The sequence below is a fragment of the Mucilaginibacter sediminis genome, assembly GCF_051903035.1.
In the GTDB taxonomy this organism is placed as follows: Bacteria; Bacteroidota; Bacteroidia; order Sphingobacteriales; family Sphingobacteriaceae; genus Mucilaginibacter.
Genome location: NZ_CP170602.1, coordinates 6,629,295 through 6,686,374 on the forward strand (window position 1 = coordinate 6,629,295; position 57,080 = coordinate 6,686,374).

Below are 57,080 nucleotides of genomic sequence, written 5' to 3' on the forward strand. Positions count from 1 at the left end.
TTTATTATTTTAAAGATATTTTCACTATTCTATTGTTATAGTAGTCGCTTACTATCAAATTTTCCTGCTGATCCAACGTCATATTGGTAGGTGATAATGATCTTATTTTTAAATAGTTTCCATCCCCCATGTAAAAAGGATGGTCATTTCCAGCCACTGTTGTAACCTTATTTGTTAATAAGTCTATCTTCCTAATCCGATGATTATTTTCGGAGTTTTCAGCAGTGAAAATATCGCCTTTACTATTTACCACCAAAGCCACAATTGTTGTAAACCCAGCGTTTTTGGCATCAACATCGTCGCCGAAATAAACTTTACTGCCGTTTCCTGCGATTGTTGAAATACTTCCTGATTTAAGGACGATTTTTCTTATGTGACCTTGTTCGTCGGCGAAAATTAAATTATTTTTATTATCTATAGTAAGTGCCGTAACGGATATCGAGGCATTAGTTGCCTGCCCCCCGTCACCAGAAAATCCTAATTGTCCATTGCCGCCAATGGTAGTTATTTTACCATCACTTGAAGATATCTTTCTTATTCTTGTTCCTCCAATGTACGATGTTTGATTAACGATATAAATATTTCCGTCCTTGTCTCCTGTAAACATTATGAAGTTTGCATTCGCTGTGATTGCCGGCCCGCCATCTCCGCCATAACCCTGGGACACACCGCTACAAATTTTATGTAACAAGTTATCAACTGGTGAGTATTTGTACAATACACAATAATTAAATGAACTTTTATACTGTAGTAAGTATAAATTGTTGTTTTTATCAATAGATAAGCTACGACTGTTCATGCCAAGGTGTACGGTGCGCGCAGGCATTGTATCATCATCAAGTTCAATCCCACTAATTTGTTTATCACCAATTATGGTATAAACCTTTTTATCCGTCGCATTAATTCGCCTGACTGAATGCGTACCATCATCCATAAAATAAATATTATCTGTATTGTCAATGGTCATACCCCCAGGGTGGTATGTGAAATTTTCACGAGCAATTTTGCCTTCTGCACTTGAAAAATCGCCCTCGCTTTGTCCAATTATGGTCGACATTAAGCCTGTTGCAGATAAATACGGTACATTTTTTCGGTAATATCTATATATGTAGCTATTATGACTATTAACAAGCGAATCCTTCGTTAATTTAAGTATCTTTATTTTTATAGGGCCAAACATAAGGGTATCATTTGTAAGCCATCGATAAGTAGCCGTATTATAGCTCCAGTAAGAATTTACGCCAACATCCTCGTAATAAAATCCCTCGGGTCCAAAATATCTTTCAGGGTAATCATCAATAACACTCACTGATCCCCATGTTCCAAAAATCAGGTCGTGTATTATAGTATCGCGTGATTTTACAATAACTACCGGCGTATCAGGTTTAGTAGTTTTGGCTGTATCTTTTACAACAGGTTTTATGGCTGGTTCACTCTTTTTACATCCCACATAGCATGCTACAAGTAAAACGATAAGGATTAGGTTTTTTGATTTCATAACTTGAGATAAATATAATAGTTAGTTATGAAACCTAAAAGTGATGACCTGAAATATTAACAGGGTGCATTTTCCTGTTCAGGATCGACATTGATTTTTTGAACCATGCGCACCACGGTTGATACGGATAGTTTTAACTCGCGGGCCATTTTACGGAAGGAGATGCCCTGTGCATGCAGGTTGGCTATGCGTTGCTGCAGTTCGTGGTTGTTTACCTTGTCGGGCGAGCAAAGGTGGTCGGCCTCGTGGGCATAATCCACAAACTTGTAACGCAAAAATGTGTAATCGTTTTCAAGTTTAACCAGGCACACGTTGTTTGCGCCGTATAGTTCCTGGCCGGTACGCTGTTTAATTTGCTTAATATAACGCAGGCCGGGTGTGTTTTGGCTTTGGCCTATGGCAAAGGCGCTATCGGCAAAATTCATAAACATTTTACTGCCTTGTAAATCGTTGGCGGTAATGGGCTTGCGTCCGTCGCGCTTGGGCGTATGCGCTATTACCAGCACGCTTAAATTATATTGCGTTTTGATGGCCTTGAGCGATTTCATGAGCGGCATGGCGCTGGCCGCATTGCCTGTACCATGTGTCATGTAGGTAATGTTATCGATGATGAGTACCGTGGCTTTGGTTTTTTGGATAGCCAATTTAATGGCCGATTCGATATACTCCTCGTACTTTTCGTAACAAACCGGGTCGTCGCCTTCGGGATCGTACTCCGCGCGGTAAAAGCCTTCGGCAAACAGGTGGCTGCCCCATTGATGGCTGTGGTAGCGGATCTCGAATTGTTTAGAACTCAATTCAAAATCGATATAAAGTACGATTTGAGGTTCGTTGCATTTATTATAAAACGGCTCAACGGTATCGCATCTGGTTAAGCCTTCTGCAATTTGCACAGCCAGGATGGATTTTCCGAGGTTGGTATCGGCAAACAGCACACATAGTTCGTGCTCGAACCAAAAGGCGCCGAAAAGCATACGGGGTATAGGTTTTCCGTATTCCTGCTCCATCCAGGCCCTGGCGGGTTTGGTTTTTAAAATGCTCAGGCCATGAAAAACTTTATCAAACTTACCGGCCTGTATTTTACGTTTGGTAAAGGCATCCACTTCATTGCGGATGATTTGAATTTGGGGAGGTGGTTTAAACATGATTTTAAGATTTATTATCAAATTTAAGCACGCGCAAAATGATTAATGGTGACATATTGTTGTCAGTATCTGATTATCAGGTATATAAAGATTTATATGAGGATTTTATCGCTAAGTCGTAAGTCTAAAGTGTTTTTTGACTTGGAACTTAAGACTTTGGGCTAACAACTATTTATAGTTGACATGCGCCTATAGGATTTGCCAGGGTGTACCACCCCGTGTCAGGGTGTACCAGGGTGTTTCAGGGCGTACCAGGGTGTACCACCCCGTACCAGGGTGTGTCAGGGCGTTTCAGGGTGTCTCATCCCGTAGCGGTACACACAGTGCATCGATACAAAACAAAAAGTAAAAGAATTCATCCTGTGTTCATAAAAAATGTGTTTTTTTGATAGCTTGAACTAAAATTGTTTATTTTTTTTCCATATTGATGCGGCTGTACCGGTTATCCCTGATTTTATTTTTACTGTTCCCGTTTGTTGTTTTGGCGCAAACAGCAACCATTACGGGCCGGGTAGTGCATGGCGAAAGTAAATCGCCATTGGCCAATGCAAGCGTGTTTTTAAATAACGCTACTTATGGCACCTCAACTGCCGAGGATGGCACGTTTACCCTTTCGGGTATTAAGCCCGGCCAGTACGATCTTATTGTTACAGTAGTGGGATATGAGGATTACTCGCAAACGGTGCAGGTAGGCCATGTGCCCTTAAAGCTCGATATATCGCTCACCCAAAAAGTATTGATGTTGCGCGAAGTTGTGATAAGCAGCAATGCCGACTGGAAAAAAAACTACGAACAATTCAGGAGGGAATTTATTGGCACCACCGAAAACTCTAAGCTGTGCAAAGTGCTTAACCCGCGCGTGCTTAACCTTAATTATCACCGCAGTAAACAACGGCTGGAAGCTGATGCTGATGAGTTTTTGGTGATGGAGAACAAGGCTTTAGGGTACCGCACCAAATATTTACTTAAAAACTTTGTAAGTGATGGTATTGAGCATACCATACAATACTCGGGCAGGGCATTGTTTGAAAACCTGCCGGGATCGGCCGAACAAAAAAGAATATGGAAACACAAACGTGAGGAAGCTTATTATGGCTCGCCCCAGCATTTTTTCAGGTCGTTATATAAAGATAAATTAAAGGAAGAGGGTTTTGAAGCTCACGACTTTACCCGAGTCCTTAACCGCGAACGGCCACCAGAAGAACTGATACAGCAAAAAATAAAAAGATATAAAGAAACCAACCGCGACTCGGTTATGCACTGGTACAAACTCAGTAACCTAACCAAATGGAGCGACGAAAATGTGGTGAAGATTCCGTACCAGCCGATGGAAATTTTGCGCAGTACACCCGAGGCCGGCATTTACGCCATTACCTTTCCGCACTTTTTGTACGTGGTATATACCAAAAAGCACGAACTTACCGAATTTAAAGATGTATACCGCCCGCTGGATATGGAAAACTTTGAAACCAGCATTATTACCCTTTACGGTACTTACGCCTTGTTTGATAACAACGGCACCGTAATATCAAATCCCGCCCCTCTTTACGAGGGTACCTGGTCAAAAGCCAAGCTATGCGATTTACTGCCGGTTGATTATGAGCCGGGGGATTGATTAGTCATTGCGCTTCGCTGTCATTGGTCATTTGTCGGATTTATATGAGGTTTTAAAAACATTTTTTTTGCCCATCAACCTTGCCCCTAAATGACCAATAAACTAATCAACAATTTTCCCTTTATCGAGTGTTAAAACCTTGTCAACGCTCTCGGGGATTTCATGCTGGTAATGGGTTACATATATTAGAGTTACATTGCTTAACCTGCAAAGGGTATCTACCAGGTTTTTAAAGTGAAGTTGCTGATGGTCATCCATTCCCTGGCAGGGTTCATCAAAAATTAGCAATGAAGGATTTTTAATCAGCGCCCGGGCAAGTAAGCATAAACGCTGGGCACTTGCGGGTATGTTTTTTAAAAGTATCCGGGCATATTGGTCAATTTCAAGCGTTTTCATCCATTGCAAGGCAATAGCTGCCATTTGCTGGTTGCTGGGCCTAAATAAGCCCAATGTATCATAGTATCCCGATTCAACTACCTGTAGGCAACTGTTATCCGTAGGGAAATATTGATGCAGCTCGGGCGATACAAAACCTATTTTTCTTTTGATATCCCAGATACTTTCACCTGTTCCGCGTTTTTTATCAAATAAAACAATGTGGTTGGCGTAAGCCTGCGGGTTATCGCCATTTATTAAACTGAGCAATGTTGATTTGCCCGCACCATTGGGGCCAAGCAAAGCCCAGCGATCGCCTGTTTTAATTTCCCAGTTTACATCATCCAGCACTACTTTGTCGCCGTATTGAATGTGCACGTTTTCCATTTTTACTATATGGTTATAGGTTACACGCGGTTTACCTGTGTTTAATAAACTGCTAAGCGCTGTTATGTCAATACTATCGCCAGCATTGGTAATAAACTGCTCCGGTTTAAAATCAGCCCTGGCAAGTTCATGAATAATCGCACCCGCATTTAGCACGGCCACGTTGGTAATGGCTTCGGGAATTTCATGTGGTGCGGTAGCAATAATTAAATTAATGCCCGATGCGGTTATCTGCCTGATAATATCATTAAACCCCTGCCTTGTTTTTAAATCAAGGCCGGTTAGCGGATTATCGAGCAATAATAAAACAGGATTTTTAAGTAGGGCCGCCGCAAGCATCAGGCGTTTTGTTTCGCCGTTTGATAATTTTATCAATTGTTTATCCTGCAGGGGATCAAGATTTAATAACAGCATTACCCTGGGTAAAGTCCAATATCCACTTGTAGCTTCGCCGACGATGTTATTTAAATAATGATTAACAGTTAAAGCATCCTCTGAATCGGACGAGTTATAGCGCTGTTGATAATAAAAGTCGGAAGTGTTTGATAAATTTCGGAAATGGTGCCTGGGCTCAACAATGGCAATTAATTTTGTTTTAACGCCGGTACCGCCGGTAACAGGCATTTTACCGTCAGGCTTGCTTTCGAAGTTGTAAGTAACGGAGCCGCCGGTAATATTAAAGCGGCCGGCTATAGTTTGTAGTAGCGCGCTTTTGCCAGAGCCACTTGGGCCAACGAGCGCCCAGTTTTCGCCTTTATTGATGACAAATGTAAGATTTTCAAACAGGGTGTTGTTCAAAAATCTTATCGTAGCGCTGTTTATAGAAAAAATAGTATTAACCATGAACTGCTTTAGTAGCCGGCAAAATTAAACATCTGCCCGAAAAAAGCGCTTAGGCATAGTGCTGTTTTATTATAAATATTAACGAAAGGCTTAAGCAGTTTTCTTAAAGTTTTGGTTTGGCGTAATGTTGGCGTTACTCTTGTTTAGCCTGTTCCAACCTTCAATATTAACCATCTCATCTTTCACAAAATTGTTGCATTTTTTATTTGGGCAGGCAACAGTCCAATATTTTTTTGATTGTTCAACATGAGGCCGGGTTCCACATTTTATGCAATTTTCGCATTTAATGTTTGGTTGTATTTCAAAAGTCATAGCAATATGTAGTTATAAATAGATAATTCAAAATTATGAAAATATTTCGGCATCAGTTAAAATTTACCCAAAACCTGCACTATAAGTATGTTAATACCTATGTTTTGATAAACTAAATAGATTGGCACTTCTTCTTCTCTTTATTTTAAGACGCAATAACCGTTCCGTTTTGAAATTGTTTTAATATTTAATCATTGTTTTATATTTTATTTTTCAGGTTAAAAAAATCATCATAAATACCACCTCATTTAGCCTTTTCAACGCACGGTTGATTAAAAAAAGGATTTTTAATCAACCGTGTGTAGGTTCTGCTATACACTTTTTATCAAACTTATGTACACTTGCCATTTTGCCCGCAGGCTTTCTTTATCGCCAGGAAAATTGAAGGTTTTTTATATTAGCAGCTGCCTAAATCTGATTTAGATTTCTTGCGTGTTGTTTAAAATCTGTGGCGCTGCAAAAACAAGGGGCCGGCTGCTTTACTAATTGAGTCAAAGCCTCCAATAATGCTTCCTTTTACCGTCAACCTCTGTTAACGGCAATGAATAATTTTCGTTTTCAGACAACTCCTTAGGAGAAAATACTTCTGGCCGCCACGGCTGCAGGCCAGACAGCGGCGCAACTGCGTGCGGGCAAACAAAAGGCATTAAAGAAACACGATATAGTGCAACCCCTTAACGCCAAAAAATATAATAGTTATAATTTAAGGTGGCTTTTTTACTTTATGCGGCTGATGAAGTTTTAAATATTTCTGCACCACATCAAAAGGAGGCATTGGCTGTTTATGCCCGACTTCGAAAAAAGGCGTGATTCTTGTTACCAGATAGGCTGGATGCAGAAAAAAATGCCTGCAATATTCCTTGGTTTATATACACTTATAAAAAAATGTTATGAAAAAAATTCATTTATTGATGATCGGATTAGTCCTTTCTACGCTAAGCGGCTGCTCTGTTATCACCGGGATATTTAAGGCGGGCGCCGTAGTTGGCGTGATATCAGTTATTGTTGTTGTTTTGGTTATCGTGTGGCTTATTTCACTATTTAGAAAGTGAACAATTATTTCTTAGTAGTATATTTTTTATCTATTTGATTAAACAATTTGATTTCAGATAGGTTGTACTTGTATAAAAACATAATTCATCATGGAAAATTCACAAGCAACAACAGAAGTTTTAAATGACCTGGTTCAGATTAATAACGACAGGATAAAAGGGTATGAGCGTGCCCTTAAAGATTTAAAAGATGGCGAAAGCGATTTGAGGATGCTTTTTTTAAGTTTGATTGACGCAAGCAACCGTTATAAAAATGAATTGGGCAAAGAAGTTGAGGTGTTGGGCAAAGATATTGACACAGGCACTTCAACCAGTGGTAAAATACACCGGGCCTGGCTGGATGTAAAAGCCGCCTTTACTGCTCATGATACGCACGATATTTTAGAAGAGTGCGAATTTGGCGAAGACGCTATTGTAAAAGCTTACCGGCAAGCGCTGGACGAAGAATATATTCCCGCATTTTTACGCGATATTATAACCAGGCAACAAGCCGAAATATTGGATGCGCACGACGAAATAAAAGCTTTGCGCGATAGCGTTCACTAAGAAATTAGTGTCAGGTTGTGATGCCTTGGTTTGATAGTCGGCACTTTTTAGGTGAATATTTTACCGCCTGGCAAATAACCTTGGAACCTGATACTTGCTACTGATAAACAATTTGATACTTCATAAAAAAACGCACCTGAAAACCAGGTGCGTTTTTTTAGAAATCTAAAAAAAGTCAGATTACATTTTTTTAGTAGTGTCTTTCTTGGTAGTGTCAGTTTTAGCTGTATCAGTTTTAGCTGAATCTGCTTTAGCTGTATCCATTTTTGCAGTGTCCATTTTAGCTGAATCTGCAGCTGAAGATGAACCAGAACCTTTACAAGCAGCAAATGAAGTAGCGATAGCTAAGGCAACTAAACCTAATTTGAATGAATTTTTCATGTTCAATTTTTTTAATGAGTGATTTAATAGTTTTTCTGTTAATACCTTAAACAAAAAAAGGTAACCCATAATTTTAAAATAAAATTACAGATCACCTTTTTTATTGTAAATAAACTAATAAATCTATAAAAAGGCATGAAAATTTATACTTCAGCCAGTTTAAAGGCTTAGTAATTATTTTTTAGCTGTATCTTTTTTTACAGAGTCAACTTTAGCTTCGCCAGCTTTAGCAGTTGAATCAGTTGCTGCAGTTGAATCTTTTTTCACTGAATCAACTTTCGCTGAATCTGCTTTAGCTGAATCTGCAGCTGAAGATGAACCAGAACCTTTACAAGCAGCAAATGAAGTAGCGATAGCTAAGGCAACTAAGCCTAATTTGAATGAATTTTTCATGTTTTGAGTTTTATAAGTTTAATATTTTTTTGATCGTTCGGTTATTAATACAATTAATGATAAAAGGTAACCCATGATTTTAAAAAAAATATTGGTTACCTGTTTATCTAAAAAAACTATTAAAAAGAATTGCAGGAAATACCCGGAATCTTTTTCATAGTACTATAGCCGTTAATTATTTTTTAACTGAATCTTTTTTTACTGTATCAACCTTGGTTGAATCAGTTTTAACAGTAGAGTCAATTTTAACAGTAGAATCAACTTTAACAGTAGTATCACTATCGCCTTTTTTTGCATCACCATTACAAGCTGAGAAAGAAGCAGCAATAACTAAAGCAACAAAACTGGTTTTCAATAAATTTTTCATCGTTGTGTATTTTAAAATGTTAGTGTTTTTTAACGTTTACTGTTGTTAATACACTTAAATGAAAAAGGTAACCCAATAAATTAATTAAAAAGTAAAATATTATATTGCTATTTATTTTAAGGCAGTAGCGGCAGGCTTGGTTGCAAGTTTTTTTTTTGCAGATTTGCCCGCTATAATATAATTTGCTTCAGGGGTTACTTATTTGCAATTACAGTATTAATATTTGAAGAGAATCAACAAGAATAAGAGTCCGGAATCAAGAAAGGAAAAAGCCCGGTTTGAATATCCGGGCAGATAATTAAATAGTATCATTTTGTATTGAATTTAACTACTTTTAGTCAGTTTTGATTCTTGACTCCTAACTCTTGATTCTTTTTTTACACCGTTGGGTTACATTTTGGCATAAACAGTATTAAGAGTGAATAAAGACTTAAAAGCTTCGGCACCAACAGACAGCGAAATAGTTCTTGGGATACTTAACAATTCGGAAATAGTACTGAAAAGGCTATACACAACCTATTTCCCGATGATATTACAGTTAATTATCAACAATAACGGAAACGAGGATGATGCCAAGGATATATACCAGGAAGCTATCATTGTTCTTTATAATAAGATAAAATCGGGCGAGTTTGAGTTAAGCAGCAAGCTTAAAACATACATTTATTCGGTTTGCCGCAGGCTTTGGCTTAAAAGGTTAAGCCAGATGAACAGGTATGGAGGCGATATCAGGGATTTTGAAGAGTACCTGCCTGTTGATGATGAGGTTGAAAAACATAATGACCGGGATATACAGTTTAATAAAATGGAGGCAGCCCTTCAGTTGTTAGGCGAACCCTGTAAAACCATTATGGAAGATTTTTATATACATAACAGATCGATGCAGGAGATCTGCGAGCGTTTTGGGTACACCAATGCCGATAATGCCAAAACGCAAAAGTATAAATGCCTGCAAAGGCTGAAAAAGTTATTTTTTCAGCAGAAGTAAAGGAGTGTAAAGAGATGAGCGAGAACCTTATTCTGGAATTGATTGACAGGTACCTTAATGGCGATATGACCGCCGGCGAGCGTGCCGAATTTGAGACACTACGTAAAAACGACGCTAATGTTGACAGCAAGGTAATAGAGCATAAACTATTTGTAGGGCTAATTAAACAGTACGGCGAACGCGTTGAGCTGGAAAAACGACTGGATGCTATCCACAGCGAAATAGATGTGCATACACTGAAAGAAGAGTTGATGATACACCCTAACTGGATAGTTAGCATGTGGAGGCATCACCATTCAAAAATATCGGTAGCTGCTTCGATAGCCATTTTTGCCATATTGAGTACTTTGTTTTTTACAGGGAAGCTTAATAATCATAATTCAAATGATGTTGAATTGTTAAGTCAAAAAGTTGATCAGCTCAACAATAAAACAGACAAACTGGCCCAAAAGACTGATAATTTGGCCAATCAAAGAATAACAGATAAGCAGAAGAAACTTACCAACCCTGGTAATTTCAGGGGAACCGGGTTTGCGTTATCTTCAAATGGTTATATAGCAACAGATTATCACATCATTAGGGATGCCGATTCTGTATATGTACAGAATGCGGCCGGAGAGTCGTTTCATGCAAAAGTTATTTATACCGAGCCTAAATACGATATAGCTATTTTGCAGATAAATGATCCTGCGTTTAAAGATCTTGGAAATGTGCCTTACAATTTTAAGAAACCATTAAGCGATTTGGGCGAAGATGTTTATACCTTAGGTTACCCAAGCGGCGAAGAAAATTATGGTCCAGGTTCGTTAACAGCAAGAAATGGCCACTCCGGCGATACAACAGAATACCAGGTATCTATTCCCGTTAATCCCGGAAATAGCGGTGGTCCGTTGTTAGATAGTAAAGGAAATGTTGTTGGTATTATAAGCGGCAGACAGCCCGAAATGGCCGGCGCAGGTTTTGCAAAAAAATCGGCTTATCTGTTAAAAGCGATACAAAATATACCATCCGACTCATTGAGCAAGGATTTAACCCTAAGTACAAAAAACACGCTGGCAGGTTTAAGCCGCCCGCAACAAGTTAAAAAGCTAAAAAACTATGTGTTTATGGTTAAAGCTTATTAATAACGCCCAATTCCAATAAAAATTAATAATTAAAAGGAGATACCGTAAGGTGTCTCTTTTTTTATTAGGGGCTTTTTTCTGAACCGGGATTCGTCGGATTTATCAGATTTTTTTGGATTTTGATTTGCAGACTGAGGAACAGTTGATAGTTTCAGAAAAAAAATCTGATAAATCTGCTTAATCCGAGTTCAGACAATTTGCGTTAGGGAAGTATCGCCGGGTATCCGGTTGGTTTAGTCAGGGACAGTGCTTTTGTGTTTATTTTATAGCTAAAATCAACTCTGTCCTCAGGATAAAAGCGGATGCCGGCCTGCGCAATATGAGTTGTTAGCTTGGCCGCAGGCAACGCCCCCAAATTATAGTAGCAAGTATTTAGTATTTACTAAAGGCAACCCTTCCAGGTTGTTTCGGTACCTGTTTTGACCAACCACAGGCACAAATATTTGGATGCGCTTAAATGCAAAAAACATCCGTGTAGTGTTAACCATGCAAAAAAAATAAATCTTTGATAATCAGACATTTATAAATCATATATCTGAAATGTGTTAAGTTATGTTAACCCAATTTAGATGTGTTTGTCCGGTATCGTGTAGCAGTAAATGTTTGTCATGTCTACCTATCTACCTCACCCAGCACAAAATCAATAGATCCTACTATAGCAATCAAATCGGCAATCAGTACGCCTTTTGAAATTTCGGGCAATACGGAAAGGTTATTAAAGCTTGGCCCACGAGCTTTTACACGGGTGGGAATTTCGGATTTGCCGTCGGCAACAAAGTAGAAACCCAGTTCGCCTTTCGCGCCTTCGCAACGTACGTAGTAATCCTGGGGTTTGGGGATAGTTTTTCGGGGCATTTTTGCACGCGGGTCAAAATCTGGCGTACGTTTCAGTTCTTTTTGCAGGCGGTCGAGGCATTGCTCTACAATTCTTACAGATTGTTCAATTTCGTCGACACGTACTTTGTAACGGTCCCAGCAGTCACCCACTTTGCCCATCAGGCCGGCACCTATCGGGATTTCGAAATCAAGCTCGGGGTAGGCCGAATAATTATCAATACGACGTAAATCCCATTTAAGGCCCGATGCCCGCAGCATAGGGCCGCTGCAACCGTAATTAATGGCCACATCTAAAGGCAGCACGCCAACACCTGCCGTGCGCGATATAAATACCTGGTTATCGGTCAGCAGCTGGTTAAGTTCCACCATTTTGGGTTTAAAATACTCCACAAAATCGCGGCAGCGCTCCTCAAAGCCAACCGGCAAATCATAAAACAGGCCACCTACCCAAATGTAATTATACAACATGCGCGATCCGGATGCCCACTCCAGCATGCCCATAATATGCTCCCTATCCCTAAAGCACCATAAAAAAGGGGTAAAAGCACCTATATCAATACCGTAGGTGCCAATAGCTATCAGGTGCGATGCAATGCGGTTAAGTTCACATACCAGCACACGGATGTATTCAATGCGTTTTGGGATATCTTTATCAATGCCCATCATGCGTTCAACACCCATCACAAATGCGTGGCTGTTGTTCATCGATGCCAGGTAATCAAGCCTGTCGGTAAAAGGTATGGTTTGCTGGTAGGTTAATGATTCGGCGTGTTTTTCAAAACAACGGTGCAGGTAACCAATATGAGGTATTACTTCCTTTACAATTTCGCCGTCGGTTATCAGCTCCAAACGCAAAACGCCGTGAGTAGATGGATGCTGCGGGCCCATATTAAGCACCATATCCTCTACACTGGCATCTGCAATTTTTTTATTGTAGTTAAGAAGCGCTTCTTCGTATTTTGAATTAGTGATAACCAATGTTGCGTGCTGTTTTGTTGATGCCAAAAATCAGTATTTTTTTCATTTATCGGGCAAAATTCACGTAAAATTAAATATAGGGCATAAATTTTAATGAGCTTTTAATTTGCACCGCTGCTGGCATTCTTTAAAATACTTTAGGCTTTTTTGCTATCCGGCATCGCCCGGTAATTATAATTTTATAGTTTTATGGCAAATTATTTCCCTGCATAAATAATTCAAAACTCAAAGTATTTAATCACCAATCAAAAAATGAAAAAAGTAATTCTTGTAACAGGGGCATCATCCGGTTTAGGTTTGGCTACCGCAACAGCACTTGCTGCCCAGGGCCATACTGTTTATGGTACCACGCGCGATATCAAACGCATCAGTGATGTATCATTTATGCCTTTACAAATGGATGTTACCGATGATGCATCTGTAAACGCGGCTATTTCAACTATTATTAAAGCCGAAGGCAAGATTGATGTTTTGGTTAACAATGCAGGTAACGGTATTACCGGCCCGCTTTATGCCATGCCGGTTGATGCTGCAAAAAAACAGTTTGAAGTTAACTTTTTTGGCGTTGTACGTGTAAGCAGCGCCGTTTTGCCGGGTATGATTGAAAAGGGTACAGGGCTTGTTATCAACATTGGCTCGCTGGCCGGTTTGTTTGGCCTCCCTTACCAGGGCTTATACAGCGCATCAAAATTCGCGATAGAAGGCTACTCCGAAAGCCTGCGTATGGAATTGCAAAATACAGGCGTCAAGGTATCGGTTGTAAATCCTGGTGACTTTAAAACCGACTTTACCGGCAACCGCGAAAAACTGCCTTTTACCCTTAAAAATGATAAATTGAAAGCAGAGTTTGACGCAGCCGTTGCCGCCATGGAAAAAGACGAAAGCATTGGTGCTGCGCCTTCAAAACTGGCAGCTCAAATTGTAAAAATAGTAGGCAAATCAAAACCCGCACACAGCTATTTGGTGGGTGCCATAGGCCAAACCATAGTGCCTACTCTTAAGGCTATTTTACCAGGCTCCGTTTTTGTAAAATTAATGAACGACCATTACGGGATTAAGTAGGTTGACGAGTGGTTGATTTAATTTGAGAATTTGAAGATTTGAGGATTTGAAAATGCTTCTTTTTCAATTCTGCCAATTCTTTAATTCTGAAAATTCTGATTCAGAATATTAACCACTCACCATCGCCCCCCCTCACCAAAACAATGCAAGAAAAAAACAACAAAAAAACCATCTGGGGATGGGCTATGTTCGATTGGGCCAACCAGTCGTATAACATGGTAATAACATCTACCATATTCCCGGCTTATTATGTAGGTATTACCCAGTACAATAATCCGAAGGGGATGGTTACTTTTTTTGGGCACCGGTACGTAAATACTGTACTGTCAAATTATATCCTCGGGCTATCATACCTGATCATCGTAGCGCTATTGCCAATTTTAACTTCCATCGCCGATTACAAAGGCCACAAAAAACTGTACATGCAGCTGTTTACCTGGCTGGGGGTACTTGCCTGTTTTGGTTTGTATTTTTTTGAGATGAAGACCTTTGAGTTTGGGATGATATGTTTCGGGCTGGCCTCTGTGGGGTATTGCGGCGGCTTTGTATTTTATAACTCCTACCTGCCGCAAATAGCCACCATTGATAAGCAGGATGCGGTAAGCGCCAAGGGTTTTATTTATGGTTTTGCCGGTAGTATTGTAGTGCAGGTGCTTTGTTTGGTATTTGTGCAATGGCACGCCTGGTTTGGGATGACGGAAGATAAATCGGCCCAGCTTTCTTTTCTGATAGTTGCCTTATGGTGGATAGGCTTCTCGCTTATTCCATTTTACCTTTTACCCAAGGGGGCGCCAAATGCAGGATCGCATGAGTATAATGTGTTTACCGGTGGCTTTAAGGAGTTGGCTAAAGTTTTCAAAAAAGTTAAACAGCTGCCCTTATTAAAACGTTTTTTACCTGCGTTCTTCTTTTACTCGGTAGGGGTACAAACTATTTTGCTTGTGGCGGCCAACTTTGCCGCCAAAGAGCTTAAAATGCCCGATGATGCATTGATAGGCATAATACTGGTTATCCAGGTGGTGGCTATAATTGGAGCTGCTATAACAGCTAAAGCATCAGAAAAATATGGCAACGTTAAAGCCCTATCGGTTATAGTAGGGATGTGGTGTGTAATATGCGCATGCGTTTACTTTATTGCCAATGCAAATCAGTTTTACGTTGCCGCTGTTTTTGTTGGCCTGGTTATGGGGGCCGTACAGTCGTTATCGCGTTCAACCTATTCTAAATACATCCCGCCGAACATCCCCGACACAGCATCGTATTTCAGCTTTTATGATGTCACCGAAAAATTATCAATTGTAGTAGGTCTGTTTACTTTCGGCTTTGTAGAGGGATGGACAGGCGAAATGCGCGATTCGGCCCTGGTGCTTGATTGTTTCTTTTCAATCGGTTTTGTTTTATTGATCACGCTGTTGATTTTTGAACGGAAAATGAAGGCCGCCGAAGCGTTGGCGTAATTCTGAATTCAGATAACTCCAACATAAATCTCCACTTCAGCGTCGTCGGGGTTTTGTGCCTTAACGCCCCAAACGTCAAAATCGGCGATGTATTTTCTGTCGAGATCGCTGCTCCACACCTGTTGCCAGGTTTCGGCTACACAATCGGGCAGGCGGCCCTTGGCAACATATTTTACATAATCAGCCGCAGGTACTATCAGGCTTATCAGCCCTCCGGGGATGTTATCCAACGAGCTTACTTTACAACCCAGCACAGCGGTATAAAAGCCGGTATAATCGCTTTCATAGTCGGTGTACACGCAGTATATCTCGTCTGTTATCCTGTCTTCAATCTGCAACAGCACATCGTCGTCCATAAATCGGCCCCAAAGCTCGCCAATATCCTTTGCCGATTGACCGTTTTGATTTGTTGTGCGTACCGAAATACCTTCCAGAAAGAAGCCTTTAAGGTGCACTTTTGCTGTTATTGATGTCATTACTCTTGGTTATATTGGTTTATAATTATTGTGCAGATTTCAGATGCGCATATTATTTAGTGTGCTTTTAAGTGACCGGTCAGCCTCATTTGCACACCGGCCAATCTGAAATCTGCACATCTACTCAATCATCTTTTTCAGCCCTTCAAACATTCCCTGCCAGTTTTGTTCAGAGTGCTCTTTGGCTTCCTGGTTTTTAATATTATCCTGAATAATAGTTAAAGTGGTTTCGCCGTTTTCCTCATCCAGGCTGTAAGTGATATTGGCATAGTTTTCAGGCTTATCTTCGGTACCGGCCATGCTACTCCAGTAGCTGTACGTAGCAAATTTGCCCGGCTCAATTTCCAGGATGGTTCCCTTGTCTTCATATTTATGCCCTTGCCATTCGCCGCTGAATTTAATGGGCTCCCCTACCTTCCAGGTCGATTCTAAATTGGTGCCGAAAAAATATTCTTTTACCATTGCCGGGTCGGTAAGGCCTTGCCAAACTTTAGCGGCAGGGGCTTTAAATTTAATTTCGGTTTTTAACGTTAGTTTTTCCATAATGAAGTGTTTTATTTATTGTTTATTGGTGTTGGTTCGTTTGTTAGCATCTGGTTTTTTATCAGCTCAAAATCGTGCCCGGGTAGTTCAAAAAAACCAAAGCGGAAGGGATAACCCCATGATTGTTTATTGGGCATAAAGCTCAATTGAGCTACCAGGGGCACTATCGGTGTTTCCTTACATTGATAGTAAGTAACATCGCGGCGAAAAGGTTTGAAATCTTCGCTCATTTTATATTGATAAATCTCATCGGCAGCAACCTGGCCTATCGCTGTAAAGGCCTGCAGTTTTTCGTCGCCTTCCATACTCTTCTTAGGCGAATAGATGATTACCCAATCGCCGGTTGCCATACGGGTTAGCGGCCCTTGTTTGCCATGATTGGCTTGCATAAAACCGCCGGCCACGCCGCGGGTAATATGATCTTTTGATACTACGGTTATCCAGTATTTCATAACGTTAAGCTATTGATAGGGTTAACAAAAATATGACCAATAAATGCAGCCCTACGTAAACGGGCGTCATTACCTCCTTTTTAGGATCTCGAAATTTGATATGTGTGTAAATGGCACCGGCCAGAATTACCGGGAACAGCGCCATACCGTATACGCGGGTTGGGCCGTAAAGCATCAGGCTGCTGCCCAGCACTTCAACAAAGCCCAGCAAGCGCATTAGCCAAAGCGGGTAACCCCAGCCTTTAAACTGCCGTACTTTTTCTTTTTGACCAATTAATTTCTGGAAGCCAAAAATGTAGCCCGGTACCACATATGTTAACAGCAGTACCCATAAAAGGATTGTTTTAATTTCCATGTGTTGTAGATTTTGATTACGACACAAATAAAACACGGGCTGATGACAGCAGTATGTCAGTAGGAATCCTGTTCCTGCAAGTTTTTTTGGCTTATGGCGGTGATGATGGCGGCTACCCTATCTTTCAAGGCATCGGGCTTAATAATCTCGGCATGGTCTCCAAACATCATGTACCAGCGGGCAAAGCTCTCTATAAAGGCGGTTAAAAAGGTCATTTCTATTTTACCGCCGATGGTTTTCTCGGATATAAAACCACTGTAATATTTCTGATGCTCCAGGTAATTGTAAATTTCTTTATCAACCCTGATCACCACCAATTCCAATTCTTTTTCTTTTGCGGTTTGGGCTATATAAGCTTTTAAAGTGGGATGTTTACTGTTGTTGTAACTGACATCGGTTACCGCCAGCTTGCGAATACGGTCGATCCTGAAATCCCGGTAATCATTGCGCAGGCGGCAGTAGGCAATAAGGTGCCAAAAACTGCCCAGGTAAACAACACCAACAGGCTCCACATCGCGCCTGGTATTTTCCTGGCTATGACCGGCAAAGTAATCAATACACACCACCTTTTTGTGGATGATGCTGTTCAATATGGTTTGAATATGATCGTTATTGCTTACCGTCCGCCCATGGCTATAGCTTTTCATCACCTCAATACTGCCATCAAGGTTTTCAAGTGCATCTTTTTCGGATGTTTTTAAAATGGCCCGCACCTTATACATGGCCGATTGGTATTGTGCATTGGTTGTAGCATCGGTAAACTTTTCTACAAACTTTTCAGCGGTTAAAAAAGCAGTCGCCTCTTCGCGGGTAAACATTACGGGCGGTAAACGGTAGCCATCCATAATGGAGTAACCCACACCGGCTTCGCCAATCAGGGGTATACCCGCTTCTTCCAGCGTTTTAATATCGCGGTAAACTGTGCGCAGGCTAATGTTGAATCGCTCGGCAATATCGCCGGCCTTAACTACCCGGCGCGATTGTAATTGAATCAAAATGGCAGATATGCGGTCGATGCGGTTCATACACCAAATTAAACAAAAAAGGGGTTACATTTGTATTATTATTTCAATTATAACCTTTATGGCTATTGAACAGGACGACAAAATTATAACATTTGAAAACTATTACGATGTTATGCTGGCGCACATTGTACGCACCAAGCTGGAAGATAATGGAATCCCCTGCTTTATAGCCGACGAAAATACCCTTACTGCAAACCCGCTGTATAACCAGGCGGTAGGCGGCATCAAACTTAAAATATTTGAACGCGACCTGGATAAATGCCGCGCCATATTAGCCGCCGAAGGCGATATGCACGACCTTGACCATGTTGAACTGGATGAAGAAACGAACAGCGCGGTAATATGCCCTTTTTGTGGCTCAACCAACGTACGCCACGGCGAGGCTACTGTTGAAAAAGTACATTGGCTCACCGCCATTGTATCATTTTTGCTGCTGGTTTTCCCGTTTTATGCCCGCAAGGCCTGGCATTGCTTTAATTGCCACCAGGATTTTGAGTAAAGAGCCTCACCCTGCCCTCTCCAAAGGAGAGGGTTCTTGATTTGCAGGTTCGAGATGTATAAAACATCCTGATTTTAAATATGTCCCATTATTCTTTTAAAAGCCCTCTCCTTTGGCTACCGTGTGTACACATCTTTTGGAAACTTATCAATAAATAGAAAAATGTCATTTCGAACGAACTGGGGCGGGCATTGAGCGTTGGCGTGAGGAGAAATCCTATACGTTATGCTTGCAAACTTGCGTGGTTGAATGCATGACGTATAGGATTTCTCCTCGTACCTCGTTCGAAATGACATTTTCTTTTGTTTTAAAGATGTGTACACACGGTAGCTCCTTTGGAGAGGGTTGGGTGAGGCTTTCTTTGGAGAGGATTTAGGCTAAAGCTCTTTACTTTTTGCTTGTTTTAGCTATATTAGCGATATGTACAATCGCCGCAAGTTCATCAAAATATCAGCTGCAGGTGCCTCTTTAGCAGCACTTTCAAAGTCAGCTATAGCAAAAACCATTTCATTAAAACCCGAAGGTAATTTCCCCATCGTGATATCCACCTGGGATTTTGGCATTTTAGCCAACAAGGAGGCCTGGAAAACACTTGAAAAAGGCGGCCGCGCATTGGATGCGATTGAAGCGGGTGCCCGTGTACCCGAAGAACTGGACATAACCAACGGTACAGTTGGCCGTACCGGTACACCTGACCGTGATGGCCACGTTACCCTTGATTCGTGCATAATGGACGAGTTGGGCAACTGCGGATCGGTTGCGGCGATGGAAAATATAGCACACCCGATATCTGTTGCGCGTATGGTAATGGAAAGAACGCCCCACGTGATGCTGGTTGGCGAAGGTGCTACCCAATTTGCCGTTGAGCAGGGTATGAAAAAGGAAAAGCTATTGACACCTAAGGCCGAAAAGGCCTGGAAAGAATGGCTTAAAACAGCCAAATACAGCCCGGTAATGAATATAGAAAACGGCAGCAACCGCCCTGGCGGCAAATATAACCACGATACCATTGGCATGCTGGCTATTGATGCCAAAGGCAATATATCGGGCGGTTGTACCACCAGCGGCATGGCTTTTAAAATGCATGGCCGCGTGGGCGATAGCCCCATCATTGGCGCCGGACTATATGTTGATAATGAAGTTGGCGGCGCCACATCAACCGGTGTTGGCGAAGAAGTGATCCGCAACGTAGGCAGCTTTTTGGTTGTTGAACTGATGCGCCAGGGCTTATCGCCAGAGGATGCCTGTAAGGAAGCCGTGCACCGCATTATCAAAAAGAAACCCGAAACCGCCAAACAAATCCAGGTTGGCTTTTTGGCCATCAACAAAAAAGGCGAATATGGCGCCTATGCTATCCAAAGCGGCTTCTCGTTCGCGGTGTGTGATGCCAAACAACAGGATTTATTGATACCAGGTAAAAGCTATTATAAGTAATAAGCCTATAGTTCATAGATCATGGTTCATGGTAGCTATACCTTGCTACAGCGAGCCATGAACTATGATCCATGAACCATTAGCTTTCATCCACAAAGTAAAAATGACCAATAAAGTTTCTCTCGAAGTTTGCGCTAATTCGGTTAGTTCGGCTGTTGCTGCACAGGATGGTGGCGCTATCCGGGTTGAGCTTTGCGAAAACCTGAAGGAAGGGGGCACAACCCCATCGCACGGGCAAATACTAATGGCCCGCAAGCTGTTGCATATTAAACTTTTTGTATTGATAAGGCCACGCGCCGGCGATTTTTTGTATACCGACCTGGAATACGATATTATGATGGCCGATATCCGTTATTGCATTGATGCCGGTTGCGACGGTGTAGTTATTGGCATACTACATGCTGATGGCACGGTAGATAAAGCGCGTTGTATTGAAATGGTACGCCTTGCCAAACAATGGGGCCTTGGTGTTACCTTCCATCGGGCTTTTGACATGTGTAAAGACCATTACCAGGCACTGGAAGATATTATTGAAATAGGCTGCGACAGGATTCTTACCTCCGGCGGTAAAAGCACAGCAATGGAAGGCGCTACTGTTTTAAACCACCTGGTAGAAAAAGCTGCCGGCCGCATCAGCATTATGCCCGGTGCCGGCGTAAACGAAGCTAACGTTGCCGACCTGGTTCGTTTTACCAATGTAACTGAGGTGCATTCATCGGCACGGATCCCCGTTCATAGCAAAATGGAATACCATAACGACCATATCCTGCTGAGTGAGGTGCCTGGTGATGAGGAGACTACTGACGTTACCAGTGTTGACAGGGTGAAGAAGTTGATAGAATTGGCGAATGGGTGTAAGAAGAACACGTAGAATAACAACGGCTATAATATCCGCGGATTTGCAATAGCCGATGCTGACGATACATCTTATTTTTTGGCCGCCTAATGGTTAAACCTGACTTGAATTTAAGGTGATGAGGCTAAATCGCATTTAAAATTAGTATTACGCAAAGAGGCCAGGACGCAAAAAAAATAATAGTGGCATGGCGTCTTTGCGCAAAAAACAAGTGATTTACAGACCTAAAAGCCTGTTTAAAACGCTAATTTATATATTATATAACGTTTCTTGAACCCTTGAAGTGCTATTGCAGGTTAAATTTATTCGTAATAATCTACTAATCAATGCCCTACTGTTTCCCCCAATAATAATTTACACCAAAACCAATATTGGTATTCAGGCCTATGTTAAATGAATTGGCTTTGGTTTGATAATCATGAGTATACAATATATTACCAAAGCCAAGGTTTACAGCCAGCTTTTTAGTGGCAAAAAATACGATGTTGGGGTTGCCGCCAACACTTATTGAGCCCGATTTAAAGTTGTTGATATCATTTGCTTCGGTAACGCCAAACTGCGGGAATATGCCAATCCTGTCATTCAACATACAATAGTACCTGAAGTGGATGCCTAATGACAGGGCATCAGTATGATACTTACGATCATAGGTATAACTGGTGGTGCCACTGCCCGCCAGCGCGGTATAAACAGATGTTTCGGTACCACCTGTGCGTGAATAGCCCGGTTGGATGCCAATGGTCCAGTTTTTTGACAGGAACATTCCAAAGTCGGGGTTAATTTGCAGGTTAGATATACCATGATTGGTATAAACTGTAGTACCGGCTGCGTACGAATAGGTGTTGGTATAGCCATACCCATCGTAATTGTAATTAAGGCTGCCGCCAATATAATACCGGCCCGTGCCAATTTGAGCTTTTGCAGCAAAAGAGGCCGCCACAATAAATAAAAGTGTAAATAAGTGTTTTTTCATTGCTGAATTTTATAGGTGTAAAAAACGAAAGCAACGGGATATAACCACCAGGCAATAAAACAGATAAGGTAAAGTACTGCATATGGTTAACATCTCATGCATCCTTTATTACGGCTTTAAACGTAAAAGTGATACTAAAGGTTGGCGCAATATAACAAACAATAGCCCTAATCAACAAAAAGCCTATCTTTGCGCCATGGGTGTATCTTTTGAAGAATTTAATTTTAACCGGCAAATTTTAAACGCCATTGCCGATGCCGGTTATACCGAAGCTACGCCTATACAGCAAAAAGCCATCCCGCCTATCATGAACGGCCAGGATGTAATGGGCATAGCGCAAACAGGTACCGGTAAAACGGCGGCTTATGTGTTGCCCATAATCATGAAGCTTAAATATGCCCAGGGCCAGGTCCCCCGCGCGCTCATTATATCGCCGACGCGCGAACTGGCCATGCAGATTGAGGAAAACGTTAAAACCTTTGCCTCCAACACCGACCTTAGGGTTGTAGTACTATACGGTGGCCTGGGCCCAAAAACACAAATAGAAAACCTTAATAAGGGGGTAGATATCATTGTAGCCACCCCCGGCCGCTTTATGGATTTATACCTGGCGGGCCATATAGTTACTAAAACCCTGCAGGTACTGGTGCTTGACGAGGCAGATAAAATGATGGATATGGGCTTTATGCCCCAGATTAACCGCTTGCTTGAAGTTGTACCGGTAAAAAGGCAAAACCTGCTTTTTTCGGCCACCATGAGCGATAAAATTCATGAGCTATCTAATAACTTCCTGGAGTATCCAACCATTATTGAGGTTACCCCGCAGGCAACGCCCGCGCAAACGGTAAACCAGCTGCTGTACCATGTACCCAATGTAAAAACCAAAATTCACCTGCTAAAGAAGTTATTGGAAGCCGAGGGAGAGATTACCAAGCTGATGATATTTTGTAAAACCCGTGTTGTGGCCGATGACGTTTACAAATTCCTGCTGCGGAAGTTTGGCGAAGGAGGAGTTAAAGTACTGCATGCCAATAAAGGGCAAAATACCCGCATTAACTCCATCAACTCATTTAAAAACGATGAGGTTAAAATACTGGTAGCAACAGATGTGGCATCGCGCGGTATTGATGTAAGCGATGTGAGCCATGTTATTAATTTTGATGTACCTGTTGTAATAGAAGATTATGTACACCGGATAGGCCGTACAGGCCGCGCCCTGCAATCGGGCGAGGCCATTACTTTTTGCGGCCCTGCCGAGGAGTACTATCTTAAAAAGATAGAAAAATTGATTAAGCAAACCATCCCGGTTTCGGCCATTCCGGATGATGTTTTTATTGAAGAAACCGGCTACGATGAGCGCCAGGAAATTGCGAAGGAAATTGATATGCAAAAGCGCAAGGACGATCCCGATTTTAAAGGTGCTTTCCACGAAAAGAAAACCCTCAATCAGCATAAAAAGTTCGATGATGCCAAAAACAAGGTAAAATATGGCAAAGCCTATAAGGCAGCCGGCGGAAAAACAAGGTCGTCCTCGTCCCGAAAAAAACGTTAACCGATTTAAAAACTTCAAACATTTAATCATTTAGATGAAATTGCGCATTACCCCGTTAAATTTTGCCACCACATTTTTTTTGGTGGTGGCTGTTTATATCTGGATAAATGGAGCAGCCATTGCCGGCCGCCCTTTAGAAAACTGGAGCGGCACCATAGGCTGGATTTTCCTGTTATTTGCGGCGGTGGTGTTTTTTATGGACCTGATGTTCCGCAACTTTTTTGCCGAGCTTAAAAAACTATGGATTATTGAGCTGTGCGTAATAGCCCTTATCGCCGTAATCTTTTTCCTGGTTAAATAAGCACTCCCTTTTATTTCCATAATTTACATGGTGGATAAGTAGAATGCCCAATCAAAAATTACAAACCCATTATAATCCAGTCGTTTTAAAATAAACTACTTTTGCGACTTCAATAAAACAGAAAATGAAAACCGCCGAAATAAAGCTGACCGTTACGCTCGACGATAATAACGTGCCCGAAAACATTATGTGGGAATCAACCGACTCGCAATCAAAAGAAGCATTGCCCGTAAAATCGTTCATGCTGGCCCTGTGGGACCAAAGCTACAAAAATACCCTGCGCATTGACCTGTGGACCAAGGATATGCCAGTTGACGAAATGAAACGCTTTTTTTACGAAACCCTGCAAACCATGGGCGACAGCTTTTTACGCGCCACCGGCGAAAAAAACATTGTTGAAGACCTGCGCGATTACTGCGCCCACTTTGCCGATAAAATGGAAATTAAACAATAATTTAGTAGTAAGTATCAAGTAGTAAGTATCAAGATTTTTTGACTTAAGGACTTTGGGACAAAAGATTTTTTGACGAAGTGATTGCAGCTATCTTACTACTTGATACTTACTACTTGATACTAAATAAACTACTTGATACTAAATAACTACTTGATACTTAACCATGCGCCTTAGTTCAATTTTTTCATTTGTGGGCTTCGTATTGCTTTTTGCCGGTACTTATTGCCCGTTGTTACGTCCGTTTCATTTATTTAACTGGAACGTTTATCAGCTTAACCAGCCGTACGGTATTGTGCTTGTGCTGGTGGCAGTTATCGGTGTTATTTCATCATTTTTAAACCAGTATAAAATTACCCGTGCCTGTGCATGGGCATCGGTTATTTTAGTTGGGGTGTTGCTTATTGCAGCCGTGATAAAGGTTGAAACCACCTTTAGTTTTATTCCTTTCCATAAGTTTGATACACTTTTAACCAGGCAAATTAAATTTAAATGGGGTTGGTTTGTGTTATTCGCAGGCCCGGTGTTGGCGCTCATTGGTGCGTTAAGCGGCAAGCCTAAAAGCTTTGTTAAACCGCCCGAAACTGTTTAACAAAACCAAATTATTCCTGATATGTTTATTGCTGCGTACTTTTACGTAAACATGTTTTTTTTAAACATATTTGTATTCAGATAAACAAGATCTATTGATGGTTAAATTCTCCTTTCGCCAGCAGGTAACAACCGGCTTTGCTATATCTATTGTTCTGGTTTTTGTGGTAGGTGTTTTAGCGTACAAAAGCATTCGCCAGTTAGAAGAAGATAATTCCTGGGTAGACCATACCCAGCACGTTATCAAATCGTCAACCAACCTGTTGCAGCACATGATCGATGCCGAAACCGGGGTACGTGGTTTTGCAGCTACCGGCGATAAAGTTCTTCTTGATCCTTATAACGAAGCATTACCGCTTATCGATGCCGATTTAGCAGGGTTAAAAACGCTCACAAAAGATAACGGCGAACAGGTAAAACGTTTGGATACGCTTACCGCTTTTGTTAATTCACAACGTAACTACCTGAAAGAAAATATCGAAACCCGCAACAGCAGGGGGCTCGAATTTATGGTTGCCAGCCATATGTTTGTAAAGGGCAAGCAAAATATGGATATGATACGCGCATTGGTTGGCCGTATTACTGAAAACGAGAATAACTTGCTCAGTACCCGCAAAAACAACACCGAAAAAGCTTCAAACCAGGCCATAATCGTTATTGTTGCAGGTTCGTCAATATTCCTGTTCATTATACTGTTTTTGTTCCGCTATATTCAGGGCGCTTTTGAGCAGCAAAAGAAAATTGAAGCCGAAATTAAAATAGCCAATACCGAATTGGGCCTTGTATTGGCCGAAAACGAAGCCAAAAACTGGTTACTTACAGGCACAGGTACCCTTAACGAGAAAATGCAGGGCCAGCAAAGCGAAAAAGAGCTATCGCACAATATACTTGCCGAGGTTTGTACTTATACCGGGGCCGCCGCAGGCACATTTTATTTATATGACGACAGGGACCATCTGCTTGATTTGTATGCATCATACGCGTTCCACAACCCCGATCTGTTAAAGAAAAAAATACAGCTATCTGAGGGCTGGCTTGGCCAGGTTGCCGCTGATGAAAAGGCAGCTGTTGTAAGGGGAAAACTGAACGATAGGCTGGAGCTTTCTTCGTCGGTAGTTAAAGAATTGCTTACCGAAACTTTCATCGTTCCTTTCTTTTTTGATAAAAAGCTAAAAGGTGTAATGGAAGTGGCCTTTGCCGGCGAATTGACAGAAAAAGATCGTGGCTACATTTTAGCCATTACCAATGATATAGGCATGGCTGTGAACACCGCCCAGGCCCGCACCATTATGCACGATCTGTTTGAAGAAACCCAGCAACAGGCCGAAGAGCTGCAGGCTCAACAGGAAGAAATGCGCGTTACCAACGAAGAACTGGTAAACAAAACAGAAATGTTGCAGGCATCAGAAGAAGAGTTGCGTGTACAACAGGAAGAATTGCGCACCATTAACGCCGAACTTGAAGAGAAAGCAAGCCTGCTGGAAGAAAAGAACCAGGCGATTGAAGAAGCCCGTGCGGCCATTAACCTAAAAGTTGACGAATTGGAAACTACCGGCAAATATAAATCGGAGTTTTTGGCCAATATGAGTCACGAGCTCCGTACGCCGCTTAACAGCATCCTGGTGCTGGCGCGTATCCTGAAGGATAATAAGCCGGCAAACCTGTCCGAAGATCAGATTAAATACGCCAGTGTAATATTCAATGCAGGTAACGACTTACTTACACTGATAAACGACATCCTCGACTTATCCAAAATAGAATCGGGCAAGCTGGATATGCAAAATGAAGATATCAGCGTATCCGAAATTGTGAACGATATGGAAATGCTGTTTGCCGAAGTAGCAAGCAGCAAAAAGATAAACTATACCACCAGCATTAAAGATGTACCTGCAACCGTATTTACCGATAAGGTAAGGGTTGAACAGGTGATAAAAAACCTCCTCTCAAACGCGTTTAAGTTTACGCCCGAGAATGGCTCAATTTCGATCAATGTAAAGCCGGGTGCAAAAGAAAACACGATCAGCTTTGCTATCAAAGATTCGGGCATAGGCATCCCCGCCGAAAAACAGCGGATTATATTTGAAGCTTTTCAGCAGGCCGATGGCTCTACCAGTCGTAAATACGGTGGCACCGGTTTGGGCTTGTCCATCAGCCGCGAACTGGCAATATTGCTGGGCGGCAGCATAAACATGACCAGCGAGCCCGGAATAGGCAGTGAATTTATTTTGACAATTCCGTTTGAGGGCAAAGTACTGCCGGTTATAAACGAGGAAGTATTACCAACCGCCCAAACCTTTAAGGCCGAAAGCAACTTTCTGAAACCGGCTAAAGCTATTACAAGGGAAGACAACAGCGATCCACTGGTAGTTATAGTGGAGGACGATAAAAACTTTGCCAATATACTGCAGGACTACGCACGCGATCATGGATACAAATCGATCATGGTTTATGAGGGTATGCGTGCCGTTGAAATTATTAAAGAGGCAAAGCCCGATGCCGTAATATTGGATATTATGCTGCCGGGTAAGGATGGCTGGCAGATATTGAAAGAATTGAAGGCCGATGAAGCCATTATGCATATCCCCGTGCACCTGATGTCGGCGGGCGAAGCTGCAGCAAACCGTGTGCGTAAGGAAGGGGCTATCAGCTTCCTTAAAAAACCTATCAGTACCGAAACATTGGATAAGCTGTTTGCCGATATTATGCTGCAGAGCGGCACCCGGTTTAAACAAATACTGCTGGTTGAAGACCACCGGGCGCAAAGCCAGGCCTTAAAAGATATGATGCAAGGCCAGGGTATTACCGTAGACCAGGCTTTTGACGGTGCCTCGGCATTCAGGATGCTGCATGAAAATGAATACCAATGCGTAATCCTCGACCTTAACCTTCCCGATATTTCGGGGTTAGACCTGCTGGATAAAATAAAAGAGGTTGACCGCTTTGCTGCTTTGCCGGTAATTGTAAATACAGCAATGGAACTGGATAAAGCATCGGTAAACAGGCTGATGCTTTACGCCAACGCCATGGTGGTTAAAACCAATAAGTCGGCAGATAGGCTGATTGATGAGGTAAACCTGTTCCTGAACAAAATCAGTGAATCGGCAGGCACCCGGCAGGCATCGGCACCAATATCAAAACCTAAATTGCCAACAAAAGGGAAGGATGCCATAAAGGGGAAAAAAGTACTTATAGTTGACGATGATATGCGCAACATTTTTGCCCTGAGCAGTGCCCTGCAAGGCTATGAACTGGTTGTAGAAATTGCTAACGACGGCGAGGAAGCCATTGCCAAACTGGAAGAGGTGCCAAACATTGATATAGTGCTGATGGATATCATGATGCCTAAGATGGATGGTTATGAGGCCACAAGATATATCCGCAAGCAAAACAAATGGGCCAAGTTACCTGTAATTGCTTTAACCGCAAAAGCCATGAAAGACGACCGAGAAAAGTGTATAGCCGCCGGTGCCAATGATTATATTACTAAGCCGGTTGATATGGACAGGCTGATTTCATTGATGCAATTGTGGCTGGAAAGCTAATTTATGACCGATACTAACCTACCAATAACGGCATCGCAGATAACCGAACTTATTGACCTGGTAAAAAAGGTACATGGTTTTGATTTTTCGGGTTATACAAAAGCCTCATTAAAGCGCAGGATTAGCAGGATTATGCAGCTTAAAAAGCTTAGCTTTTATGACCTTAAGCATATCCTTGTAAACAACCCTGAGTTTTTCCAGGAGTTTTTGGAAGAAATAACCGTAAACGTAACCGAGATGTTTCGCGACCCTTCGTTTTACAAAGGTTTAAACAGCCAGGTTATACCGTACCTTTCTACCTATCAGCATTCGAAGATATGGGTGGCCGGCTGCTCAACCGGCGAGGAGGTGTATTCAATAGCAATCCTGCTGCGTGAGGCAGGTCTGAGCAATAAATCGTTCATTTACGGTACCGATATTAATACCGAAGTACTTAGGGAGGCCCGCCGTGGCATATACAGCCTGCGTAACATAAAAAGTTATGCCGAAAATTATCAATTTACAGGTTTAAAAGGTTCCATTTCAGATCATTTTACTATCTTGTACGATGCAGCTTCTATACACAATGAATTGAAGCAAAATACGTTGTTTTCTGTACATAACCTGGTTTCAGATGGTATATTCAACGAGTTTCAGCTTATAAGTTGCCGTAATGTGTTTATTTATTTTGAAACTGAACTGCAGGAACACATCCTGGAGCTATTTTATAAAAGTTTGTGCCCTTTGGGTTATTTATGCCTGGGGAGTAAGGAAACAATCCGGTCAGATACTTTTAAAAAGAAGTTTAAGGTGATTAATTCAAAAGAAAATATTTACCAAAAAATTGGCTCCTGATAAAAACCTGGTTGAACGATGGAAAACCGCCGAAATACTGCTGCTCGGTGGTTCTGCCGGTTCGTTTAAACTCTTGTTCCAGATAGTTAAATTGCTGGATCCCAACCTAAACAAAACTGTAATTATAGTAATTCACCGCAAGAAAAATTTTTTCAGCGAGATTGAAAAACTCTTTGCAGAAAACAGCCGTATGTTAATGCGCGAAATTGGCGACAAGGATATTCTGAATAAGAATACCATTTATATAGCGCCTGCGAATTATCATATCTTAATTGAAAAAGAGGGAACATTTGCACTTGACGTGTCAGAACCGGTATGGTTTTCAAAGCCATCAATTGATGTTACCTTTGAAAGCGCTGCAGAAGTTTACAAAGAGCGGTGCATGGCAATACTGCTATCGGGTGCAAACCAGGATGGTGCAGAGGGATTGCTTAAATTAAGGAATAGTGGCGCTACAACCATTGCCCAGCATCCCGAAGATGCAGAGATGGAAGAAATGCCGGCGGCGGCAATTAGCATTGGAGCCGCAGAATATATTTTACATACTGACGAAATTTTTAAATTATTAAGCACATAGTATTTCACCATACACTAATCAATATTACATGACCCCTGTGAATATTCTTATTGTTGATGACAGAGAAGAGAACATAATAGCGCTTGAGGCCTTATTAAAACGCGATGACATCCGTATATTTTCTACAACATCCCCTAACGAGGCGCTTAAAATAGCCTGGGAAACCCAAATTGCCATAGCATTGGTGGATGTACAAATGCCCGAAATGGATGGATTTGAGCTGGTTGAAATGCTCAAATCGAACCCAAGGACCAAAGATATTATGGTGATTTTTGTTACCGCAATATCAAAGGAAACCAAATACGCTGTTAAAGGCCTTGGCACCGGCGCAGTTGATTACCTGTATAAGCCGCTCGACCCATATATAACATCGGCTAAAGTTGATTCATTTGTTCACCTGGCCCGTGCACAGGCCGAAATAAAACTCAAAAACCAGGAGTTGCAAAATTACTCGATAGTTGTAAAAAACTCTGCAGATATCATTTGCTCTGTTGATGCGCAAACCCTGAGGATTGAAAATATTAACCCTGCTGTAGAAAATATTTTGGGTTTTAAACCCGGCGAATTACAAGGTACAAGCGTTGTTAACCTTGCCATCGCCGAGCATCAGCCTGCATTCCGGAAAAAACTGGGCGAAATTATTAAAGATAACCTGGCTTTCGCGGTATTTGAAGGCCGGTTTGAACGTTTTGATAAACGGGTAATATGGGGCGAGTGCCGGGCATCGTACCATAATAAAATGATATTTATCAATATCAGCGATATATCGCCCCAAAAAAGCTACCAGGAACAACTTATCAAATCAAAAGAGGAGGCAGAATACACTAAAAAAGTTAAGGAAACTTTTTTGGCCAACATGAGCCATGAACTGCGGACCCCGGTTAACGGCATTATTGGTATTACCAGTATGCTGCTCAAAACCAATATAGACGAACAACAGAAGGGTATGCTTGATTTGTTGGATACTTCGTCAAAATCACTATTAGGGGTTATTAACGATGTGCTGGATATTTCTAAAATAGAGGCGGGCAAGTTTAACATTATCCGTACGGCAGGCAACGTGCGCGATATTATCAAATCGGTATTCGACCTGCTGAAATTTAGGGCCGACGAAAGAAACATAGAGTTTTTATTAGAAATAGATCCTGACTTACCCCCATACCTGATGGTTGATTCGTTGCGCTTAAACCAGATACTGATGAACTTACTTAGCAATGCCATTAAGTTTACCGAAAGGGGTTATGTAAAGTTAAAAGTATCGGTTATACAAAGGAACGCCGATAAGGTGCGGGTAAAATATAGTGTTGAAGATACGGGTATAGGAATTCCGGAAGATAAGGTTAACCGGGTGTTTGAATCGTTTGAGCAAGCCGATGAGGATACCGTTAGCAAATACGGTGGCACAGGCCTTGGGCTTACCATTGTGAAAAGATTGGTTGAGCTTAAAGGCGGCGAACTTACAGTAAGCAGCAAAGTAGGCGAGGGCAGCAACTTCAGTTTCTATAACTGGTACACAATTTCGGCCAAACCGGTTGAAAAGGCGGGTGCGAAACCAGAAAAAACACTCGCCCCCTTTTTTAATGTAAGCGTATTGGTAGCCGAAGATAATATGGTAAACCAGTTTATGCTATCCAAAATACTGAAAGACTGGCAGGTACAGGTGGATATGGTTGATAACGGCCGCAAAGCACTTGATAAGTTAAGAACCAACCACTACGACATTATACTGATGGATACCCATATGCCCGATATGAATGGTTACGAAACGGCAAAAAACATCAGGGTTGATTTTGTGGAACCCAAACGGAGCATACCTATCATATCACTTTCGGCAGCCTCATTTGGCCATGAGCAGCAAGAGGCCTTAACAGCCGGTATGAATGATGTGTTGTCGAAACCATTTCAGCCGCATCAACTGCACGAAAAAATGAGCAGGCTTTTAAGTGCAGGTACGTATAAACTAAAAGTTTAACCTGGTTTGCCCCACGCCCATAACATTGGCTTCATGTTGTAACAGCCATTGTTTGCGCCAAAGGCCGCCGGCGTAACCGGTTAAGCTGCCGTCTGAGCCTATCACCCGGTGGCAGGGTACTACAACCCAAAGGTGATTTTTTCCGTTGGCCGCCGCAATGGCCCTGATGGCCAAAGGGTTGTTCATTTGGTTTGATTGCTGCGCATAGGTTGTTGTGGTGCCGTACTCAATATTTAAAAGGCATTCCCAAACCTGCTGTTGAAAATCGGTACCCGGTTGCTTAATAGGGAAATCGAAGGTTTTTCTTGTCCCATCAAAATATTCCTGTAACTGGTCAATAGCCATTTGCAGGAGCGGCGTGCAGGCCGGCTCTATCTCATATTCCTCGTCCCGGATAGAGATCCCCGAAATAAAATCGCCATCCTGGGTAATGCGGACGATTCCGATAGGTGTACGATAATAAGCTATGGGCATTTTGGTTATTAATTGTAATCAAAATTAAAGTAATCCCGGCTATCAAACAAATGCCTGAAATCCCTTATCACAAATTATTACCTTTGCCGCATGAAGCTTGTTCAGGAAACCATTCATTTGTTAAAAAAAGAAATTTTGCTGGAGTGGCGGTCGAAATATGCTTTTAATGGGGTTTTGCTGTACGTGGTATCCACTGTGTTTGTTTGCTATATTTCGTTTAACCAAAGTTCGGGTCTCAGCGGTACCACCGCCTATCCACTGGTATGGAATGTACTGTTCTGGATCATTATGCTGTTTGCATCGGTAAATGCCATTGCCAAAAGCTTTATGCAGGAAAGTAAAAGCAGGCTGCTTTATTATTACTCCATAGCCAGCCCGCAGGCTATTATACTTTCAAAAACCATATACAATATTTTACTGATGACACTCATCAGCTTTTTGGCCCTGCTGGTATACCAGGTTTTTTTTACCAATAAACTTGGCGACCTATGGTTTTATTTGCTGGCGGTTTTAATGGGCAGCATCAGCTTTTCAACAGTATTTACCATGATATCGGCCATAGCATCAAAAGCCGGCAATAACGGCACGCTCATGGCTATTTTAAGCTTCCCGGTAATTATACCAGTGATACTTATCCTTATCCGCCTGAGTAAAAGGGCAATGGATGGCATAGAGCGGAGCCTGAGTTATGGCGATATCGGTGTTCTGTTTGCCATTAACGCTATCGTAATTACAACCGCGTTATTGCTTTTTCCTTATTTGTGGCGCGATTAGGTGAGTCGATGAAAGGAACTAAGCAACGTTTGATCTACATAAAACCGCTCTGCTGTTTTTTAATAACATTATCCTATTTTCTTTTCTAATAAAGCATAAACCTCATCATAATCCTTATCGCCAAGTTCCTGGCGGCTGAGGTGAAATACCACAGAACTCGTATCTTTCTGTTTAATATATATGTTATCCTTATAAGCTTCAAAAGGTTTAAAAAGCTGCCAGCTCAGCTTCATGGATTTTTCTTTGTCTTCGTAAAAAATGCCATCGTCGTTAAAAATATAGGTGCAATCCATCCCTTCTTTTTCAAACCGGTCGCCAATAGTTTTAATTCTCTTTTGGAGCTTTATCCATCGTTCTATCAAACCTATCCACACTAAAGTTACGTAAAAAATAAACCCAGAGGCGATTGTTTTGCTAACAGAAAACTGGTTTTTATTGTCGGACACGAATTCTATCAGCGTCAATATGGCCGCAGCTACCGACATATAGATATATTGCTTAAAGGAGTTCCGCATAGCAAATTTCCAAAGGCTTTTTTGCGCGCTCGCAAAAAGTACGCGGTTAAATTGAATATGAATGATTTTTTCCGGCATAAGTGATCAATAGTGATAATGGCCGGAAGATACAGTTTATATCAGTTCAGGTTAACGAATATTGTTGAATATTTCCGCGGTTAACATAAAGCCGCCTCATTTTTGTGATGCGGCTTTTCATTTGGTTATTTGATTTCAATTAGCTGTTATAAACTTCGGCAAACTCCCTGGCAAAATCTTCAAGTTTTACCTTGCCCCATTGGGCGGGTTTATGAAGGTCATAATCTTCCCAGATTATTCCGCTGCGTACAGCTGTGCCCATTTCTACAAAATTTTTGGCCATTTCGGGCGGCAAACCGTGTTGCAGCATGCCCTGAAGCGCCTGTTCGTCGCTAAAACCTGTCCATTGCAATTCGGGCTTACCAATGGCTTTGCCTAAAGCGGTTGCTACCCGGGCCGTTGTGCTTTCGTCGCTCACAATGTAGCGTACACTTTTGCCGGTAAAATCGGCCTGTAATTCTTCGGCAATAGCATCGGCAATATCCCGTGGATGTACTAATATCAGCCTTGCATCTGCCGGGTAGTTTGAACCTAAAATTCCCTGATGCTTAATGGCCGGGATATCATTAAGCAAATTCACATAAAAGAATGGTGCACGAATAAATTTGATAGCTACTCCCTGTAATCCGCTCAATATGCCTTCAACATCGTGAATGCCTTTTATAGGTCCGGTGGCATCGTTTAAATGCGCCCCGATGCTGCTTAAAGCAACAACCTTTTTAATACCCGATTTTTGAATGGCCCCGGCATAACTTTTGCCTGTATCTACCATGTATTGCCTTAAGTTAGCGGCTCCAAAGTTTGGTGGTATCATGGCGTAAACGGCGTCAGCCCCGGTAAAAGTATCTGCAAGGAATGCGGTATCGGCCAATGAGCCAATAGCCGCTGTAGCGCCTAATGCCTGGATAGCCGCGGCTTTATTTTTATCGCTGCTGATAACGGTTACCTGGTGGCCTGCCTCAATTAATTGTTTTGTCAAAGGCTTGCTGATATTGCCTAATGAACCTGTTACTATGATTTTCATGATTATAATTTGTTTTTGTTGGGAGCAAAATTATATTTGTACTTACTTTTATACAAGTACTTACCCTAAAGTATGTATCCATATGACGCAAATTAAAGAAGCATCAACCATACAGGAAAATAAACAAACCGCATTCAAAGAGTGCCCGGTAACCTATGTAATGGAACGCATTGGCGGGTACTGGAAACCTATTATTTTATTTCACCTGCTAACCGGCGGCAAGCGCTATAGCGAGTTAAAAAAAGCAATACCTACCATAACCGAAAAGGTATTGATACAGCATTTGAAACAATTGGAAGCCGATAAAATCATCGTCAGGGAGGCTAGGCCGGTGGTGCCACCTTATGTAACCTACAGCCTTAGTCCGTCGGGCCAGGGCCTGAGACCGGTAATGTATGCCATGGCAACCTGGGCGGTTGAAGACAGCGAAGCTAACGGTACTGCTATTTATAAAAATATGGGCACTTTTCCGGGTATAGCAGAATTTGTTGAGGGGTAGATCAGCTTTTGTAATAAACAAGACACCCTGCATTTCCCAAATTTAATCCTTGATTTTGCTCTTGCCTTATTATGTCGTCATAAATTCTAAATTTGCCCATCAATAAATCCGACATCGAACATCCGAATTCCCAAATCATATGAAAACTATCCTCATTAAAGCAGCAACAATAGTTAACGAAAACAGGCAATTTGTAGCCGACTTGTTGGTGAAAGATGGCTTGATTGACCGGATAGCCCCACAAATTGATGCCCATGCAGATGAAGTTATAAATGCCGAAGGCCTTTACCTTTTCCCCGGCTGCATTGACGACCAGGTACATTTTCGCGAACCTGGGCTTACCTACAAGGCCGATATTCATTCCGAATCCCGGGCAGCTGTAGCGGGCGGCATCACATCGTTTATGGAAATGCCCAATACGGTACCCAACACATTAACACAAGAGCTACTGCAAGATAAATACGATATAGCATCGCGTAACTCACTGGCTAACTACTCATTTTTCATGGGTGCATCTAACGACAACCTGGAACAGGTACTGCGCACCGATGTAGCCAACGTTTGCGGTGTTAAAGTTTTCATGGGCTCGTCAACGGGCAATATGCTGGTAGATAATCCGCAAACTTTGGATAACCTTTTTGCTAACTCGCCTATGCTGATAGCGGTGCATTGCGAGGATGAGGCTACTATTAAAAGCAACCTTAACCACTACAAACAGCTGCTGGGCGATAATATACCTGTTACACTTCATCCGAAGATCCGTAGCGCCGAGGCTTGTTACCTGTCGTCGTCGCTGGCGGTGGAGCTGGCTAAAAAGCATAACACGCGCCTGCATATATTGCATATTTCAACCGGGCTTGAAACTCATCTTTTTGACAACACCATTCCGCTAAAAGATAAACGCATTACTGCCGAGGCCTGCGTGCATCACCTATGGTTCACCGATGCCGACTACGAAACAAAAGGCAACCTGATTAAGTGGAACCCGGCTGTAAAAAAAGAAAGCGACAGAGACGCTATTTTGCAGGCTGTTTTAGATGGCCGTATTGACGTAATTGCCACCGACCACGCCCCGCATACCATCGAAGAAAAAGCGCAGCCCTATTTGCAGGCCCCGTCGGGTGGCCCCTTGGTGCAACACGCCTTACCTGCTATGCTGGAACTTTACCATCACGGCAAAATTAAGCTTGAACAAATAGCCGAAAAAATGGCCCATAACGTTGCTACCTGCTTCCAGATTGACAGGCGCGGCTTTATCCGCGAAGGCTACTGGGCCGACCTGGTTTTAGCCGACCTGAATAATCCCTGGAACGTGAACAAGGCCAATATTTTATATAAATGTGGCTGGAGCCCGTTTGAAGGCACTACTTTCCGCTCGCGGATAGCTTACACCTTGGTGTCTGGCAATGTTGTATATGCTAACGGGACCCTCGCGGAAGGTGAAACCGGTAAACGGCTGAATTTTAACAGGTAGTCTGAATCAGAATTTACAGAATTAGAGAATTAACAGGATAAAAGCTGCCATGGTAAATTCTGGACATTCTTAAATTCTAAAAATTTTGATTCAGATAGACAAAAAACGGATCACGCAGAATTTTTGTTGGGGGATAAAAAAGTATTCTTTGTAATGTAAAATCGGATCAGTGGGATTTCAGTATTTTTAGGGAGAGGGCTCTGAAATCAAAAAAATCGATAATTTTACTGATTTACAGGGTTTTGATACTGATTGATATCGCTTTAGTCGCTCTGCCTGTACAAATTTCGAACCTTTTTCTGCATGATTTGAAGCTAATGGCAAAATTTGGTTCTATAATCCATCCTTCAATATTTTTGATTTTGTATGCAAAAAATGAAAGTCAATTAGAGTGTATTCACTGATATTGGATTTTTAATTAAATTTAACTAATGGATAAGCGATTGAAAAACCTGGAAATTAAGTTACCCGATAACTGGAATGATATATCTGAAGACAATCCTAACGGCCCTCCAACCTTTATCGATGATACAATTGATAATTCAGGGGTGTTGCAAATTTAATTGAGCTGTCAAAGAATATGGGAGTAAAAAATGATTTTGGAGAATTACAAAATGAAATATCCGGAAAATGTGGTTACGGTATCTTTGGCTATGCACAATTTTCTAATCCCCAATTTCCTTACGCTTCAATCGGGCATATATCCGATGGGCAGAATTTCATCTTTGCTACATTTATTTGTTCAATAGCTCCTGATCGAAAGCATGTAGACGATGTAGTTAATATTTTGATTTCTATTAAAAAAAATCTTGGCTGGCATCCTTGTTTGGATGACAGTGGCTCAAATCCTGTTAATCCTATAAAATCCATAAATCGTGTTCAACAAATAAGCCCGATGAATTACTTCAACGGGCTTCCTCACTATAACTATTTCCCCCCAGAAAATGATGTGATAAGGTCGTATATTTTCTAATTACTCAGCGTTTATAGTTTACAACAGGTTTTGTTGAACAAACATAACTTATATATAAGGTTTATGAAATACCCCGAAATAGGTATTTATGAGAAATAATACCCGGCTAATTGAGGTTCGGGAGGTCTGTTTGCCTGATTTTGATAATTAGAGATTGAAAAGACACAGCATCTGCCAAAACTAAGTACATTTGCGGTTTGTTAAGTAAAAGTAATGGCTAAAGTTTCTATCAACCTGGCAACAGGCTCGCTGCAAAAAGAGGATATCATAGTGGGTATCGATCTGGGTACCACCAATTCGCTGGTGGCTTTTATTAATCCCGATAAGCAACCGCATGTTATAAATGATACGGGTAAAGGCGTTTTGGTACCTTCAGTAGTCCATTTTGGGCCTACAGGCGATGTTTTGGTAGGTAATGAGGCTAAAGAATATTTGATAACCGACCCGCAAAATACCGTTTTTTCGGTAAAACGCTTATTGGGGCGCAGCTATCATGATATCGAAAATTATAAAGATTTTTTCTCGTACAAGGTTATTGATGATGATACCGAGAGCCTGGTTAAAATAAAGGTTGGCGATAAATTTTATACGCCTATTGAACTATCGGCACTGATACTAAAAGAGTTGAAAGCCCGAGCCGAGCATGCGCTTAAAACCCCGGTTAACCGCGCGGTAATAACAGTACCCGCTTATTTTAACGATTCGCAGCGCCAGGCCACCCGCGATGCCGGTAAACTGGCCGGGTTAGATGTTTTACGTATTGTTAACGAGCCAACGGCAGCAAGTTTAGCTTACGGTATTGGGCTTGATCCCGAAGAAGTAAAAACTATAGCCGTGTATGACCTTGGCGGCGGTACCTTTGATGTATCGATACTGCAAATCCAAAACGGGATTTTTGAGGTATTGGCTACCAACGGCGATACCTTTTTAGGAGGCGATGATTTTGACCGCATTATTGTTGATTACTGGATTGAAAAAAACAATCTGGATAAAGCCGAAATAATAGCCAATAATGAGCTTGCCCAGCAATTGCGCCTTAAAGCAGAGGAAGCCAAGAAAGCATTTGCCCACCAAAGCCTGTTTAACGAAAAAATAGGCGAAATATGGTGTACGCTGGATAGGAACACGTTTGAGGAACTGATTATGCCCAAAGTACAGCAAACCATTACCAGTTGCCAAAACGCGCTTAAAGATGCCAAACTGACCATAGCAGAAATTGATGAAGTGATAATGGTAGGCGGATCAACCCGTACGGCGTTGGTTAAAAAAATGGTGGCGGAGTTTTTTAACCGCCCTGTACATGATGATGTTAACCCCGATGAGGTGGTTGCATTAGGCGCGGCCATACAGGCCGATATACTGGCCGGTAACCGTAAAGATATTTTATTGCTTGATGTTACCCCATTATCCCTCGGTATCGAAACAATGGGCGGTTTGATGGATGTAATTATCCCCCGCAACAGCAAGGTGCCTACCAAAGGCGGCCGGCAATACACCACATCGATAGACGGGCAGGTGAATATGAAAATTGCCGTTTACCAGGGCGAGCGCGACCTGATCAAAGAAAATCGCAAGCTGGCCGAGTTTAACCTGAAAGGCATCCCAAGTATGCCCGCCGGTTTCCCAAAAGTAGATATCAACTTTCTGCTGAATGCCGATGGCATCCTGACTATACAAGCTATTGAATTGCGCAGCGGCGTTAAACAGGAGGTAGAGGTAAAACCCACCTACGGCATTACCGACGAACAGGTAGAGCAAATGCTAATGGATAGCATTACCCACGCCAAAGAAGATGTGGCCGAGCGTATGCTGATAGAAGCCCGTACCGAAGGCGAACAGATGGTTTACACCGTGGAGCGGTTTTTGCAAAAGAACGGCAGCTATGTATCGGCAGAGGAAACTGAACAAACAATCAGTTATATAACTGCTTTGAAAAATGCCATTGCTACCGGAGATAAAGACCTCATTTTGAAAAGTATAGACGAAGTAAATGAGTTTACCCGGCCATTTGCCGAACGTCTGATGGATCAGGCAATTAGCACTGCGATGCGTGGCAAGAGTATTGAATAATATACAGAACGACACTTTATAGATGAGAAGAATTACAGCAGTACTTACATTTTTGGCCCTGGCGGCTGTTTTTTTACAAGGTTCATTTAATAAAGTTTATGCCGCCGGTTTTATAATCCGGAACACAAAAGACACCATAAAAAATATTGCCGCACTTGATACCGCACGTTACGATTCATTGATGAAGCGGATGGCCAATGGCGACAAAACGGGGCGCTGGCCTGTAAAAAACGCACCATTGCCATTGCCTGGCGCTATTTTGCCTTTTAATAGGGTAGTAGCTTATTACGGCAATATGTACTCCAAAAATATGGGTGTTTTAGGCGAGTACGAGCCTAAAGTTATGATGGATAAACTAAAGGCCGAGTGCAAGGTTTGGGAAAAGGCCGATACCCTTACCCCCGTAATACCCGCCCTGCATTACATTTGCGTAACTGCCCAGGCCGATGCCGGCCGTAATGGCTTGCATAACCTGCGAATGCCTTTTAGCCAGATAGATAAAGTAATAGCCATGGCAAAAACCATGAACGCCCTTGTTTTTCTTGATCTGCAGGTTGGTTTCAGCACTGTACAAACCGAGATTCCCAAACTTGAAAAATACCTACTGATGCCCAATGTGCATTTAGGCATCGATCCGGAGTTTAGTATGAAAGAGGGGAGTGTGCCCGGCAAGCGCATTGGCACATTTGATGCCGACGATATTAACTATGTATCCAAATACCTGGCCGGGCTGGTAAATAAAAACAACCTGCCGCCTAAAATTTTTATCATACACCGCTTTACCAAACGCATGGTAACCAACTACAAAGACATCAAACTAAGCAGCGAAGTTCAGTTGGTGATGGATATGGACGGCTGGGGCGGTCCCGACCTTAAAAAAGGAACCTACAAATATTTTATTGCTGCCGAGCCTGTACAATTTACCGGCTTCAAGCTGTTTTATAAAAACGATATCAAAAACGGCCCTAAACGAATGCTAACACCTAAAGAGGTTTTGGCACTGAAACCGAGCCCTGTTTATATACAGTATCAGTAGTGAGTAGTGAGTGGTGAGTGGTGAGTTAGCTGCCGCGAGGTTTTACCTCGTGGTGAACCATGGTTTCAGCTTTCAGCTGAAATTACCAGGCATTCTGCCCATTCTAAAATTCTGTAAATTCTGATTCTGATATTCGCGATAGGGATAAAAGCGGATACCGGCCTGTGAATAAGGCCTGTGCAGTATGAGCGGTTAGCCCGGGCCGAAGGCATCGCCCTTAAAAAATCAAAAGTTAAAATTCAAAAGTCAAAAATATTTTTCGGCAGGATAGTGGTATTGATATTTTCGGATAGGTTCACAAAAAATCCCCATTTCCGGGGATTTTCTTTTTACAATTTGCCAATGGCTTCCTGCTCTCTTAGCGCGGTAATGTTATTTTTATCGCTGTAGCTTTCGGTTTGGCTGGCAAAGTCTTGCAGGATGCTGGCAATAGTGTCCAGGTTATCGGCAACACGCTGGTGCATGTCGGGCAAATCTTTTTCCAGGCGTTTATCGCCAAGGTCAATGTTATCTACTTCTATTTTAGCCAGTTTGGTGATGATTGCCTGCTGGCTGTTTTTTAAATCTTCCAGTTCATGGACAATTTTCTCCATCAGTCCGAATTTCTTTAGCTTATCCATAAGTTGTGTTTTTTAATTGTTATATCTACTCAACCTCAAATAACAAAAATTGTTTACCATTTGGATATTTGATATATAACTAATAATTTAGTTTAAAATAACTAATGTATTAGTTGATATGAAGAATATAATAATCTGCCTGTTTTTAGCGTGCTTAATTAAACCTGCAATTGCCCAGCAAAACACCGTCGCAAGTGATGCTTTGCTGTTAGATTACTACCAAAGCCAGCGGTTTGCCGAGGCTGCCGACCTGTTAAAGCAAACTTATCCGGAGCCTGTAACCGATATAAAAATACTGGGCAAACTGGCCTACACATCGCAAATGGCCGGCAAGCTGCCCGATGCCGAGGGGTATTACCAGCGCATGTATGTGATAGATTCTACCAGTAAGGCGGTGCTTTATAGCCTGGGTTCTATCAATTTAAGGCGGGGCAATCATGTTAAGGCATTAATGTACTACCAGGTATTAGCTCAAAAAGATTCGACCAATTTTTATGTTTTTAAACAGCTGGCAAAAATTAGCCAGGATAAAAACGACCTGGATAAAATGACCATGTACCTGCAAAAAGCCAATAAGCTAAATCCGGCCGATGCGGATGTGGCATCGGACTTAAGCGATATGTACGTGAACCTAAAGCTTAACACACAGGCCGAAAAGGTGCTGGATGGAGCCATAAGCCAGGACCCCGAGAACATTGTGCTGTTGCAGAGCCTGCTGAAACTTTCATACGCCGAAAAGAAATATGATATAGTAAAAAGCACCTGCCTGAAATTGATAGCGGCCGGCGCCGATAACGGTTTGGTACTGACTAAACTGGAATCGGCCTATTACAACCTGAAGCAATATGAATGCAGTATTGATGCTTTTAAACGGATCCCGGAAGTAAGCCAATCCGAAACCAGCTACTATATTGCCGCGCTGGCTTATAAAGAACTCAAAGACCAGCCTATGGCGATTGAAAACCTGGGCAAAGCTATTGAAGCAGGCATATCGCCCAATATAAGTGATTATTATACCGAAATGGCCGACAGCTATGACGTGCGAAAAAAATACAAAGCGGCTATAGCGGCCTATGAAAAAGCCCTTCAATTTGATGAGAAGCCGATAATTTACTACCTGATGGCTACGATGTACGATGGATCGCTCAAAAACAAAAAAATGGCCGTTAAGTACTACAAAAAATTCATGACCAGTAATCCAACCGGAAAACAGCAAAAGTATGTAAGTTATGCCATGGCGAGGGTTACAGAGCTATCGCGGTAGGGCTGTGCTTAATATCCTTCAGCAAAAAGAGCAGGGAAATTGTGCGATTCCTTCCTTGGGGAAGGGGAGGTAGGGGTTAAATCAGTCGTTCAAGCAACTTTGCAATTCGTCGCTCTGCAAAACCCCTCCCTGCCTTTGCGCTCATTGCCGGCCGCACCCCTCCCGTCGGGAGGGAATAAAAAAAAGCGCGTATCTACTACCTATTCATCAACCGGGCTACGTACTTACCTATAATATCAAACTCCAGGTTCACTACCGATCCTTCGCGCACGTTGTGCAGGTTGGTGTGCTCAAACGTGTAGGGGATAATGGCAACCGAAAAGCTATTGGCCTGCGAATTAACAACCGTAAGGCTGATACCATTTACGCAGATAGAACCTTTCTCAACGGTTACATTGCCAATGGCGACATCATATTCAAAGGTATATTCCCAGCTGCCGTCAAGCTCTTTAAATGCAGTACAAACGGCGGTTTGGTCAACATGGCCTTGTACAATGTGGCCATCCAGGCGGGCGTTCATTTGCATGCAGCGTTCCAGGTTCACCGGTTCGCCAATTTTAAGGTGCGACAGGCTGGTTTTATTCAGCGTTTCTTCAATAGCGGTAACCACATGCAGGCCGTCGGCTACGGCCACTACCGTTAAGCAAACGCCGTTATGCGCTACCGACTGGTCTATTTTTAACTCGTGCGCAATGGCCGATTCAACCGTGATATGTAAATTACCCTGATCCTGTTTCAGATCGGTTATTTTTCCTAAAGTTTCTATAATGCCTGTAAACATAAAGCGAAGCCCCCTACCCCCCCCTGAAGGGGGAATTTTTTGATTGACAAAGCTATAATTATACAGCGTTTTGTTTGTCAGTTTAAAATGAATTTATTTGAAATTGCTGGCGACATCCAGCCGCTTATTGCGAAGGTCGTTGCCACCTTCGATAACCGATTTTAGGTTGGCGAGGTAAAATGTCCAGCCTATCTGGCATTGTACAAAAAGGTTTTTTGACGGGTCGCTTTCCTCCGGGATGTTTTCCTGGGTTAATTCAACAACAGTTAATCCATACTTGCTTTGGATATCAACGGTAACAATGCTGCCGCCCGAAAAGGTGAACTTTAGCAAATCGGAGCCATTGTTTTCAAGTACCTGCCCATTCTCTACGGCGGTATCATCAAAACCATGCCAGTACCAGGAATAGGTATCTTCTTTTTTGATAAACTCGTCGGGTTCGCGCAGGCGGCCGGCAATGGCATAAAAATCGGCCTTGCGTAAAAACCATTTTTCGAGGCCGGCCGAAGTGGCCCATGCCTCATAAATGTTGCGTACATCGGTGTCAAAATCCGCAGTAATTTTAAATTTACTCCATCTTTCGTCTGCCATGGGTTTAATTATTTTAGGTTGTAGTTGGATATAAAAATAACAATATTACTTTACGCTTGTATAATAAATGCTGAAAGCTTAAGGCAAAAAGCCGAAAGCTATAACCCCTAAAAAAATATGCCCAAACAAAGTGCCGGAATACTGCTTTACCGCAAATTTAACGATGTATTACAGGTTTTCCTGGTTCATCCGGGCGGGCCTTTCTGGAAAAATAAGGATGATGGTGCATGGTCAATCCCGAAAGGCGAATATGAGAGCGACGAAGACCCGCTTGCAGCTGCCAGGCGCGAGTTTTACGAGGAAACCGGTCAATCTATCGATGGCGAATTTATTGCCCTGAAGCCCATCAAGCAAAAAAGCGGCAAAATAGTGCAGGCATATTTGGTGGAAGGAGATATAGATGCCCACAATATTAAGAGCAATTTATTTGACATAGAATGGCCACCAAAAACTGGCAAAATGCAGTCGTTTCCCGAAGTGGATAGGGCAGGGTGGTTTACTGTTGACGAAGCGAGGGTAAAGATTAATGCGGGGCAGGTGGGGTTGGTGGTGGAGTTGGCGCAAGTAGTGAATAAATAGTTTTGCAACTATTACAGTATGTTGGCATTTACGTTAACATCGGCTTTGAACGCTGACTACTATTCACCCCGGCTCCGCTGCGCTGGCCGACCTTCCGGCTTGCGCCGCAAAGAGTGTGAAACTCATTTTTTATTTTTTGCCCCTCTATGCGACGCAGTCGGAGAGAGGGGTGACGGGCGTAGCCCCGTCGGGGTGAGTCTTCGCCGCCATGCCCTCCGTCAAACAATTTTCACGTTTAGCCCTTATCCTTTTACCTTTCGCCTCAAATATTTAACTTAGTACAATGAAGTTTTTCAAATACATTCCCGCCGCTTTATTATTGATTACCATAGCATCATGTAAGCCCAAACCAAAGGCAGTAAATACCCCGGTTGTTGGTTTTGTTGATGCTTTTGAAGATGCAACCATATCCCAGGCCCGTACCGGCTTTACCGATGCCTTAAAAAAAGAGGGCTTTAGCGAAGACAAGAAAACGGTACAGATAGAGTACCGCAACGCCCAGGGAAATATCCCCACCCTCACCCAGATTACCAATTACTTTGTATCCGAAAAGGTTGACCTGCTGGCTACCTGCACCACTTTGGCTACCGTAACCGCCTTGCAAAACACCAAAACCATTCCCGATTTTGCAATGGTATCGCCTGTACCCGAAAGAATGAAACTATTGAATGATAAAGGTGAGGCTCCTGCAAACCTGTTTGGTGCTTTGGAGGACCTTAATTATATCGACACCTCGTTCTCCATCATCCCTAAATTGCTGAAGCCTAAAGGGGTTAAATTGGTTATCGGGATGATCTATAATCAAGCTGAACCGCAATCGGCAGATGCCCTTAACCGCATTAAATCTTTAGCCGAAAAGCAGGGAGTAACCATCATAGCCCTGCCGGTGAATACTTCGGCCGATGCGCAACTGGTTACACAATCGCTGTTAAGCAAAAATATTGATGCCTTTTTTGCCAACCCCGATAACACGGTTTTTGCATCTTTTGAAACCATCCTGAAAAGCTGTAACGAAAAAAATGTCCCTATTTTTACCAGCGAAGCCGGTTTGGTACAACGCGGCGCTGTAGCCGCTTTTGGTGCCGATATTTATCAATGGGGATACCAGGCAGGCACACAAGCCGCCCAGTACTTAAAAACGCATAAAACCGACGGGCTGAAATGGGAAATGGTAAAAGTGAGGAAGAGGGTATACAATCCCGCTGCGGCAAAAAAATATAACATTACTGTACCATCAAACTTCGAGGCTGTTAAATAATCACTTTACCGTAAATTAGCTTTCAGCTTTACGCATTAAGCTTTCAGCTTCAAAATATGGATTTTTACCTTACCGCTTTATTGCAGGGATTGTGCTTTTCGGCCATTGCGCTGGGAATTTATATCTCTATGAAGATTTTTAATATTCCTGATATCACTACCGATGGCAGTTACACTTTAGGCGGTGCTGTTACGGCTGTAATGCTAAGTCGCCATTTATCACCCTACCTTATTTTACCAACTGTGATTATAGCGGGCGGCCTGGCCGGAGCTTTAACGGGGCTTATTCATACCAAGCTAAAAATAAATGCCTTGCTGGCCGGCATCCTGGTCATGACGGCCTTGTACTCCGTCAATCTTACTATTATGGGCCGCTCCAATGTGCCGCTTATAGGTACGGCTTCGTTGTTCTCGCTTTTAAACATCGTGGCCGATCCTAACCAGAACACATTTATCCTGCTCTCGGTCTTCGTGGCAATAATAACATTACTTATAGGCTATTTGCTCAAAACAGATTTCGGCATAGCCATGCGGGCAACCGGCAACAGCGAATCGATGATCCGTGCATTGGGTGTTAATACCGATAGGATGAAAATTACAGGCCTGGCACTGGCCAACGCACTTACGGCACTCAGCGGATACCTCATAGTGCAGTTCCAGGGTTTCGCGGATATCAGCATGGGTATCGGGATAGTGATTGTAGGTTTAGGTTCGGTGATTATTGCCGAAACGCTCATCAACTGGTTTCGTATTACCAAAGTATGGGTTAGTTTGGCCCTGGTTTTGACAGGGGCCGTGATATTTCAGTTGGTATTGGCCTTTGTATTGGCCATTGGTGTTGATGCCAATTTGCTTAAGCTGGTTACCGCCGCGTTTGTATTGTTAATTGTTAGTCTTCCCCGTTTATCATTTAATAAAGCCTCATGATAGCTATAAACAATGTACATAAGGTTTTCAATAAGGGAAAGGCCAACCAGGTAAACGCGGTTAATGGTATCACGCTGCAAATTGAAAGCCAGGAGTTTTTGGTGATTGTAGGCTCCAACGGATCGGGTAAAACCACGCTGCTCAATCTTGTTGCAGGCAGCGTTATGCCGGATAGCGGCACAATTGCTATTGATGATAACGATGTAACCAAACTGGCCGATTATAAACGCAGCCAATGGATAGCCCGTGTTTTTCAAAACCCAATGAGTGGCACGGCATCAGACCTCAGCATCCTGGATAACTTCAGGCTGGCAGCTATTCGTACCAGGCCTAAAGGATTATCTATCGGCATTAATGATAAATTTAAGCACGAAGTAAAAGATAAGATTGCCTCCCTGGGCATGGGGCTCGAAAATAAAATTGAGCAATCCATGGGTACGCTCTCGGGCGGGCAAAGGCAGGCCCTTACGCTTTTAATGAGTGTGATGGATAGCTGCAAGGTTTTACTGCTTGATGAACCTACGGCAGCGCTCGACCCCCGATCGGCCGATGTTGTGATGCGTACGGCAGATAAGCTGATCAGCGATTTTAAACTAACCGCCATATTGATCACTCATAATTTAAAAGACGCCTACAACTATGGCACACGAATAATACAAATGGGAGAGGGGTTGGTAATCAATGATTTAAATCAAAAAGAAAAGACCGTATTAAAACAAAATGATCTTTTTGATTGGTTTGCTTAAAAACTGGCAAAATAATTGTAATGGTACTGCTACCATGAAAAACAATAATTTTGAAAATATCTTCGACGCCTACCAGTTGGTAGCCGGCGCAAAAATAAAAGGAAAACAACAAGACGAAATTTTCGAGCTTGGAACCTATGACGCCCTTAAACGTGGCTATACCCTTTACCCGCTTGATCACGGCGTTAGATACGACGATTTTAGCGTACTGGTATCTGAAAGGGAATTGAAAAATAATTTTATGATTGAAAGCGGTAAGGTGAATACGGCTATTGCGGCGTAGTTGCTCCTTTAAAAAACTGTCATGTAGAGTAGTAAAATCTGCGGATTCTTAAGGAGAAATGACATAGGAGTTATACGACTGTCATCCTAAGTGATAAAATTCGCAAAATTCTGAAAAAGGAATGACATTCAAAAATATACGACTGTCATCCTGAGGTACGAAGGATCTATTGGAGAACTTTTCCGGCGGCCATGCAAGGCGTAGAATAGATTCTTCGTACCTACCCATGACATATCGAATTATATAGGTACTAAGTCCACATTAAATTCGATAGCGAGCTTTTGTAAATACCTTTGCTTCTGCTCTTTAAGCATGTTATCATATGCCTCTATGCCTTTTTCTACAAAATCGCTCCCTTTAACCATTAAACGCCAATATTGAATAGCCAATTTTCTGGCAGTTGCTTTGATGGCTATCGCCGGACCTTTTCTTCCTCTTAACCGCCTGGCGAATGCTCCCCATCCAATGTATTTGCTGTTTAGCAAGCCGCACGCCATCTCCTTGAATATCTGGCCGGCGGTAGGTTTTCCTTTGCTCTTACTTTTGTTTTTCTTGCCCGAACGGTTCTGACCGGGAGATACCCCAAGCCAATTGGCAAACCGTTTTTCCGTCGACCACTGGCTTAAATCGGCTCCAATTTCTGTATATAACTGTAACCAGTTATAATCTGTAAAGCCGGGAAGTCTGGTGGCATCCCGGCCACCAAATATTTTCAGCAAATGCCCGCCAAGGTCTTTAACCTGGGGCTTATTGTGCCTGATCGGTTTTCTATTTCCGGTATTTGTACCGGGCGGTAGTTGTTTGTCTTTATTAATCTGTTGCAAGGTGCTATCTATTTTCCGGTCACACTCCAAGATCTGGCCTTGATAAAAAAGATATGCCTTATAAGCCTGCTCCAGGGCAAAAAGCCCATGTGGCGTGTAATGGCCCTCCAAAGCCTTTAATACTTCTTCGCTCTTTTTATCTTTGATTTTTTTGTGGCAGAGAGCAAGCAGCTTATAACGGTCTCTTTCACCGGAAAGGATTGCTGTTATAAGGGCTTTTCCACTGGCCCCATGTATCTGACTTAATACTTCCGGTAAACGGATATTCATTTCGATCAGGGCCTTTTGCATATGCTGAATATGCATCGAGGCACTCCGGAGGTGGTCTTCACGTAATCGCTGGTAACTACGTAGCTCCTTGAGCAGCCCCTCAGAAACGTAGCAACGGTTCAGTAAACCATAACTATGTAACTGCTGGATCCACTGGCAGTCTTTCACATCTGTCTTTCTTCCAGGCAACTGTTTGGTTTGGCGGCCGTCGACCAGCCACACATCTAACCCTGCATCTGACAGGATATCATGAAGTACATACCAGTAAACACCTGTAGCTTCCATCGCCACTGTAGTTACCCGGTTCTCCAGTAAATATTTACTAAGTGCTACCAGATCGCCGGTAAAGGTTTCAAAGCTACGGACAGGGCCGCTTTCCAGGCCAACGAAAACATGACGGGAGCCAATATCTATACCGGCTGCATGTGTACGCATTTTTTCCATATCAAGCTTGTTTTAAATAAGCTGTGCCCGAAGGAGTATAAGGAAAAAACAGGCTACCCATCGGACAAATCACTGTAAACAGGATCGTACCATACCTTCAGACTCTATCTTCGGAACCATACTCAGACACAGGCACGAAGCACTATAACTCGACCGGCCACACTGCACAGCGTTAACAAAAGTATGTCATTTCACCTTCAGAATTTCGCGAAATTTTAACACTCAGAATGACAGGAAAATTAGATGTGCCATGCGTAGATACGAAGCATTTATTGTGTCCCCTACAAACCAACCCTGCAAAGTTCATTATTAGATTCTTCGTACCTACCCATGACATATCGAATTATATAGGTACTAAGTCCACATTAAATTCGATAGCGAGCTTTTGTAAATACCTTTGCTTCTGCTCTTTAAGCATGTTATCATATGCCTCTATGCCTTTTTCTACAAAATCGCTCCCTTTAACCATTAAACGCCAATATTGAATAGCCAATTTTCTGGCAGTTGCTTTGATGGCTATCGCCGGACCTTTTCTTCCTCTTAACCGCCTGGCGAATGCTCCCCATCCAATGTATTTGCTGTTTAGCAAGCCGCACGCCATCTCCTTGAATATCTGGCCGGCGGTAGGTTTTCCTTTGCTCTTACTTTTGTTTTTCTTGCCCGAACGGTTCTGACCGGGAGATACCCCAAGCCAATTGGCAAACCGTTTTTCCGTCGACCACTGGCTTAAATCGGCTCCAATTTCTGTATATAACTGTAACCAGTTATAATCTGTAAAGCCGGGAAGTCTGGTGGCATCCCGGCCACCAAATATTTTCAGCAAATGCCCGCCAAGGTCTTTAACCTGGGGCTTATTGTGCCTGATCGGTTTTCTATTTCCGGTATTTGTACCGGGCGGTAGTTGTTTGTCTTTATTAATCTGTTGCAAGGTGCTATCTATTTTCCGGTCACACTCCAAGATCTGGCCTTGATAAAAAAGATATGCCTTATAAGCCTGCTCCAGGGCAAAAAGCCCATGTGGCGTGTAATGGCCCTCCAAAGCCTTTAATACTTCTTCGCTCTTTTTATCTTTGATTTTTTTGTGGCAGAGAGCAAGCAGCTTATAACGGTCTCTTTCACCGGAAAGGATTGCTGTTATAAGGGCTTTTCCACTGGCCCCATGTATCTGACTTAATACTTCCGGTAAACGGATATTCATTTCGATCAGGGCCTTTTGCATATGCTGAATATGCATCGAGGCACTCCGGAGGTGGTCTTCACGTAATCGCTGGTAACTACGTAGCTCCTTGAGCAGCCCCTCAGAAACGTAGCAACGGTTCAGTAAACCATAACTATGTAACTGCTGGATCCACTGGCAGTCTTTCACATCTGTCTTTCTTCCAGGCAACTGTTTGGTTTGGCGGCCGTCGACCAGCCACACATCTAACCCTGCATCTGACAGGATATCATGAAGTACATACCAGTAAACACCTGTAGCTTCCATCGCCACTGTAGTTACCCGGTTCTCCAGTAAATATTTACTAAGTGCTACCAGATCGCCGGTAAAGGTTTCAAAGCTACGGACAGGGCCGCTTTCCAGGCCAACGAAAACATGACGGGAGCCAATATCTATACCGGCTGCATGTGTACGCATTTTTTCCATATCAAGCTTGTTTTAAATAAGCTGTGCCCGAAGGAGTATAAGGAAAAAACAGGCTACCCATCGGACAAATCACTGTAAACAGGATCGTACCATACCTTCAGACTCTATCTTCGGAACCATACTCAGACACAGGCACGAAGCACTATAACTCGACCGGCCACACTGCACAGCGTTAACAAAAGTATGTCATTTCACCTTCAGAATTTCGCGAAATTTTAACACTCAGAATGACAGGATGTGTTAGGTTTTAGACGAAGCCATAATTTTAGTTATATGCCGCTGGAAGTGTTAGCAGACCTTAGCCTGCAACCATTAAATGAACACACCTCGGGCGTCAGTGTTATAGTGAAATATCATAATTTCTCCCATTTTGCAAATCCGCACATTAATTGTAAATTTGTAAAAAAATAAATGATGCTGTTTAAAAATTCATTCTGTAAAACTATAATGTGGCCCATGGTGTCGCAGCAGAAGGGTTATGCATCAATCATACGCATCTCCACCCCGGTATAGTAACCATACTTTTTATACCGAAACATTTTATTACGCATCATTATTTATTACAACAAGTGCTGAGTTTTAGCACAATTTTATACAATACAAAATTTATGGACACTTATTATACTATCGAAGAAAAGTATTTGCAGGCCGTGGATAAACTCTCTTATGGTAAAACTACCAAAGGGCTTAAATTACTGAACGAAATTATCAGCAACGATCCTTTATACGCACGTGCCCATCACCAATTGGGTATGTTGTACTATTACGAAGTTAAAGATTACCAAACCGCGGGCTACCATTTTAAAACCTGTATGGAGCTGGAACCTTCATTTCCGGATAACTATACACATTATCTTGATTTGCTTGTGTTTTTGAATATGGAAAAACTGGTAAACAACGTATCTGTTAAAGCCCTGAATACGCCCGGAGTTGATACCGCCGAAGTTTACAGCCTGCTTGGCTTATTCCACGAAAAAAGCAAAGACTGGACAAAAGCCTTAATTAACTATCAAAAAGCCTTTATGGAAGTAACCGACCATAACGACAAAATTGATATTGAGCAAAGCATCAAACGCATCCGCTCAAAAATGAAGCACACGCTGGCCTATACCTACCAGATAACGGAGTAAGGTGAAAGGTAAAAGGGGAAAGGTCAAAGGGGAAAGATCCCAAGGTCCGGAATAGAAGGACAAAAGCAAAAAGGTATACTGTATAACAGTATACCTTTTTTAATACCTTTTCAGTTTTAATCTTTCACCTTTGACCTTTCCCCTTTCGCCTATTTCGCTGCCCTTACTGCCTTAACCTGAGCCGGGCTTACTGCCGATGCTTTGTTGCCAAAGCTATTCCTTACATAAGTAAGTACATCGGCAATTTCTTTATCCTGCAAAAAATCGTGCGAGGCCATGGTGTTGGAGTAGCGTTCGCCGTTAATATCCACATCGTCGTTAAAACCGTTTAGCACAATCTTTATCAGCCGTGTTTTATCGCCGGTTACGTAGGTGGTTTTGGCCAGTGGTGGGTTCATATTGGGCACGCCCATACCATCGGCCTGGTGGCAGGTTACACAGTACTCCATAAATACTTTACTGCCGGCGTCCATGGCTGCTTTTAATGCTGCTGCATTAGCTGTTTTGTTAACCGGCTTATGTTTTTTGGTTTGTGCCTGTAATCCGGCAATGGTAAAAAGGGTAATTAATGGTATTAGTACGAGGGCTTTTTTTAAGTCCATTGTTATTTTTTATACGTGATTTTGTAAATGGTTCCCTGGTTATCGTCGGTTACGTACAATGAGCCATCTGGTCCCTGCGCCAATCCGCATGGGCGATGCTCGGCACTACCTTTGGCTGCCTTTTCGGCACTTCCCGCAAAATTATCGGCAAAAACTTCATATGCACCGCTTGGCTTGCCATCTTTAAAAGGTTGAAAAACTACAAAATATCCGGCCTGCGGCTCTGGTGCACGGTTCCACGAACCATGAAAAGCGATGAAAGCGCCGTTTTTATACTTTTCGGGGAATTGGCTCCCGGTGTAAAACAATAAGCCGTTAGGCGCCAGGTGGCCCGGAAATGCCGCCGCCGGATTTATGGCCGTTTCGCCGCCTTCCTTTTTACCATCACCCCCGTACTCGGGCATTAATATTTTTTTGTTTTGCTGCCAGTCGTAATACATATATGGCCAACCCGCGTTATCTCCTTTTTTAATAGCATACATACACTCGGCAGGTAAGTCGGCCGATTGTTTGGTGGTGAAATATTCCGGGAACAGGTCATGAAGCTGGTCGCGGCCATGCTGCATCACAAAAAGCTGGTTATTTTGCTGGTTCCAATCCATGCCAACCACATTACGCAAGCCGGTGGCATAACGAATGCCATCGCCATAGTGCTGGTTAAGCTTGTCGGCTTTAAACTGCCAGATGCCACCTGCCGAATCTAAAATAGGGCAGCCCTTTTGGCCCGGCGAGCCTTTTTTCCTATCGGCTACCTGGCAGGCGTTGGAATACGCGCCAATGTTAACATACAGGTTGCCGTCGTTATCAAGCGTTATGGCTTTGGCCTCGTGCTCGTTACGGCTCAACAGGCCGGTCACAATTTTTTCAGGCTGATCAGGGCTTATTACTTCATTCTTATCATTCAGTTTATAACGGAAAACTTCTTCGTCAGAGGATGCATACAGGTAGCCGTTTTTTACAAAGGCGCCTGTGCCTTTATAATCGCCAAAGCTTGTTTTTAAGGTGGCTTTATCACCATCCTGTATTAAATACAAAATGGTTTTGCCATCTTTTACGGTATTAAGCTTTACATAAATGTTATTTTGCGGCGTAATGGCTATTTCCCTTGCCCCGCCCAGTTTTTCGGCAATTGCGGCTGCGCTGAAACCTGCAGGAAGCTTAAGACCGGCATTTTCGGCAGTCGCAGTGCTTGTAGTGTCGATACCATTTTTATTATCGGTGTTGCCGCTTTTGCAACTGTTAAACAGTATAGCACCGGCAATAGCTGCAACAGGCAGCATTGTCCATACGATGTTTCTTTTTTTCATGGCTTCTGATTGATTATCAAAATAAATAAATATACAGGGAATCCCGAAATCTGATTTGTAGTAATTGTATGACAATTAGGATTTTTCGGAAATCATTCCAGATAGCGGTTAATACGAGCTATAGGTAATACCGCCAAATTAAATTTCTCACAATCGATGCCGTTAACAAATTAAGTACTGATTTATAGCTGTTGTAACATATATAGCAACAATGGATTAAACCATTGCCTTTGCAAGTGGTCATAGCTATATAAAATTTAACAAAATGAAAAAGTTATTCATATTATCGGCAATAGCAATGAGTGGTTTAATAGCTAATAAAGCAAACGCTCAATTATCAATACATGTAGGTTTTAATGTTCCTGTGCACCGTGTTTATGTGCCAAGCCCTCCGCCTGTTGTGGTTGAAGAGCAACCGGTTTATAACGATGATTATGCCCAGGTAAACTACAACGATGATAGTGATGATTATTACTATTTACCCGAAGTAGAGGCTTACTATAGTGTTTCTAACCATTACTACTACTATAATAATGGCCGTGACTGGGTAACCTGTGCCTACTTGCCAGGCGCTTACCGCAACTATGACTGGCGTACCGCTACAAGATACGAGGTACGTGGAAACCGCCCTTATATGCACCACGATGTATACAGGCAAAGGTGGGGTGGTTATGCCGGCGACCGCGGCAACTGGGGGCACCGTTTTGAAAGACGATACGATGGAGGATATGCTTACCAAAACCGCGATAACAGGTTCAACAACCGTGGATGGGACAGGGGAAGAGATAATAACCGTGACCGCGGCAATTGGGGCGGCAGGCCGGATAACAGAGATAACCACGGTAACTGGGGCGGCAGGCCCAACAACAATGATAACCGTGGTGGCGGCAACCAAAACCATGGCAACTGGGGCGGTCAGGACCATGGCAACCAAAACCAGGGTGGCGGTCATGACCGCGGAAACAATGGCGGTGGCCAGGACCATGGTAACCGTGGCGGCGGACGCGAATTTGCCGCAAACCGTGGTGGTTTTGGTATGAGGCAATAAGCCGGAACACCGGTAATATGTAACACTAATTAATCCCTATATATAAATGAAAAGGCTGCCTTTTGTGGGCGGCTTTTTTTATGCCGTGTGCCTGCCAAAGTAAAGCCGCCGCCAAAATCAATAATGACAGCCTGCTTTACCCGGCACCGTTTTACGTTTCTTTTTATTAACGAAAAAATCCTACTTTGTATCCAAATTGTAAACCTCTCCCCGGGATGAAAAAGAACGTTACTTTACTGCTATTTGTAGCGCTGGCTGCCAATGCCTTTGCGCAGGGTAATACTTTACAGGCAGGTACGCCGGCCGGTGAAAAATTTTCTGCCGAACGACTGCAACGCATCGATAACGTGATTGAACAAACCATCGATTCGGGCTATATCAATGGGGCAGTGGGGCTGATAGCCCGCAACGGCAAAATGGTTTATTATAAATCATTCGGTATGGCCGATGTTGAACAAAAAAAGTTAATGAATAATGATGCTATTTTTCGCATCGCGTCTCAAACTAAAGCCATTACCAGCGTAGCCGTAATGATGCTGTTTGAAGAAGGTAAGTTTTTGCTGGATGATCCCATCTCCAAATACCTCCCAGCGTTTGCTCATCCAAAGGTGGTGGATACCTTCAATCCTAAAGATACAACATATACCACTGTTCCTGCCAAAAGGGAGATAACCATCCGCGATTTACTTACCCATACTTCGGGGATTGCCTATGCCCAGATAGGCTCACCCACCATGAATGCCATTTATGCCAAAGCCCATATCCCGGCCGGCTTTGTGAGTGATAAAATACTACTGGCCGATGCCATGAAAAAACTGGGCCCATTACCGTTGGAGCACCAGCCCGGCGAGCGCTGGACTTACGGCCTTAATGTAGATGTTTTAGGCTACCTGGTCGAAAAGATATCGGGCAAAAGTCTGGACCAGTTTATGAAAGAACGCATTTTTGACCCGTTGGGGATGAAGGACACCTACTTTTATATCCCGGCAGCAAAGCAAAACCGGCTGGTAGCCGTATATACCCCGGATAAAAAGGATCACCTTATCAAATGGAATGCAGCTACTTTTGAGGGCCTTAGCGCCGATTACCCAACCGTTAATGGTACCTATTATGCGGGCGGCGCCGGCTTAACATCCACAATTAAAGATTATGCTACTTTTTTACAAATGATGCTGAATGGCGGCGTTTATAGTGGCCAGCGTTTATTATCACGGCATACCGTCGAATTGATGACCACCAACCAGATTGGCGACCTCTACATCAACCCCAATAAAGAAAAATTTGGGCTTGGCTTTGGCCTGACAACCGACATAAGTTCAAAAAAGCTGGGCATAAGCGAAGGTTCATTTGCCTGGGGCGGCTTTTTTGGCACCCTGTATTGGGTTGACCCTAAAGAACACCTGGTGTGCCTGTTGTTTGTACAGAACTGGCCGTTGCTGCACAACGCCTTCCAGGATAAATTCAGGGCGATGGTGTACCAGGCGCTTACGGATTAATAAAATAGTAAAATACCGTAAAAATACGCTTGGCGTATCCATAAGGGGTAGTTATCTTAGCTTTTGTAAGTGTTTGATTTTAAGTTATTAATAAATAATAAATTATTGTAACACATCGAATCTCCCACCATACCTTCCACCAAACCTTTTTTTAACCTGAACGCAAATAAATCATGAGCACAACAGCACCTAAATCAAACGATGACCCAACAGAAACTGGGTCTCAAAATCAAATTTCTACCTGGGGAAAAGTAGCAGCGGGAATTTTACTCGCGCTATTTACATTATTAGCTTTGAATACAATCATCAGTTATTGGCCCGATAAGTTACCTCCGGCGGGCGATGACGGAAGGTATTATCATAAATGTCATATTACTATGCTTCTTGATAAAGTCGCTATTAAACAACCTGGCAGCCAAAAAGATACTGCAGCTGCCGCACTATTCAAAAATAAACAGGATAGTGTGATTAAAAAGATCAAAACCGGCCAGGCTAAGGTAGCCAAAGCCGATTCTGGCACAATAGCTGCGCTGAAGGCTGATCAAACCAAACATGCTAA

Annotated in this window: 59 protein-coding genes (1 of these 59 only partly in view); 35 read left to right on the forward strand and 24 right to left on the reverse strand. The window is 42.6% G+C overall.

Going from position 1 to position 57,080, the window contains the following annotated elements:
• Nucleotides 1–4: 4 nt before the first annotated feature.
• Nucleotides 5–1,498 carry a hypothetical protein gene (locus ACFGVS_RS27625; protein ID WP_439696422.1) on the reverse strand — a complete coding sequence of 498 codons (1,494 nt, stop codon included), beginning with the start codon at nt 1,496–1,498 and terminating at the stop codon, nt 5–7.
• 56 nt (nt 1,499–1,554) lie between these two features.
• Nucleotides 1,555–2,643, reverse strand: a complete 1,089-nt coding sequence (locus ACFGVS_RS27630; RefSeq protein ID WP_439696423.1) for an AAA family ATPase — start codon at nt 2,641–2,643, stop codon at nt 1,555–1,557.
• A 427-nt stretch (nt 2,644–3,070) separates the two neighbouring features.
• Here ACFGVS_RS27630 and ACFGVS_RS27635 point away from each other — a divergent pair, with 427 nt between their 5' ends.
• Complete coding sequence (locus tag ACFGVS_RS27635; protein WP_439696424.1) at nt 3,071–4,258, forward strand: carboxypeptidase-like regulatory domain-containing protein; 1,188 nt, start codon at nt 3,071–3,073, stop codon at nt 4,256–4,258.
• Between the two features lie 102 nt (nt 4,259–4,360).
• Here the strand turns inward: ACFGVS_RS27635 and ACFGVS_RS27640 are convergent, their stop codons facing one another.
• Complete coding sequence (locus ACFGVS_RS27640; RefSeq protein WP_439696425.1) at nt 4,361–5,863, reverse strand: ATP-binding cassette domain-containing protein; 1,503 nt, start codon at nt 5,861–5,863, stop codon at nt 4,361–4,363.
• A 90-nt stretch (nt 5,864–5,953) separates the two neighbouring features.
• Nucleotides 5,954–6,175 (reverse strand): hypothetical protein, encoded by a 222-nt coding sequence (locus tag ACFGVS_RS27645; RefSeq protein ID WP_439696426.1) that lies wholly within the window; start codon nt 6,173–6,175, stop codon nt 5,954–5,956.
• 890 nt (nt 6,176–7,065) lie between these two features.
• Between ACFGVS_RS27645 and ACFGVS_RS27650 the strand changes: the two genes are divergently transcribed.
• Complete coding sequence (locus ACFGVS_RS27650; RefSeq protein WP_143065551.1) at nt 7,066–7,227, forward strand: phosphatidate cytidylyltransferase; 162 nt, start codon at nt 7,066–7,068, stop codon at nt 7,225–7,227.
• 90 nt (nt 7,228–7,317) lie between these two features.
• Entirely contained in the window at nt 7,318–7,773 is a 456-nt protein-coding gene (locus tag ACFGVS_RS27655; protein ID WP_090653037.1) for a PA2169 family four-helix-bundle protein, read from the forward strand.
• A 180-nt stretch (nt 7,774–7,953) separates the two neighbouring features.
• On the opposite strand, the gene ACFGVS_RS27660 is transcribed toward ACFGVS_RS27655, so the two are convergent.
• The 3 genes from ACFGVS_RS27660 to ACFGVS_RS27670 all read right to left on the reverse strand — a co-directional run bounded on the left by ACFGVS_RS27660 (nt 7,954) and on the right by ACFGVS_RS27670 (nt 8,914).
• Nucleotides 7,954–8,154, reverse strand: a complete 201-nt coding sequence (locus tag ACFGVS_RS27660; RefSeq protein WP_090653078.1) for a hypothetical protein — start codon at nt 8,152–8,154, stop codon at nt 7,954–7,956.
• A gap of 174 nt (nt 8,155–8,328) precedes the next feature.
• Nucleotides 8,329–8,547, reverse strand: a complete 219-nt coding sequence (locus ACFGVS_RS27665; protein ID WP_090653038.1) for a hypothetical protein — start codon at nt 8,545–8,547, stop codon at nt 8,329–8,331.
• A gap of 175 nt (nt 8,548–8,722) precedes the next feature.
• Nucleotides 8,723–8,914, reverse strand: a complete 192-nt coding sequence (locus ACFGVS_RS27670; RefSeq protein WP_439696427.1) for a hypothetical protein — start codon at nt 8,912–8,914, stop codon at nt 8,723–8,725.
• 418 nt (nt 8,915–9,332) lie between these two features.
• Here ACFGVS_RS27670 and ACFGVS_RS27675 point away from each other — a divergent pair, with 418 nt between their 5' ends.
• Both ACFGVS_RS27675 and ACFGVS_RS27680 read left to right on the forward strand, forming a co-directional pair.
• Nucleotides 9,333–9,902: an RNA polymerase sigma factor gene (locus ACFGVS_RS27675; protein WP_274209329.1), complete on the forward strand. Its 570-nt coding sequence runs from the start codon at nt 9,333–9,335 to the stop codon at nt 9,900–9,902.
• On the forward strand, nt 9,860–11,026 hold the full coding sequence (locus tag ACFGVS_RS27680) for a S1C family serine protease (protein WP_439696428.1): 1,167 nt from the start codon (nt 9,860–9,862) through the stop codon (nt 11,024–11,026). The genes ACFGVS_RS27675 and ACFGVS_RS27680 overlap by 43 nt, the downstream gene beginning before the upstream one ends.
• 612 nt (nt 11,027–11,638) lie before the next feature.
• On the opposite strand, the gene ACFGVS_RS27685 is transcribed toward ACFGVS_RS27680, so the two are convergent.
• Nucleotides 11,639–12,835, reverse strand: coding sequence for an NADH-quinone oxidoreductase subunit D (locus ACFGVS_RS27685; RefSeq protein WP_439699267.1), 1,197 nt, complete (start codon nt 12,833–12,835; stop codon nt 11,639–11,641).
• Between the two features lie 258 nt (nt 12,836–13,093).
• Between ACFGVS_RS27685 and ACFGVS_RS27690 the strand changes: the two genes are divergently transcribed.
• Complete coding sequence (locus ACFGVS_RS27690; RefSeq protein WP_439696429.1) at nt 13,094–13,903, forward strand: SDR family oxidoreductase; 810 nt, start codon at nt 13,094–13,096, stop codon at nt 13,901–13,903.
• 143 nt (nt 13,904–14,046) lie between these two features.
• On the forward strand, nt 14,047–15,360 hold the full coding sequence (locus ACFGVS_RS27695) for an MFS transporter (protein WP_439696430.1): 1,314 nt from the start codon (nt 14,047–14,049) through the stop codon (nt 15,358–15,360).
• A gap of 8 nt (nt 15,361–15,368) precedes the next feature.
• Here the strand turns inward: ACFGVS_RS27695 and ACFGVS_RS27700 are convergent, their stop codons facing one another.
• The 5 genes from ACFGVS_RS27700 to ACFGVS_RS27720 all read right to left on the reverse strand — a co-directional run bounded on the left by ACFGVS_RS27700 (nt 15,369) and on the right by ACFGVS_RS27720 (nt 18,211).
• Complete coding sequence (locus ACFGVS_RS27700) at nt 15,369–15,836, reverse strand: GyrI-like domain-containing protein (protein WP_439696431.1); 468 nt, start codon at nt 15,834–15,836, stop codon at nt 15,369–15,371.
• Nucleotides 15,837–15,956: 120 nt separating this feature from the next.
• A complete protein-coding gene (locus ACFGVS_RS27705) occupies nt 15,957–16,379 on the reverse strand; it encodes an SRPBCC family protein (protein WP_439696432.1) in 423 nt (140 codons plus the stop codon).
• Nucleotides 16,380–16,390: 11 nt separating this feature from the next.
• Complete coding sequence (locus ACFGVS_RS27710) at nt 16,391–16,831, reverse strand: EVE domain-containing protein (protein WP_439696433.1); 441 nt, start codon at nt 16,829–16,831, stop codon at nt 16,391–16,393.
• Between the two features lie 4 nt (nt 16,832–16,835).
• The gene (locus ACFGVS_RS27715; RefSeq protein WP_439696434.1) at nt 16,836–17,186 is read right to left on the reverse strand and encodes a DoxX family protein; all 351 of its coding nucleotides are present in this window, start codon (nt 17,184–17,186) and stop codon (nt 16,836–16,838) included.
• A 56-nt stretch (nt 17,187–17,242) separates the two neighbouring features.
• Nucleotides 17,243–18,211, reverse strand: a complete 969-nt coding sequence (locus tag ACFGVS_RS27720) for a helix-turn-helix transcriptional regulator (RefSeq protein ID WP_439696435.1) — start codon at nt 18,209–18,211, stop codon at nt 17,243–17,245.
• 58 nt (nt 18,212–18,269) lie between these two features.
• On the opposite strand from ACFGVS_RS27720, the gene ACFGVS_RS27725 reads away from it, so the two are divergent.
• The 3 genes from ACFGVS_RS27725 (at nt 18,270) to ACFGVS_RS27735 (ending at nt 21,015) form a co-directional block, all read left to right on the forward strand.
• Nucleotides 18,270–18,710 (forward strand): putative signal transducing protein, encoded by a 441-nt coding sequence (locus ACFGVS_RS27725; protein WP_439696436.1) that lies wholly within the window; start codon nt 18,270–18,272, stop codon nt 18,708–18,710.
• A 420-nt stretch (nt 18,711–19,130) separates the two neighbouring features.
• Nucleotides 19,131–20,144: a N(4)-(beta-N-acetylglucosaminyl)-L-asparaginase gene (locus ACFGVS_RS27730; protein WP_090653049.1), complete on the forward strand. Its 1,014-nt coding sequence runs from the start codon at nt 19,131–19,133 to the stop codon at nt 20,142–20,144.
• 64 nt (nt 20,145–20,208) lie between these two features.
• Nucleotides 20,209–21,015 carry a copper homeostasis protein CutC gene (locus tag ACFGVS_RS27735; protein ID WP_439696437.1) on the forward strand — a complete coding sequence of 269 codons (807 nt, stop codon included), beginning with the start codon at nt 20,209–20,211 and terminating at the stop codon, nt 21,013–21,015.
• 316 nt (nt 21,016–21,331) lie between these two features.
• Here the strand turns inward: ACFGVS_RS27735 and ACFGVS_RS27740 are convergent, their stop codons facing one another.
• A complete protein-coding gene (locus tag ACFGVS_RS27740) occupies nt 21,332–21,973 on the reverse strand; it encodes a hypothetical protein (RefSeq protein WP_439696438.1) in 642 nt (213 codons plus the stop codon).
• Between the two features lie 196 nt (nt 21,974–22,169).
• Between ACFGVS_RS27740 and ACFGVS_RS27745 the strand changes: the two genes are divergently transcribed.
• From ACFGVS_RS27745 to ACFGVS_RS27780, 8 genes are all read left to right on the forward strand, one after another.
• The gene (locus ACFGVS_RS27745; protein ID WP_439699268.1) at nt 22,170–23,525 is read left to right on the forward strand and encodes a DEAD/DEAH box helicase; all 1,356 of its coding nucleotides are present in this window, start codon (nt 22,170–22,172) and stop codon (nt 23,523–23,525) included.
• 34 nt (nt 23,526–23,559) lie between these two features.
• On the forward strand, nt 23,560–23,826 hold the full coding sequence (locus ACFGVS_RS27750) for a hypothetical protein (protein ID WP_090653032.1): 267 nt from the start codon (nt 23,560–23,562) through the stop codon (nt 23,824–23,826).
• A gap of 124 nt (nt 23,827–23,950) precedes the next feature.
• Entirely contained in the window at nt 23,951–24,280 is a 330-nt protein-coding gene (gene gldC / locus ACFGVS_RS27755; RefSeq protein ID WP_090653031.1) for a gliding motility protein GldC, read from the forward strand.
• A 163-nt stretch (nt 24,281–24,443) separates the two neighbouring features.
• Entirely contained in the window at nt 24,444–24,869 is a 426-nt protein-coding gene (locus ACFGVS_RS27760; RefSeq protein ID WP_090653030.1) for a hypothetical protein, read from the forward strand.
• Nucleotides 24,870–24,966: 97 nt separating this feature from the next.
• Nucleotides 24,967–28,410 carry a response regulator gene (locus ACFGVS_RS27765; RefSeq protein WP_439696439.1) on the forward strand — a complete coding sequence of 1,148 codons (3,444 nt, stop codon included), beginning with the start codon at nt 24,967–24,969 and terminating at the stop codon, nt 28,408–28,410.
• Nucleotides 28,411–28,413: 3 nt separating this feature from the next.
• Nucleotides 28,414–29,244 (forward strand): CheR family methyltransferase, encoded by an 831-nt coding sequence (locus ACFGVS_RS27770; protein ID WP_090653028.1) that lies wholly within the window; start codon nt 28,414–28,416, stop codon nt 29,242–29,244.
• On the forward strand, nt 29,234–29,821 hold the full coding sequence (locus tag ACFGVS_RS27775; RefSeq protein ID WP_439696440.1) for a chemotaxis protein CheB: 588 nt from the start codon (nt 29,234–29,236) through the stop codon (nt 29,819–29,821). The genes ACFGVS_RS27770 and ACFGVS_RS27775 overlap by 11 nt, the downstream gene beginning before the upstream one ends.
• Nucleotides 29,822–29,849: 28 nt before the next feature.
• Nucleotides 29,850–31,793 carry a hybrid sensor histidine kinase/response regulator gene (locus tag ACFGVS_RS27780; protein ID WP_090653026.1) on the forward strand — a complete coding sequence of 648 codons (1,944 nt, stop codon included), beginning with the start codon at nt 29,850–29,852 and terminating at the stop codon, nt 31,791–31,793.
• On the opposite strand, the gene ACFGVS_RS27785 is transcribed toward ACFGVS_RS27780, so the two are convergent.
• Nucleotides 31,782–32,267 (reverse strand): methylated-DNA--[protein]-cysteine S-methyltransferase, encoded by a 486-nt coding sequence (locus tag ACFGVS_RS27785; RefSeq protein WP_090653025.1) that lies wholly within the window; start codon nt 32,265–32,267, stop codon nt 31,782–31,784. The genes ACFGVS_RS27780 and ACFGVS_RS27785 overlap by 12 nt on opposite strands.
• Nucleotides 32,268–32,357: 90 nt before the next feature.
• Between ACFGVS_RS27785 and ACFGVS_RS27790 the strand changes: the two genes are divergently transcribed.
• Nucleotides 32,358–33,041: a heme exporter protein CcmB gene (locus ACFGVS_RS27790; protein WP_274209310.1), complete on the forward strand. Its 684-nt coding sequence runs from the start codon at nt 32,358–32,360 to the stop codon at nt 33,039–33,041.
• Between the two features lie 68 nt (nt 33,042–33,109).
• Here ACFGVS_RS27790 and ACFGVS_RS27795 read toward each other — a convergent pair whose 3' ends face one another.
• Complete coding sequence (locus ACFGVS_RS27795; protein ID WP_439696441.1) at nt 33,110–33,634, reverse strand: hypothetical protein; 525 nt, start codon at nt 33,632–33,634, stop codon at nt 33,110–33,112.
• A 139-nt stretch (nt 33,635–33,773) separates the two neighbouring features.
• Nucleotides 33,774–34,658 (reverse strand): NmrA family NAD(P)-binding protein, encoded by an 885-nt coding sequence (locus ACFGVS_RS27800; RefSeq protein WP_439696442.1) that lies wholly within the window; start codon nt 34,656–34,658, stop codon nt 33,774–33,776.
• 82 nt (nt 34,659–34,740) lie between these two features.
• Between ACFGVS_RS27800 and ACFGVS_RS27805 the strand changes: the two genes are divergently transcribed.
• From ACFGVS_RS27805 to ACFGVS_RS27830, 6 genes are all read left to right on the forward strand, one after another.
• On the forward strand, nt 34,741–35,157 hold the full coding sequence (locus ACFGVS_RS27805) for a winged helix-turn-helix transcriptional regulator (RefSeq protein ID WP_274209308.1): 417 nt from the start codon (nt 34,741–34,743) through the stop codon (nt 35,155–35,157).
• A gap of 139 nt (nt 35,158–35,296) precedes the next feature.
• Nucleotides 35,297–36,631: a dihydroorotase gene (locus tag ACFGVS_RS27810; protein WP_439696443.1), complete on the forward strand. Its 1,335-nt coding sequence runs from the start codon at nt 35,297–35,299 to the stop codon at nt 36,629–36,631.
• A gap of 431 nt (nt 36,632–37,062) precedes the next feature.
• Entirely contained in the window at nt 37,063–37,194 is a 132-nt protein-coding gene (locus tag ACFGVS_RS27815; RefSeq protein ID WP_274209306.1) for a hypothetical protein, read from the forward strand.
• Between the two features lie 17 nt (nt 37,195–37,211).
• The gene (locus ACFGVS_RS27820; RefSeq protein WP_439696444.1) at nt 37,212–37,604 is read left to right on the forward strand and encodes a hypothetical protein; all 393 of its coding nucleotides are present in this window, start codon (nt 37,212–37,214) and stop codon (nt 37,602–37,604) included.
• Between the two features lie 213 nt (nt 37,605–37,817).
• Nucleotides 37,818–39,674 carry a Fe-S protein assembly chaperone HscA gene (gene hscA, locus ACFGVS_RS27825; protein ID WP_439696445.1) on the forward strand — a complete coding sequence of 619 codons (1,857 nt, stop codon included), beginning with the start codon at nt 37,818–37,820 and terminating at the stop codon, nt 39,672–39,674.
• A gap of 22 nt (nt 39,675–39,696) precedes the next feature.
• Nucleotides 39,697–40,710 (forward strand): hypothetical protein, encoded by a 1,014-nt coding sequence (locus ACFGVS_RS27830; RefSeq protein WP_274209303.1) that lies wholly within the window; start codon nt 39,697–39,699, stop codon nt 40,708–40,710.
• 329 nt (nt 40,711–41,039) lie between these two features.
• Here the strand turns inward: ACFGVS_RS27830 and ACFGVS_RS27835 are convergent, their stop codons facing one another.
• Nucleotides 41,040–41,330, reverse strand: a complete 291-nt coding sequence (locus tag ACFGVS_RS27835; RefSeq protein ID WP_090653013.1) for a hypothetical protein — start codon at nt 41,328–41,330, stop codon at nt 41,040–41,042.
• Between the two features lie 118 nt (nt 41,331–41,448).
• On the opposite strand from ACFGVS_RS27835, the gene ACFGVS_RS27840 reads away from it, so the two are divergent.
• Entirely contained in the window at nt 41,449–42,594 is a 1,146-nt protein-coding gene (locus ACFGVS_RS27840; RefSeq protein ID WP_439696446.1) for a tetratricopeptide repeat protein, read from the forward strand.
• Nucleotides 42,595–42,790: 196 nt separating this feature from the next.
• Here ACFGVS_RS27840 and ACFGVS_RS27845 read toward each other — a convergent pair whose 3' ends face one another.
• Nucleotides 42,791–43,375 carry a riboflavin synthase gene (locus tag ACFGVS_RS27845; protein WP_439696447.1) on the reverse strand — a complete coding sequence of 195 codons (585 nt, stop codon included), beginning with the start codon at nt 43,373–43,375 and terminating at the stop codon, nt 42,791–42,793.
• Nucleotides 43,376–43,468: 93 nt separating this feature from the next.
• Entirely contained in the window at nt 43,469–43,966 is a 498-nt protein-coding gene (locus ACFGVS_RS27850) for an SRPBCC family protein (protein ID WP_439696448.1), read from the reverse strand.
• A gap of 117 nt (nt 43,967–44,083) precedes the next feature.
• Between ACFGVS_RS27850 and ACFGVS_RS27855 the strand changes: the two genes are divergently transcribed.
• From ACFGVS_RS27855 to ACFGVS_RS27875, 5 genes are all read left to right on the forward strand, one after another.
• Nucleotides 44,084–44,545, forward strand: a complete 462-nt coding sequence (locus tag ACFGVS_RS27855) for an NUDIX domain-containing protein (RefSeq protein ID WP_439696449.1) — start codon at nt 44,084–44,086, stop codon at nt 44,543–44,545.
• A 283-nt stretch (nt 44,546–44,828) separates the two neighbouring features.
• Nucleotides 44,829–45,803, forward strand: a complete 975-nt coding sequence (locus tag ACFGVS_RS27860) for an ABC transporter substrate-binding protein (RefSeq protein WP_439696450.1) — start codon at nt 44,829–44,831, stop codon at nt 45,801–45,803.
• A 56-nt stretch (nt 45,804–45,859) separates the two neighbouring features.
• Entirely contained in the window at nt 45,860–46,729 is an 870-nt protein-coding gene (locus ACFGVS_RS27865) for an ABC transporter permease (RefSeq protein WP_439696451.1), read from the forward strand.
• Entirely contained in the window at nt 46,726–47,475 is a 750-nt protein-coding gene (locus tag ACFGVS_RS27870; protein ID WP_439696452.1) for an ABC transporter ATP-binding protein, read from the forward strand. Before ACFGVS_RS27865 ends, ACFGVS_RS27870 begins: the two co-directional genes overlap by 4 nt.
• Nucleotides 47,450–47,758: a hypothetical protein gene (locus ACFGVS_RS27875; protein ID WP_439696453.1), complete on the forward strand. Its 309-nt coding sequence runs from the start codon at nt 47,450–47,452 to the stop codon at nt 47,756–47,758. The genes ACFGVS_RS27870 and ACFGVS_RS27875 overlap by 26 nt, the downstream gene beginning before the upstream one ends.
• A 239-nt stretch (nt 47,759–47,997) precedes the next feature.
• Here the strand turns inward: ACFGVS_RS27875 and ACFGVS_RS27880 are convergent, their stop codons facing one another.
• Both ACFGVS_RS27880 and ACFGVS_RS27885 read right to left on the reverse strand, forming a co-directional pair.
• Nucleotides 47,998–49,296 carry an IS110 family transposase gene (locus tag ACFGVS_RS27880; protein WP_274209026.1) on the reverse strand — a complete coding sequence of 433 codons (1,299 nt, stop codon included), beginning with the start codon at nt 49,294–49,296 and terminating at the stop codon, nt 47,998–48,000.
• Between the two features lie 343 nt (nt 49,297–49,639).
• Nucleotides 49,640–50,938 (reverse strand): IS110 family transposase, encoded by a 1,299-nt coding sequence (locus ACFGVS_RS27885; protein WP_274209026.1) that lies wholly within the window; start codon nt 50,936–50,938, stop codon nt 49,640–49,642.
• Nucleotides 50,939–51,546: 608 nt separating this feature from the next.
• Between ACFGVS_RS27885 and ACFGVS_RS27890 the strand changes: the two genes are divergently transcribed.
• Nucleotides 51,547–52,068 carry a tetratricopeptide repeat protein gene (locus ACFGVS_RS27890; RefSeq protein WP_090653004.1) on the forward strand — a complete coding sequence of 174 codons (522 nt, stop codon included), beginning with the start codon at nt 51,547–51,549 and terminating at the stop codon, nt 52,066–52,068.
• Between the two features lie 149 nt (nt 52,069–52,217).
• Here the strand turns inward: ACFGVS_RS27890 and ACFGVS_RS27895 are convergent, their stop codons facing one another.
• Both ACFGVS_RS27895 and ACFGVS_RS27900 read right to left on the reverse strand, forming a co-directional pair.
• Complete coding sequence (locus ACFGVS_RS27895; protein ID WP_439696454.1) at nt 52,218–52,670, reverse strand: c-type cytochrome; 453 nt, start codon at nt 52,668–52,670, stop codon at nt 52,218–52,220.
• Between the two features lie 2 nt (nt 52,671–52,672).
• Entirely contained in the window at nt 52,673–53,977 is a 1,305-nt protein-coding gene (locus tag ACFGVS_RS27900; RefSeq protein ID WP_439696455.1) for a PQQ-dependent sugar dehydrogenase, read from the reverse strand.
• Nucleotides 53,978–54,242: 265 nt separating this feature from the next.
• On the opposite strand from ACFGVS_RS27900, the gene ACFGVS_RS27905 reads away from it, so the two are divergent.
• The 3 genes from ACFGVS_RS27905 to ACFGVS_RS27915 form a co-directional block, all read left to right on the forward strand.
• On the forward strand, nt 54,243–55,025 hold the full coding sequence (locus tag ACFGVS_RS27905; protein ID WP_090653001.1) for a hypothetical protein: 783 nt from the start codon (nt 54,243–54,245) through the stop codon (nt 55,023–55,025).
• Between the two features lie 215 nt (nt 55,026–55,240).
• On the forward strand, nt 55,241–56,521 hold the full coding sequence (locus ACFGVS_RS27910) for a serine hydrolase domain-containing protein (RefSeq protein ID WP_439696456.1): 1,281 nt from the start codon (nt 55,241–55,243) through the stop codon (nt 56,519–56,521).
• A 173-nt stretch (nt 56,522–56,694) separates the two neighbouring features.
• Nucleotides 56,695–57,080: the 5' end (the start) of an IPT/TIG domain-containing protein gene (locus tag ACFGVS_RS27915; RefSeq protein WP_439696457.1), read on the forward strand. Its footprint extends 712 nt past the window's final position; the window shows 386 of its 1,098 coding nt (coding positions 1–386); the start codon lies at nt 56,695–56,697; its stop codon lies off the right edge, out of view.

Bases quoted from the DNA above. Each gene is read 5' to 3' on its own strand.
- ACFGVS_RS27625 (WP_439696422.1), bottom strand. From the start codon at position 1,498: ATGAAATCAAAAAACCTAATCCTTATCGTTTTACTTGTAGCATGCTAT.
- ACFGVS_RS27630 (WP_439696423.1), bottom strand. From the start codon at position 2,643: ATGTTTAAACCACCTCCCCAAATTCAAATCATCCGCAATGAAGTGGAT.
- ACFGVS_RS27635 (WP_439696424.1), top strand. From the start codon at position 3,071: ATGCGGCTGTACCGGTTATCCCTGATTTTATTTTTACTGTTCCCGTTT.
- ACFGVS_RS27640 (WP_439696425.1), bottom strand. From the start codon at position 5,863: ATGGTTAATACTATTTTTTCTATAAACAGCGCTACGATAAGATTTTTG.
- ACFGVS_RS27645 (WP_439696426.1), bottom strand. From the start codon at position 6,175: ATGACTTTTGAAATACAACCAAACATTAAATGCGAAAATTGCATAAAA.
- ACFGVS_RS27650 (WP_143065551.1), top strand. From the start codon at position 7,066: ATGAAAAAAATTCATTTATTGATGATCGGATTAGTCCTTTCTACGCTA.
- ACFGVS_RS27655 (WP_090653037.1), top strand. From the start codon at position 7,318: ATGGAAAATTCACAAGCAACAACAGAAGTTTTAAATGACCTGGTTCAG.
- ACFGVS_RS27660 (WP_090653078.1), bottom strand. From the start codon at position 8,154: ATGAAAAATTCATTCAAATTAGGTTTAGTTGCCTTAGCTATCGCTACT.
- ACFGVS_RS27665 (WP_090653038.1), bottom strand. From the start codon at position 8,547: ATGAAAAATTCATTCAAATTAGGCTTAGTTGCCTTAGCTATCGCTACT.
- ACFGVS_RS27670 (WP_439696427.1), bottom strand. From the start codon at position 8,914: ATGAAAAATTTATTGAAAACCAGTTTTGTTGCTTTAGTTATTGCTGCT.
- ACFGVS_RS27680 (WP_439696428.1), top strand. From the start codon at position 9,860: ATGCCTGCAAAGGCTGAAAAAGTTATTTTTTCAGCAGAAGTAAAGGAG.
- ACFGVS_RS27690 (WP_439696429.1), top strand. From the start codon at position 13,094: ATGAAAAAAGTAATTCTTGTAACAGGGGCATCATCCGGTTTAGGTTTG.
- ACFGVS_RS27695 (WP_439696430.1), top strand. From the start codon at position 14,047: ATGCAAGAAAAAAACAACAAAAAAACCATCTGGGGATGGGCTATGTTC.
- ACFGVS_RS27700 (WP_439696431.1), bottom strand. From the start codon at position 15,836: ATGACATCAATAACAGCAAAAGTGCACCTTAAAGGCTTCTTTCTGGAA.
- ACFGVS_RS27705 (WP_439696432.1), bottom strand. From the start codon at position 16,379: ATGGAAAAACTAACGTTAAAAACCGAAATTAAATTTAAAGCCCCTGCC.
- ACFGVS_RS27710 (WP_439696433.1), bottom strand. From the start codon at position 16,831: ATGAAATACTGGATAACCGTAGTATCAAAAGATCATATTACCCGCGGC.
- ACFGVS_RS27715 (WP_439696434.1), bottom strand. From the start codon at position 17,186: ATGGAAATTAAAACAATCCTTTTATGGGTACTGCTGTTAACATATGTG.
- ACFGVS_RS27720 (WP_439696435.1), bottom strand. From the start codon at position 18,211: ATGAACCGCATCGACCGCATATCTGCCATTTTGATTCAATTACAATCG.
- ACFGVS_RS27725 (WP_439696436.1), top strand. From the start codon at position 18,270: ATGGCTATTGAACAGGACGACAAAATTATAACATTTGAAAACTATTAC.
- ACFGVS_RS27730 (WP_090653049.1), top strand. From the start codon at position 19,131: ATGTACAATCGCCGCAAGTTCATCAAAATATCAGCTGCAGGTGCCTCT.
- ACFGVS_RS27735 (WP_439696437.1), top strand. From the start codon at position 20,209: ATGATCCATGAACCATTAGCTTTCATCCACAAAGTAAAAATGACCAAT.
- ACFGVS_RS27740 (WP_439696438.1), bottom strand. From the start codon at position 21,973: ATGAAAAAACACTTATTTACACTTTTATTTATTGTGGCGGCCTCTTTT.
- ACFGVS_RS27745 (WP_439699268.1), top strand. From the start codon at position 22,170: ATGGGTGTATCTTTTGAAGAATTTAATTTTAACCGGCAAATTTTAAAC.
- ACFGVS_RS27750 (WP_090653032.1), top strand. From the start codon at position 23,560: ATGAAATTGCGCATTACCCCGTTAAATTTTGCCACCACATTTTTTTTG.
- gldC (WP_090653031.1), top strand. From the start codon at position 23,951: ATGAAAACCGCCGAAATAAAGCTGACCGTTACGCTCGACGATAATAAC.
- ACFGVS_RS27760 (WP_090653030.1), top strand. From the start codon at position 24,444: ATGCGCCTTAGTTCAATTTTTTCATTTGTGGGCTTCGTATTGCTTTTT.
- ACFGVS_RS27765 (WP_439696439.1), top strand. From the start codon at position 24,967: ATGGTTAAATTCTCCTTTCGCCAGCAGGTAACAACCGGCTTTGCTATA.
- ACFGVS_RS27770 (WP_090653028.1), top strand. From the start codon at position 28,414: ATGACCGATACTAACCTACCAATAACGGCATCGCAGATAACCGAACTT.
- ACFGVS_RS27780 (WP_090653026.1), top strand. From the start codon at position 29,850: ATGACCCCTGTGAATATTCTTATTGTTGATGACAGAGAAGAGAACATA.
- ACFGVS_RS27785 (WP_090653025.1), bottom strand. From the start codon at position 32,267: ATGCCCATAGCTTATTATCGTACACCTATCGGAATCGTCCGCATTACC.
- ACFGVS_RS27790 (WP_274209310.1), top strand. From the start codon at position 32,358: ATGAAGCTTGTTCAGGAAACCATTCATTTGTTAAAAAAAGAAATTTTG.
- ACFGVS_RS27795 (WP_439696441.1), bottom strand. From the start codon at position 33,634: ATGCCGGAAAAAATCATTCATATTCAATTTAACCGCGTACTTTTTGCG.
- ACFGVS_RS27800 (WP_439696442.1), bottom strand. From the start codon at position 34,658: ATGAAAATCATAGTAACAGGTTCATTAGGCAATATCAGCAAGCCTTTG.
- ACFGVS_RS27805 (WP_274209308.1), top strand. From the start codon at position 34,741: ATGACGCAAATTAAAGAAGCATCAACCATACAGGAAAATAAACAAACC.
- ACFGVS_RS27810 (WP_439696443.1), top strand. From the start codon at position 35,297: ATGAAAACTATCCTCATTAAAGCAGCAACAATAGTTAACGAAAACAGG.
- ACFGVS_RS27815 (WP_274209306.1), top strand. From the start codon at position 37,063: ATGGATAAGCGATTGAAAAACCTGGAAATTAAGTTACCCGATAACTGG.
- ACFGVS_RS27820 (WP_439696444.1), top strand. From the start codon at position 37,212: ATGGGAGTAAAAAATGATTTTGGAGAATTACAAAATGAAATATCCGGA.
- hscA (WP_439696445.1), top strand. From the start codon at position 37,818: ATGGCTAAAGTTTCTATCAACCTGGCAACAGGCTCGCTGCAAAAAGAG.
- ACFGVS_RS27830 (WP_274209303.1), top strand. From the start codon at position 39,697: ATGAGAAGAATTACAGCAGTACTTACATTTTTGGCCCTGGCGGCTGTT.
- ACFGVS_RS27835 (WP_090653013.1), bottom strand. From the start codon at position 41,330: ATGGATAAGCTAAAGAAATTCGGACTGATGGAGAAAATTGTCCATGAA.
- ACFGVS_RS27840 (WP_439696446.1), top strand. From the start codon at position 41,449: ATGAAGAATATAATAATCTGCCTGTTTTTAGCGTGCTTAATTAAACCT.
- ACFGVS_RS27845 (WP_439696447.1), bottom strand. From the start codon at position 43,375: ATGTTTACAGGCATTATAGAAACTTTAGGAAAAATAACCGATCTGAAA.
- ACFGVS_RS27850 (WP_439696448.1), bottom strand. From the start codon at position 43,966: ATGGCAGACGAAAGATGGAGTAAATTTAAAATTACTGCGGATTTTGAC.
- ACFGVS_RS27855 (WP_439696449.1), top strand. From the start codon at position 44,084: ATGCCCAAACAAAGTGCCGGAATACTGCTTTACCGCAAATTTAACGAT.
- ACFGVS_RS27860 (WP_439696450.1), top strand. From the start codon at position 44,829: ATGAAGTTTTTCAAATACATTCCCGCCGCTTTATTATTGATTACCATA.
- ACFGVS_RS27865 (WP_439696451.1), top strand. From the start codon at position 45,860: ATGGATTTTTACCTTACCGCTTTATTGCAGGGATTGTGCTTTTCGGCC.
- ACFGVS_RS27870 (WP_439696452.1), top strand. From the start codon at position 46,726: ATGATAGCTATAAACAATGTACATAAGGTTTTCAATAAGGGAAAGGCC.
- ACFGVS_RS27875 (WP_439696453.1), top strand. From the start codon at position 47,450: ATGATCTTTTTGATTGGTTTGCTTAAAAACTGGCAAAATAATTGTAAT.
- ACFGVS_RS27880 (WP_274209026.1), bottom strand. From the start codon at position 49,296: ATGGAAAAAATGCGTACACATGCAGCCGGTATAGATATTGGCTCCCGT.
- ACFGVS_RS27885 (WP_274209026.1), bottom strand. From the start codon at position 50,938: ATGGAAAAAATGCGTACACATGCAGCCGGTATAGATATTGGCTCCCGT.
- ACFGVS_RS27890 (WP_090653004.1), top strand. From the start codon at position 51,547: ATGGACACTTATTATACTATCGAAGAAAAGTATTTGCAGGCCGTGGAT.
- ACFGVS_RS27895 (WP_439696454.1), bottom strand. From the start codon at position 52,670: ATGGACTTAAAAAAAGCCCTCGTACTAATACCATTAATTACCCTTTTT.
- ACFGVS_RS27900 (WP_439696455.1), bottom strand. From the start codon at position 53,977: ATGAAAAAAAGAAACATCGTATGGACAATGCTGCCTGTTGCAGCTATT.
- ACFGVS_RS27905 (WP_090653001.1), top strand. From the start codon at position 54,243: ATGAAAAAGTTATTCATATTATCGGCAATAGCAATGAGTGGTTTAATA.
- ACFGVS_RS27910 (WP_439696456.1), top strand. From the start codon at position 55,241: ATGAAAAAGAACGTTACTTTACTGCTATTTGTAGCGCTGGCTGCCAAT.